At 35.0% G+C, this 57,671-nt stretch carries 47 protein-coding genes; 25 read left to right on the forward strand and 22 right to left on the reverse strand.

What is annotated here, in order from left to right; translation table 11 throughout:
• Nucleotides 1–340 precede the first annotated feature (340 nt).
• The 3 genes from uvrA to VB798_RS16890 form a co-directional block, all read right to left on the reverse strand.
• The gene (gene uvrA, locus VB798_RS16880) at nt 341–3,178 is read right to left on the reverse strand and encodes an excinuclease ABC subunit UvrA (protein ID WP_323260439.1); all 2,838 of its coding nucleotides are present in this window, start codon (nt 3,176–3,178) and stop codon (nt 341–343) included.
• Nucleotides 3,179–3,370: 192 nt separating this feature from the next.
• On the reverse strand, nt 3,371–4,651 hold the full coding sequence (locus VB798_RS16885; protein ID WP_323260441.1) for a hemolysin family protein: 1,281 nt from the start codon (nt 4,649–4,651) through the stop codon (nt 3,371–3,373).
• 233 nt (nt 4,652–4,884) lie between these two features.
• Nucleotides 4,885–7,695, reverse strand: a complete 2,811-nt coding sequence (locus VB798_RS16890) for a M16 family metallopeptidase (protein ID WP_323260443.1) — start codon at nt 7,693–7,695, stop codon at nt 4,885–4,887.
• Nucleotides 7,696–7,894: 199 nt separating this feature from the next.
• On the opposite strand from VB798_RS16890, the gene VB798_RS16895 reads away from it, so the two are divergent.
• Nucleotides 7,895–9,271, forward strand: coding sequence for an ethanolamine ammonia-lyase subunit EutB (locus VB798_RS16895; protein WP_323260446.1), 1,377 nt, complete (start codon nt 7,895–7,897; stop codon nt 9,269–9,271).
• A gap of 115 nt (nt 9,272–9,386) precedes the next feature.
• Here VB798_RS16895 and VB798_RS16900 read toward each other — a convergent pair whose 3' ends face one another.
• Entirely contained in the window at nt 9,387–10,091 is a 705-nt protein-coding gene (locus VB798_RS16900) for a hypothetical protein (protein WP_323260448.1), read from the reverse strand.
• A gap of 519 nt (nt 10,092–10,610) precedes the next feature.
• On the opposite strand from VB798_RS16900, the gene VB798_RS16905 reads away from it, so the two are divergent.
• The 5 genes from VB798_RS16905 (at nt 10,611) to eutC (ending at nt 17,454) form a co-directional block, all read left to right on the forward strand.
• On the forward strand, nt 10,611–11,777 hold the full coding sequence (locus VB798_RS16905) for a toll/interleukin-1 receptor domain-containing protein (protein ID WP_323260449.1): 1,167 nt from the start codon (nt 10,611–10,613) through the stop codon (nt 11,775–11,777).
• 3 nt (nt 11,778–11,780) lie between these two features.
• Entirely contained in the window at nt 11,781–12,746 is a 966-nt protein-coding gene (locus VB798_RS16910) for a hypothetical protein (protein WP_323260451.1), read from the forward strand.
• A 14-nt stretch (nt 12,747–12,760) separates the two neighbouring features.
• Entirely contained in the window at nt 12,761–13,522 is a 762-nt protein-coding gene (locus VB798_RS16915) for a toll/interleukin-1 receptor domain-containing protein (protein WP_323260453.1), read from the forward strand.
• 2 nt (nt 13,523–13,524) lie between these two features.
• Nucleotides 13,525–16,428: a WD40 repeat domain-containing protein gene (locus tag VB798_RS16920; RefSeq protein ID WP_323260455.1), complete on the forward strand. Its 2,904-nt coding sequence runs from the start codon at nt 13,525–13,527 to the stop codon at nt 16,426–16,428.
• 270 nt (nt 16,429–16,698) lie between these two features.
• On the forward strand, nt 16,699–17,454 hold the full coding sequence (eutC, locus tag VB798_RS16925; protein WP_323260457.1) for an ethanolamine ammonia-lyase subunit EutC: 756 nt from the start codon (nt 16,699–16,701) through the stop codon (nt 17,452–17,454).
• A gap of 416 nt (nt 17,455–17,870) precedes the next feature.
• On the opposite strand, the gene VB798_RS16930 is transcribed toward eutC, so the two are convergent.
• Entirely contained in the window at nt 17,871–18,536 is a 666-nt protein-coding gene (locus VB798_RS16930) for a metal-dependent transcriptional regulator (RefSeq protein WP_323260705.1), read from the reverse strand.
• A gap of 247 nt (nt 18,537–18,783) precedes the next feature.
• Here VB798_RS16930 and VB798_RS16935 point away from each other — a divergent pair, with 247 nt between their 5' ends.
• The 4 genes from VB798_RS16935 to VB798_RS16950 all read left to right on the forward strand — a co-directional run bounded on the left by VB798_RS16935 (nt 18,784) and on the right by VB798_RS16950 (nt 21,757).
• Nucleotides 18,784–20,094 (forward strand): Nramp family divalent metal transporter, encoded by a 1,311-nt coding sequence (locus VB798_RS16935; protein WP_323260459.1) that lies wholly within the window; start codon nt 18,784–18,786, stop codon nt 20,092–20,094.
• A gap of 28 nt (nt 20,095–20,122) precedes the next feature.
• Nucleotides 20,123–20,476 carry a phage holin family protein gene (locus tag VB798_RS16940; protein WP_323260461.1) on the forward strand — a complete coding sequence of 118 codons (354 nt, stop codon included), beginning with the start codon at nt 20,123–20,125 and terminating at the stop codon, nt 20,474–20,476.
• Between the two features lie 140 nt (nt 20,477–20,616).
• Complete coding sequence (locus VB798_RS16945) at nt 20,617–21,015, forward strand: hypothetical protein (protein WP_323260463.1); 399 nt, start codon at nt 20,617–20,619, stop codon at nt 21,013–21,015.
• Complete coding sequence (locus VB798_RS16950) at nt 20,993–21,757, forward strand: phosphoglycerol geranylgeranyltransferase (protein ID WP_323260465.1); 765 nt, start codon at nt 20,993–20,995, stop codon at nt 21,755–21,757. Before VB798_RS16945 ends, VB798_RS16950 begins: the two co-directional genes overlap by 23 nt.
• Nucleotides 21,758–21,807: 50 nt before the next feature.
• Here VB798_RS16950 and VB798_RS16955 read toward each other — a convergent pair whose 3' ends face one another.
• Complete coding sequence (locus tag VB798_RS16955; RefSeq protein ID WP_323260467.1) at nt 21,808–23,082, reverse strand: Glu/Leu/Phe/Val family dehydrogenase; 1,275 nt, start codon at nt 23,080–23,082, stop codon at nt 21,808–21,810.
• A gap of 418 nt (nt 23,083–23,500) precedes the next feature.
• Between VB798_RS16955 and VB798_RS16960 the strand changes: the two genes are divergently transcribed.
• Together VB798_RS16960 and VB798_RS16965 are read left to right on the forward strand one after the other, a co-directional pair.
• Complete coding sequence (locus VB798_RS16960) at nt 23,501–23,893, forward strand: TraR/DksA family transcriptional regulator (RefSeq protein ID WP_184130671.1); 393 nt, start codon at nt 23,501–23,503, stop codon at nt 23,891–23,893.
• Between the two features lie 196 nt (nt 23,894–24,089).
• Nucleotides 24,090–26,642, forward strand: coding sequence for a M14 family metallopeptidase (locus VB798_RS16965; protein WP_323260469.1), 2,553 nt, complete (start codon nt 24,090–24,092; stop codon nt 26,640–26,642).
• 110 nt (nt 26,643–26,752) lie between these two features.
• Here VB798_RS16965 and VB798_RS16970 read toward each other — a convergent pair whose 3' ends face one another.
• On the reverse strand, nt 26,753–26,974 hold the full coding sequence (locus VB798_RS16970; RefSeq protein ID WP_323260471.1) for a hypothetical protein: 222 nt from the start codon (nt 26,972–26,974) through the stop codon (nt 26,753–26,755).
• A gap of 24 nt (nt 26,975–26,998) precedes the next feature.
• The gene (locus VB798_RS16975; protein ID WP_323260472.1) at nt 26,999–27,145 is read right to left on the reverse strand and encodes a hypothetical protein; all 147 of its coding nucleotides are present in this window, start codon (nt 27,143–27,145) and stop codon (nt 26,999–27,001) included.
• A 106-nt stretch (nt 27,146–27,251) separates the two neighbouring features.
• On the opposite strand from VB798_RS16975, the gene VB798_RS16980 reads away from it, so the two are divergent.
• The 3 genes from VB798_RS16980 to VB798_RS16990 all read left to right on the forward strand — a co-directional run bounded on the left by VB798_RS16980 (nt 27,252) and on the right by VB798_RS16990 (nt 29,556).
• A complete protein-coding gene (locus VB798_RS16980; RefSeq protein ID WP_323260474.1) occupies nt 27,252–27,824 on the forward strand; it encodes a 5-formyltetrahydrofolate cyclo-ligase in 573 nt (190 codons plus the stop codon).
• Between the two features lie 201 nt (nt 27,825–28,025).
• Nucleotides 28,026–28,523 carry a hypothetical protein gene (locus VB798_RS16985; protein WP_323260476.1) on the forward strand — a complete coding sequence of 166 codons (498 nt, stop codon included), beginning with the start codon at nt 28,026–28,028 and terminating at the stop codon, nt 28,521–28,523.
• Between the two features lie 40 nt (nt 28,524–28,563).
• The gene (locus tag VB798_RS16990; protein ID WP_323260478.1) at nt 28,564–29,556 is read left to right on the forward strand and encodes an aspartate-semialdehyde dehydrogenase; all 993 of its coding nucleotides are present in this window, start codon (nt 28,564–28,566) and stop codon (nt 29,554–29,556) included.
• 79 nt (nt 29,557–29,635) lie between these two features.
• Here VB798_RS16990 and VB798_RS16995 read toward each other — a convergent pair whose 3' ends face one another.
• Together VB798_RS16995 and VB798_RS17000 are read right to left on the reverse strand one after the other, a co-directional pair.
• Nucleotides 29,636–31,168, reverse strand: coding sequence for an FG-GAP repeat domain-containing protein (locus tag VB798_RS16995; protein ID WP_323260479.1), 1,533 nt, complete (start codon nt 31,166–31,168; stop codon nt 29,636–29,638).
• 99 nt (nt 31,169–31,267) lie between these two features.
• Nucleotides 31,268–31,927: a phosphatidylserine decarboxylase family protein gene (locus VB798_RS17000; RefSeq protein WP_323260481.1), complete on the reverse strand. Its 660-nt coding sequence runs from the start codon at nt 31,925–31,927 to the stop codon at nt 31,268–31,270.
• Between the two features lie 179 nt (nt 31,928–32,106).
• Here VB798_RS17000 and VB798_RS17005 point away from each other — a divergent pair, with 179 nt between their 5' ends.
• On the forward strand, nt 32,107–32,658 hold the full coding sequence (locus VB798_RS17005) for an RNA polymerase sigma factor (protein ID WP_323260483.1): 552 nt from the start codon (nt 32,107–32,109) through the stop codon (nt 32,656–32,658).
• A gap of 55 nt (nt 32,659–32,713) precedes the next feature.
• Nucleotides 32,714–34,105, forward strand: a complete 1,392-nt coding sequence (locus VB798_RS17010; RefSeq protein WP_323260485.1) for a hypothetical protein — start codon at nt 32,714–32,716, stop codon at nt 34,103–34,105.
• A gap of 7 nt (nt 34,106–34,112) precedes the next feature.
• Here the strand turns inward: VB798_RS17010 and VB798_RS17015 are convergent, their stop codons facing one another.
• The 4 genes from VB798_RS17015 to VB798_RS17030 all read right to left on the reverse strand — a co-directional run bounded on the left by VB798_RS17015 (nt 34,113) and on the right by VB798_RS17030 (nt 38,133).
• Nucleotides 34,113–35,198: a type III polyketide synthase gene (locus tag VB798_RS17015; RefSeq protein WP_323260487.1), complete on the reverse strand. Its 1,086-nt coding sequence runs from the start codon at nt 35,196–35,198 to the stop codon at nt 34,113–34,115.
• Between the two features lie 117 nt (nt 35,199–35,315).
• Nucleotides 35,316–36,107, reverse strand: a complete 792-nt coding sequence (locus tag VB798_RS17020; RefSeq protein WP_323260489.1) for an alpha/beta fold hydrolase — start codon at nt 36,105–36,107, stop codon at nt 35,316–35,318.
• 6 nt (nt 36,108–36,113) lie between these two features.
• Entirely contained in the window at nt 36,114–37,538 is a 1,425-nt protein-coding gene (locus VB798_RS17025) for an MFS transporter (protein WP_323260490.1), read from the reverse strand.
• A 157-nt stretch (nt 37,539–37,695) separates the two neighbouring features.
• Nucleotides 37,696–38,133 carry a Dabb family protein gene (locus tag VB798_RS17030; RefSeq protein WP_323260492.1) on the reverse strand — a complete coding sequence of 146 codons (438 nt, stop codon included), beginning with the start codon at nt 38,131–38,133 and terminating at the stop codon, nt 37,696–37,698.
• 188 nt (nt 38,134–38,321) lie between these two features.
• On the opposite strand from VB798_RS17030, the gene VB798_RS17035 reads away from it, so the two are divergent.
• On the forward strand, nt 38,322–38,900 hold the full coding sequence (locus VB798_RS17035) for an NADPH-dependent FMN reductase (protein WP_323260494.1): 579 nt from the start codon (nt 38,322–38,324) through the stop codon (nt 38,898–38,900).
• A gap of 82 nt (nt 38,901–38,982) precedes the next feature.
• Here the strand turns inward: VB798_RS17035 and VB798_RS17040 are convergent, their stop codons facing one another.
• The 6 genes from VB798_RS17040 to VB798_RS17065 form a co-directional block, all read right to left on the reverse strand.
• Complete coding sequence (locus VB798_RS17040; protein WP_323260496.1) at nt 38,983–39,687, reverse strand: sulfite oxidase-like oxidoreductase; 705 nt, start codon at nt 39,685–39,687, stop codon at nt 38,983–38,985.
• A gap of 94 nt (nt 39,688–39,781) precedes the next feature.
• Nucleotides 39,782–41,011 carry an MFS transporter gene (locus VB798_RS17045; RefSeq protein ID WP_323260498.1) on the reverse strand — a complete coding sequence of 410 codons (1,230 nt, stop codon included), beginning with the start codon at nt 41,009–41,011 and terminating at the stop codon, nt 39,782–39,784.
• Nucleotides 41,012–41,266: 255 nt separating this feature from the next.
• On the reverse strand, nt 41,267–41,509 hold the full coding sequence (locus tag VB798_RS17050) for a hypothetical protein (protein ID WP_323260500.1): 243 nt from the start codon (nt 41,507–41,509) through the stop codon (nt 41,267–41,269).
• Between the two features lie 87 nt (nt 41,510–41,596).
• The gene (locus VB798_RS17055; RefSeq protein WP_323260501.1) at nt 41,597–43,129 is read right to left on the reverse strand and encodes a M20/M25/M40 family metallo-hydrolase; all 1,533 of its coding nucleotides are present in this window, start codon (nt 43,127–43,129) and stop codon (nt 41,597–41,599) included.
• 127 nt (nt 43,130–43,256) lie between these two features.
• A complete protein-coding gene (locus VB798_RS17060; protein WP_323260503.1) occupies nt 43,257–44,588 on the reverse strand; it encodes a sensor histidine kinase in 1,332 nt (443 codons plus the stop codon).
• A 204-nt stretch (nt 44,589–44,792) separates the two neighbouring features.
• On the reverse strand, nt 44,793–47,006 hold the full coding sequence (locus tag VB798_RS17065) for an alpha-galactosidase (RefSeq protein ID WP_323260505.1): 2,214 nt from the start codon (nt 47,004–47,006) through the stop codon (nt 44,793–44,795).
• Between the two features lie 130 nt (nt 47,007–47,136).
• Here VB798_RS17065 and VB798_RS17070 point away from each other — a divergent pair, with 130 nt between their 5' ends.
• The 4 genes from VB798_RS17070 to VB798_RS17085 all read left to right on the forward strand — a co-directional run bounded on the left by VB798_RS17070 (nt 47,137) and on the right by VB798_RS17085 (nt 52,512).
• The gene (locus VB798_RS17070; RefSeq protein ID WP_323260507.1) at nt 47,137–48,486 is read left to right on the forward strand and encodes a glycoside hydrolase family 88/105 protein; all 1,350 of its coding nucleotides are present in this window, start codon (nt 47,137–47,139) and stop codon (nt 48,484–48,486) included.
• A 250-nt stretch (nt 48,487–48,736) separates the two neighbouring features.
• On the forward strand, nt 48,737–49,465 hold the full coding sequence (locus VB798_RS17075; protein WP_323260509.1) for an SIMPL domain-containing protein: 729 nt from the start codon (nt 48,737–48,739) through the stop codon (nt 49,463–49,465).
• A 232-nt stretch (nt 49,466–49,697) separates the two neighbouring features.
• Nucleotides 49,698–50,954 carry a metal-dependent hydrolase family protein gene (locus VB798_RS17080; protein WP_323260511.1) on the forward strand — a complete coding sequence of 419 codons (1,257 nt, stop codon included), beginning with the start codon at nt 49,698–49,700 and terminating at the stop codon, nt 50,952–50,954.
• Nucleotides 50,955–51,039: 85 nt separating this feature from the next.
• Nucleotides 51,040–52,512 carry a DUF4301 family protein gene (locus VB798_RS17085; protein WP_323260513.1) on the forward strand — a complete coding sequence of 491 codons (1,473 nt, stop codon included), beginning with the start codon at nt 51,040–51,042 and terminating at the stop codon, nt 52,510–52,512.
• A gap of 153 nt (nt 52,513–52,665) precedes the next feature.
• Here the strand turns inward: VB798_RS17085 and VB798_RS17090 are convergent, their stop codons facing one another.
• Complete coding sequence (locus VB798_RS17090) at nt 52,666–53,412, reverse strand: pirin family protein (protein ID WP_323260515.1); 747 nt, start codon at nt 53,410–53,412, stop codon at nt 52,666–52,668.
• Between the two features lie 152 nt (nt 53,413–53,564).
• Nucleotides 53,565–54,092: a YceI family protein gene (locus VB798_RS17095; RefSeq protein ID WP_323260517.1), complete on the reverse strand. Its 528-nt coding sequence runs from the start codon at nt 54,090–54,092 to the stop codon at nt 53,565–53,567.
• A gap of 378 nt (nt 54,093–54,470) precedes the next feature.
• Between VB798_RS17095 and VB798_RS17100 the strand changes: the two genes are divergently transcribed.
• Genes VB798_RS17100 through VB798_RS17110 form a run of 3 tightly spaced genes read left to right on the forward strand, consistent with a single transcriptional unit; the run spans nt 54,471 to nt 57,663 of the window.
• Nucleotides 54,471–55,709 carry a voltage-gated chloride channel family protein gene (locus VB798_RS17100; protein WP_323260519.1) on the forward strand — a complete coding sequence of 413 codons (1,239 nt, stop codon included), beginning with the start codon at nt 54,471–54,473 and terminating at the stop codon, nt 55,707–55,709.
• A 19-nt stretch (nt 55,710–55,728) separates the two neighbouring features.
• Nucleotides 55,729–57,003 (forward strand): M14 family zinc carboxypeptidase, encoded by a 1,275-nt coding sequence (locus VB798_RS17105; RefSeq protein WP_323260521.1) that lies wholly within the window; start codon nt 55,729–55,731, stop codon nt 57,001–57,003.
• 27 nt (nt 57,004–57,030) lie between these two features.
• Entirely contained in the window at nt 57,031–57,663 is a 633-nt protein-coding gene (locus VB798_RS17110; RefSeq protein ID WP_323260523.1) for a NeuD/PglB/VioB family sugar acetyltransferase, read from the forward strand.
• Nucleotides 57,664–57,671: the final 8 nt, after the last annotated feature.

Here is a 57,671-nt window from a genome sequence, read left to right on the forward strand (position 1 = left end):
AAACAGGATAAACTATACAATAAATGTCTTCAATATCTTTAAAGTTTATTCTATTCTCACTTTTCAATTCATCTAAACATTCATAAAAGAGTTCTTCGTTTTTATAGAAATCATTGCTTACATATTGGAGAGATTCATATAAAATTCCAATTGTAACTTTTTTATAGTTTACTAATAGCCTGTCAATGATGGCATCTTTCATTTTATTTTTTATAAGTATAGCTCTATCGTTGAACATATTTATTAAAATTATTTTACAATTAATGTCAGTTTCACTATTCATAAAACTGTGGGCTGTGAAGACACAGCCCACGGCAAAGATTTAAACTCACCTCCTCACTCAAACCAACTCATCTTTCAAAAATCTAGCCGTATGGCTTCCTTTTACTTTGGCTACTTGCTCGGGTGTGCCTTCGGCAATGATTTGACCACCTTTTTGTCCACCTTCTGGACCAACATCTATGATATGGTCTGACACTTTTATTACATCTAAATTATGCTCGATAATCAACACGGTATTGCCTTTATCTGCCAAACGGTCGAGTACTTCCATTAAAGCTTTTATATCTTGAAAATGTAAACCCGTAGTGGGTTCATCCAAAATATACATGGTTTTGCCTGTATCTCTTTTTGAAAGTTCTTCGGCTAATTTTACTCTTTGTGCCTCGCCACCCGAAAGTGTCGTCGCTTGCTGACCAATTGTAATGTAGCCCAAACCTACTTCTTTCAACATTTGTACTTTTCGGGCAATTTTTGGCTGATTTTCAAAGTATTCTACGGCTTGTTCTACGGTCATGTCCAATACGTCTGCAATGGATTTTCCTTTGAAACGTACTTCTAAAGTCTCACGATTGAAACGTTTTCCTTTACAAGTTTCGCAAGCTACGTGTACGTCTGGCAAAAATTCCATTTCGATTTTCTTCATGCCTGCTCCTTCACAATCTTCGCAGCGTCCGCCTTTTACGTTAAAACTAAAACGTCCAGCTTTGTAGCCTCTGATTTTTGACTCTGGCAATTCGGCAAAAAGTGTACGAATGTCTGTAAACATTCCTGTATAAGTAGCAGGATTTGAACGTGGTGTTCTACCAATTGGCGACTGGTCCACTTCTATTACTTTATCCAAATGCTCTAAACCTTCTACCGATTTATGAGGCATTGGTTCACGTTTAGCATTGAAAAAATGACGATTCAAAATCGGGTACATGGTATCATGAATCAAAGAAGATTTCCCCGAACCACTTACACCCGTTACCGAAATCATTTTCCCAAGTGGCAATTTCAGCGTAACATTTTTTAAATTATTTCCTGTTGCTCCTTTGATTATCAAGAAATTACCATTTCCTTTTCTGCGTTGTTTGGGTACTTCTATCCCAATTTCTCCACTCAAGAATTTCGCCGTTGTTGAATTATTCTTTAAAAATTCTTCGGGCGTTCCTTGTCCAACAATCGAACCACCATGACGACCCGCTCCCGGCCCAATATCCACCACATAATCAGAAGCCAACATCATGTCTTTATCGTGTTCAACTACTAAAATTGAACTGCCCAAATCTCGTAAATCTTTCAAGGCTTGAATCAATTTTACATTGTCTCGCTGATGCAAACCAATACTTGGCTCGTCCATGATGTACAAAACGTTGGTCAATTGCGTACCGATTTGCGTTGCTAAACGAATACGCTGTGCTTCGCCACCCGACAATGTTCTTAATGAACGATTGAGCGTTAAGTACTCCAATCCAATACCTGTTAAGAAACCAATTCTTTTTCTGATTTCTTTCAAAATCTCTTTGGCAATTACATTTTGGCGTTCGTTCATGCGGTCTTCTAAACCTACAAACCATTCCGCCAATTCAGCGATGTCTAATTCTGCTAATTGAGCAATATTTTTTTTGTCAATCTTAAAATGAAGAGATTCTTTTTTCAAACGTAATCCCTTACAATCTGGACAAGTATTCACGACCATAAAGTCTTTTAACCACTCTTGAATTTTCTCTGAACCTGTTTCTTGCTGACGTTTCAAGAAAACAATAATGCCTTCGTACTTGGTATTCCAATCTGTTCCTTCGTATTTTTTTGAAGGAACTGGCACGGGTTCATCTGTGCCATACAACATAATTTTGATGGCTTCTTCTGGAAATTTCTCCAAGGGAGTCGTCAGATTTACTTTGTATGGTTTCAGTAATACTTCTAATTGCTTGAAAATCCACATATCACGGTACTCGCCCAAAGGTGCAATTGCTCCTTTGCTGATACTGAGTGTTTTATCGGGCAGAATAGATTCCTCTGTAATTTCTTCTACTTTTCCCAAACCTTGGCAACTCGGACACCAGCCATAAGGCGAGTTAAACGAGAAATTATTCGGCGAAGGTTCGTCGTAAGAAATTCCTGAAATTGGGTCCATCAAGTACTTTGAAAAATTTCGTACTTCTCCTTTTTCATCACGAGTCATCATCAAACCTTTGCCTTGATTCAAGGCAGTTTGAACGGATTGCGACAAACGAAAACGTTCTTCGGTTTTTACTACAATTCTATCCACTACAATTTCAATATCGTGAATCTTAAAGCGGTCGAGTTGCATTTTAGGCTGAATGTCCATCACTACACCATCGACTCTAACTTTGGTATAACCCAATTTGGCAATTTGCACGAAGAGTTCACGGTAATGTCCTTTTCTACCTTTTACAACTGGAGCGAGCAAAATCAACTTCTGATTTTGATAATCTTGCAAGATTACTTCAATGATTTGGTCGATAGACTGCTTAATCATTCTTTCGCCCGTTACGTAGCTAAACGCCTCCGCCGCACGAGCAAACAATAAACGCATGAAATCGTAAATTTCCGTAACCGTACCAACCGTAGAGCGAGGGTTTTTAGAAGTAGTTTTTTGTTCAATAGAAATTACGGGCGAAAGTCCATTGATTTTATCCACATCGGGGCGTTCCATATTCCCCAAAAAGCTACGAGCATAAGCCGAAAAGCTTTCCATATAACGTCGCTGCCCTTCGGCATAAATGGTATCAAAAGCCAAAGATGACTTTCCAGAGCCAGAAATTCCAGTGAAGACTACAAGTTTATTGCGAGGAATGATTAAATCAATATTTTTAAGGTTATGTTCTCTTGCACCGAGAATCTCAATTTGTTCGTAACCTGTAATATCAGATTTTGTATGATTGGGCATGGATAAATTTCAAGTTTGTGAGTAAGCAAATGAAACAGTCTTCATTTTAACAACAAAGTATCTTATAAAGTTACCAAAAAAGACCGCTATTCAATAAAGATTATTGCTTGGTTTTATGAATAAAAGAAGAATTAGTTTTGGCAGATTATTACCAAAACTACAATTTTAAAGAGATGTCTAGCTATTCTGTATCTACTCTGTATCTACATTATTTTTTACCAAAACCTTATCCAACTTAGCTCCATCCATATCAATAATTTCAAAAATAAGATTTTGCCAAACGATGGTGTCGCCTTGTCGTGGTATTTGTCCAAGCTCATTCAAAAGCAATCCTGCCAAAGTATTAAAAGGATATTCGCTGATGTATTCGCTCAGTTCAAAATATTGAAGAAAATCAGCTAATGGATATTGTCCATCGACTAACCAAGTACCATCTGCACGCTGGTCGAGGCGATAACCTTCATGGTCGAAATCGGAAACATTTCCTACCAAAGCTTCCAGTAAATCATTCAACGTAACAATTCCTTGCGTTTGTCCGTATTCGTCAATCACGATGCCGTAATGAACTCTACTATCTTTAAAACGTTGCAGAGCCTGATAAGCCGAAGCAGTTTCCATGATAAACTGTGGCGCTTGTAAGTAAGATTGTAAATTAAAATCCGCCTGACTAAGTGGTAAAAACAAGTCTTTCAACCTAGCAATGCCAATGATATGGTCTTTGTCTTTATCATAAACTGGATACAGTGAATGCAGTTCTTCGCTAATTACTTCAACAATTTTCTCGACAGAATAGGATGCTTTAATAAAAACCAAATCATTACGGTGCGTCATCAAAGACGAAACTTTTCTATCGCCCAAACTAAAAACTCTGCCTACAATATCTTGTTCAATTTCGTGTACTTCACCGCTGTCTGCACCTTCCTGAACAATTGCCTTAATCTCTTCTTCGGTTACTTTACTATCGGTAGAAGGCTTGATATTCAGAATTTTAATCAGCAAATCAGAAGAAAAAGTAAGCAACCAAACAAAAGGAGCAGTAAGGGTAGAAATCATATTCATCGGACGAGCAACGGCTTTGGCGATAAATTCTGGATTGGTTAATCCGATTCTTTTCGGTACTAATTCACCAAAAACTAAAGAGAAATAAGTAATTAACAATACCACAATCGCAACTGCGATGCTATGCTGATAAGGTACAAGTAAAGCAAAGCGAGCTACAAAAGCTTCAATATCATTGGTTACTTTTTCTCCGCTGTAAATACCCGTTAAAATACCAATTAAAGTAATCCCGATTTGAACGGTAGAAAAGAATCTATTGGGGTCATTGGCAATTTCTAAAGCGATTTTTGCATTACTATCTCCTTTTTTGGCAGAAGCATCCAAGCGAGCTTTTCGTGAGGAAACCAATGCTATTTCGGACATCGAAAAAATACCATTGATTAATATTAAAACAAATATGATGAAGAGTTCCATAATTGGGGAAAGTAGGCTCAAGGCATGTCCTTCAAGACTACCTGTGGTATATATCCTTCTAATTTAAAGATTAAAAGACAAATTTATGCGGAATGTGGTAAATATCGGTTGATTCCTTTTATGAAATACTTTTTCTTCTCACATTAATTCATTGAATAAGTTTGCATCTATAAAATAATAAGGCTTGAAAACATAAAGTTCCCAAGCCTTATTTCTTATTAAAAATCTTAATCTTACTTCTTTTCTGGCAATAAAATTACTTTAATCTGATTGTCAGCAAAGTACTTTTTAGCTGCCGTTTTGGTACTTTCTACGGTTACTTTTTTCAAGGCTTCTTCTTCTTTCAAAATGTATTTTACATCATCGCCTTCTTGGTATTGAGATTGTAAATAATTTACCCAAAAACCATTATCACGCAATTGTGTTTCTGTTTGGCGTTTAGTTTCTGCTTTGAATTTATCAATATCTGTTTGCTCAGCTCCTTTTTCTTTAACTTTTTGAATTTCAGCCAAAGTACGGTTTACCAATTTATCAACATTTTCTGGTGCACAACCAAACGCAATGCGGAAAGTGTAACGTTTCGCTGGAATTTTAGCAGTACTTCCACTAACGCCAACACCATAAACACCCGATTCTTCTTCTCTGAGGGTTTCAATCAATTTAATTTCTAATACTTCCGATAAAGCTTCTACTTGTGTTTCGCTTTCGGTTGTACCGTCAAAATCACCAGCCCAAACCAATGTTACTCTTGCTTTTGGTTCTGTGCCTTTGTAAACTGTTTTTTCAATTTTCCCTTTCGGTGAACGAATTCCTAAATCTTTATACGTTTCCTTGCGTTTTGTTGATGGCAAAGCACCTAAGTATTTTTCAAGTAAAGGTTTAATTTCGTCATTTTTGAAATTTCCGACAAAGAAGAATGTGAAATCGGAAGCATCAGCAAAGCGTTCTTTATAAATTTGGAAAGCACGATTAGCATCTATTTTCTCTACCCTTTCGCTCGTCATTGGTAAATTTCTCGGCGCATAATTACTTAAAATAGCATTGAGCGAATCTCCATATACTTTTTCTGGTGTCAAAGTTTTTTGCTGACTAATCAAATTATCCCGTTGATTTGCTAAAAAGCCTTTCACCACATCGGCATCAAAACGTGGTTGTGTGAAGTAACTGTACAACATTTGTAAAGCCGTTTCAAAATCTTTTGGACTACTTGAACCTGTGATATTTTCACTTATTCCTGTAATATATGGACTAATTCTGGCTACTTTTCCCGTCATCATTTTACGAAGATTTACGGTTGAAAATTCGCCTAAACCACTAATTGAAGCAATTGTAGAGGCTACTCTTGCATTGTCAGCATCTTTGTCTCCGTACAAATTAGTTCCGCCAAAACTATATCCACCAATCAAGATTTCATCATTTTTAAAATCTGTTGGTTTCAAAACAGCTTTTACGCCATTCGCAAAAGTAAACTCTGTAAGCCCTACTTCTGGAATTTGTTTCGTAGCAATTACTTTAGAACCTGTTGGTAATTTCGCAATCAAAGGTTTGTCAACCGTTTGGTCAACATAAGCTGTTACGTCTTTTCCAGTTCCATTCAACCATTCTCTGATTTGTGCTTCTGTAGGCAAAGTAGCTTTGTCTTTTTCTGGAGCCATCAAAATCACCGCACGGTTATCTTCTGTAATTAATAAATTCCCCAAAGCATTTACTTCTTCAAGCTTTACGCCTTCTAAATATTGCTTGGTAAATTCATAGCTAAATTCTGTTGAAGTAAGATTCTCATCTTCCAAGAAAGCTCCCACCAAACCTTCAATCAATCCTTCTGAATCAGTTTTATCTTTTTCTTTAAAAGCTTGTTCTTGTCCAACCATATATTGTGTTTTAGCTCTTTGTAATTCAGAAGCAGTAAACCCAAATTTCTTCGCACGAGCAACTTCTTCCAAAATCGCTTTCAAGCCTTTTTCAATATTTCCACCTTTTGCGACAACCACCGAGTTGAAAGCATCCAAATTACCCAAGAAACCGCCATAACCCGCATAACCAAATTGGAAAGGAGGATCTGCTTTTTGGGTAAGCTCCTGAATACGAGCCGAAAGCATTTGATTGAACAATGAACGAACCATTCCATCACGACGGTCTTGATAAGTAACGTCTTTGCGTTTTTCTTGTTTGTGCATAATCTGCACAATCGTATTAGGTTGTTCTGGGTCAGTAATGATAGCTACGTCTGTTCCGCCAGTAAGTTCAATTCTATATTTTGTTCTTGGTTTTTCGTTGGCAGGGTTCTGAATACCGCTAAATTTTTCGATTATCATTTTCTCGACCATCGCTACATCTACATCACCCACTACAGCAACTGCTTCTAAATTTGGTCGATAAAAATCTTGATGAAATTGTTTTAAAACATCGTATTTGAAATTCTTCAAGATGTCATCTTTACCAATCGGCAAGCGTTTGGCATATTGCGAATTTTTAAGAATAATCGGAAAAAACTTATCACGCATACGTGCTTGCGCTCCTTTTCCAGTACGAGATTCTTCCAAAACTACTCCTCTTTCTTTATCAATTTCCGACGCTTCAAGGGTTGCATTATGCGCCCAATCTTCCAAAATTTGCATTCCTTTTTTGAATACTTCAATAGAATCTGTCGGAACGGGCAACATATAAACCGTTTCATCGAAACCAGTATAAGCATTCAAATCTGCTCCAAAACGAACACCCGATTTTTGAAGAAAATTAACTAATTCATTCTTCGGGAAATTTTTCGTTCCGTTAAAATTCATGTGTTCCATGAAGTGCGCCAAGCCTTGCTGTTCATCATTTTCCAAAATAGAACCCGCTTTTACCATTAAACGCAATTGAGCCCTATTCTTAGGTTCAGCGTTTTTCATGATATAATACTTAAGTCCATTTGGAAGGATTCCCGTTTTTACTTTAGGATCCATTGGTAGAAGTTTTTTGCTCAAATCTTCTTGAGCCATCACCGAAAAGCCTGAGATAAAACTCAGCGCAACCACGGCAATAAGGGTAGTAACTTTTTTCATGATAAAGAGGACTCTCTGACCCCACCGAGAGGAAGTTTGTTTAAGTTTGTTGTATCTTGGGGTTATGCTATTGCAGATACAAAAGTAGATTGAATAAATAAAAATACAAGATAATATTACTAGTGTAAATAACGGGTATGAAGGAAAGAAAATTATAGCTAAAAAACTGTTTCTTTGTATAAGTAAATAACAATTCATCATGTATCAAACCAACATCCGAAACCGAAACTATCATTTCCCCAACCTAAAAACCTTGATGGCAAAGGCTAGTCCATTGCGTTCTGGCGATGAATTGGCTGGTGTGGCAGCAAGTACTGCTGAGGAAAGAGTAGCAGCACAAATGGCTTTGGCGGATGTTCCTTTAAAAACCTTTCTTACAGAACATCTCATTCCTTACGAAGAAGATGAAATTACTCGCTTGATTATTGATACGCATGATGAAAAAGCATTTACACTAATCAGTCATTTAACCGTTGGTGATTTTAGGAATTTTTTATTAGAAGAAAGCACCGATACACTTACGCTTAAAGCTTTACAAAAAGGTTTAACACCCGAAATGGTAGCAGCAGTAAGTAAGTTAATGCGTATCCAAGATTTGGTAACTGTTGCCTCAAAATGTGAAGTAATTACCCGATTTCGCAACACAATTGGCTTGAAAGGACATTTTTCTACTCGCCTTCAACCCAATCATCCCACAGATGATTTTAAAGGAATTGCCGCTAGTATGATTGACGGGCTTTTCTATGGAAGTGGCGATGCTGTAATTGGTATAAATCCTGCAACTGATAATGTTCCAACCGTTATTCGTTTACTTGAAATGTTGGATGCTGTTCGTCAACGATTTGACATTCCTATGCAATCTTGCATTTTGAGCCATATTACCACAACGATAAAAGCCATTGAACAAAATGCACCCGTCGATTTAGTATTTCAATCCATTGGCGGAACAGAAGCTACGAATACTTCTTTTGGTGTAAACCTGAATATTTTACAAGAAGGTTATGAAGCGGGACTTTCCTTAAAAAGAGGAATTGTAGGAAATAATCTGATGTATTTTGAAACGGGACAAGGAAGTTCACTTTCCGCCAACGCTCATCACGGACTCGACCAACAAACTTGTGAAACCCGTGCTTATGCTGTGGCAAGGCATTTTAATCCTTTGTTGGTAAATACTGTTGTGGGCTTTATTGGTCCAGAGTATTTGTATAATGGCAAACAGATTATCAGAGCAGGTTTAGAAGACCATTTTTGTGGAAAACTCTTAGGTCTACCGATGGGCGTAGATGTTTGTTACACCAACCATGCCGAAGCCGACCAAGATGATATGGATACTTTGCTTACTTTGTTGGCAACGGCAGGCTGTAATTTTATCATGGGCGTTCCCGGAGCAGACGATGTAATGCTTCATTATCAAAGTACTTCTTTTCATGATGCACTTTATGTAAGACATTTATTAGGCTTACGCCCCGCCCCAGAGTTTGAAGCATGGCTAATGAAAATGAATATTTTTGACGGGAAAATGAGGTTGAAGATGGGGAATCAGCAACTACTAAATGTAATGTTTAGATTAGAGTAATAGATGCTTGGAAATAAAAAGTTCTTGTCAATATTCATAAAAAAGCCACCAATAACATTGATGGCTTTTAAAACTTACAGGATGTTCAACCCTTATTGTCAACCGTAATATGTAATCACACCTTCAAACCTTTCACTAATTTGTATTCAACTGAGGCTACACCATATTGACTTTTTACAGATTCTTTGATGCGTTGGGTAACTTCAGACAACTTTTCATAATAAGTATTACGGAGGTCAGATACTGTTTTCAATGAACCAAGCGTAGTGGCAACATTGATATTAGCCGTGTTGATTGCTTCAAGCTTGGCTTGTAAAGTAATCAACTTTACGTTTTCATTGGCAGGATTATAAGCAGTTCCTAAACTGACTAAAATACTGATTAAATCTGAAAAATTCTGGGTTTTGCTTCCATAAGAAAGCTCTGACTGACTTATGGTATTAACATTTTCTCCTTCTTTTGCTTTTGGACTATTCTTCCCTCTAATTTTCTCGGCAATGGCAGAAATATCAGATACCTCTTTGGCATTTTTTCCTAATGTAGCCCTAACTGTAGCCAAAATTGGACTAATCAGTTTGGCGACGGAGTTTGTTTCGTTAGCAAATAATTTAAGCCTTGTTTCTACTGCGGCAGAGTAGTTGGCTCGCTGGGTAATAACCTTAGTGTTTTCGGTTTTAGTGGAAGCAATTAGGGCATCATAAGCCTCAATCGTAATTTCGGATGTTGGAGCAATATAACCTGTAAAACCTTTTAAGTGTGTTGAAATGGTGATTGCGTTAGCAAGTTTAGCACCGAAGGTAGCCTCTGTTGTTGTTGCCATTGGTAGAATGATTTAAAGGTGGAAATATTAATTTATCTATACATAAAGTTAACAAAAGAGCAAATTACTTCTACCGATTATAGCATTTTTATTTGATAAACAACTGATAATTATTCAATTATATAAATGAAGAAGGCATACCACTAAATATTATTGTCATATCACTAAATTGAATCATCACATATAAAGATTCAATCGACATATCACTAAATGAAATCCTCATATCACAAGATGTAATTCATATATCACTAAATAAAAGCCTTGTATCACAAGATGTAATTGATATATCACTAAATGAAATCTTCGTATCACTAGATGCAATTGACATATCACTAGATTAAAACTCCTTTTAATGTTTTTATAAAGCCTTGATATACATTGCCTTTACCGTATAATAAAATTAAGAACTTCTTTGAGTTTTTGTTTTTTTATTTCATTAACTTAGAATTGTTTGAACACAAATAATCAATTTGTATCCAACGAATATCTAAGTTTAGTTATAATAAAACAGCCCACACAATGTATTCTTCTCCCCTATCCATATATGTCTTATGGCATCCTAATTTTAGTGATGGCGTTTTTTTTGCTAATAAAATCTATCAAAACTTCAACAGAGATACTGATTATGTATTAAGTAGAAACTTAAATATCCCTGTGTTTTATAGAAATAAGGCTAATAAAAACAATGAAATCCTTTCTATTAATTTTCAAGAGTCAGATAAAAATGCTATTGTTTTATTAATTGACGATAATATGTTTAATGATGCTATTTGGGAAGAATATGTATCAAATATTCTTCCGAATTTAGACGATAATAATCGTATTTATCCTATTGTACTATCTTCTGTCTCTAATTATTTTTTGGAAGAGAATAATTTTTCCCGTTTCCAAAGTATCAATTTGATGAAAACTAATAATTTAGATAAACAATGGGAAATACTTAAAAGTAGGTTGTTACATGATATTACCAGAATGATGTTGGACCTTCAATCTGTCAATGACGTAGTAAACACAAACACCACAATTACACCAAGACCACCCGTAAAGCTTTTTTTGAGTCATGCCAAAGCAGATGGAGAAGAATTAGCAATTAGTTTCAAGAATTACATTGAAAACAATTTAAAAGCAAATACCTTTTTTGATACCAATGATATAGCAGATGGATATGATTTCTCTGATGAAATCAATCGTAATATTGATAAAAATACTGCTATGATAGTCTTTCTTACGGATGCTTATTCTACAAGAGAATGGTGTCAGATTGAAGTATCTACTGCCAAAAGGAAAAAGTGTCCTATCGTTGTTGTTCATCATATACAAAAACAAGAAAGAAGAAGTTTTCCTTATTTAGGCAATGTCCCCACCATCAAATGGAATGGAAGTTTTAATGATATTATAGATTTAGCAATTATCCAAGTATTGGTAAACCTCTTTGCTCAAAAGTTTTTAGAAAAACATATCGCTCTTTATGATTTAGAAAAAAAATATCATTGTCATATTCTAAGTAATCCTCCAGAGCTGTTTAATTACCTTGATATTTTAAAACTTCGTCAAGAAAATACCGATAAGCCTGTCTTGGTTTTATATCCTGACCCACCATTAGGTAATGAGGAACTAAAGATTCTTAATGAGGTAAATAATGACATCAATTTTGTAACACCATCACACTCATTCCAATATTTATAAAATATGGAAACTAACATAGATAAGCAAGAAATCAATATTACTGGGGTTTCAACGCAATTGTTGGAAATGATTGAGACAGATTTAAACACGCTTAGTCCAAACAATACAGCCCTAAATCGAAAAAAAATAGCCTTCTCTATTTCAGATTCTGAGGATTTAGAAGAACTCGGAATGTCATCATTACATTTACAAGACTCTATTATTGAATTGACAAGACACTTATTAGTACAAGGAGCAACAATTGTATATGGTGGAGATTTAAGAGAAAATGGCTTTTTAGAAAAATTTTTAGAATTATCTTTTCAATATCGAGTAAAAGACGACGCTCAATATTCCCCTTTCATTAACTATTTTGCATATCCAATTTATTGTCCACTTACTTTAGAACAAGAAGTGAAATTTAAGAAAAACAGAGTGAGGATTGTAAAGGTTAAACCAGATGCCCTATTTTTACTTGATGAAAAAGATTATCAATTTGTTGCTCCTGATACCATTGAGAATACTTTTTTATGGGCAAAAAATTTAACTAAAATGCGTAGAGAAAAGAATCTTAATAGTGATGCTCTAATATTAATGGGTGGCAAATTAGGAGGTTTTAAAGGTTGTTATGCAGGAATAATAGAGGAGGCTTACGAGGGCTTTAAAACCCAAAAGCCAATTTATTTAATAGGAATGTTTGGTGGAGCAACACGTTGTTTAATACAAACTATTACCCAAAAGACGGCATTAATTACAAGCGAACATAAAGATTATTTTTCTGAAAAGTACAAGGCTTTACAACATCTCTATCAAGAAAAAGACCCTTCAAATGTTCCTTCAATTGAATCAATAAATGCTTTCTTTCAAAATCTATCATGGAAAGACCTTCATAATGGACTTTCAGAAGAGGAAAATCTAAGACTATTTCAAACGAATCATCTGATGGAAGCCATATATTTGGTGATGAAGGGGCTTAGAAATTGTCTATAAATCAGTTATAAACTATGAACAATTACAGTTTTTTTGACCGCCTAAAAATAAAACTTTTTGGTTGGGATTACTTTATTTCATATCGTAGAGCGGATGCTTATGGGTATATGAAATCATTGGAATCCAGCCTATACAGCAGAGGGATTTATTGCTTTGTAGATGAATCTGAGATTCTTCCCGGCAATGCTTTGCCCAGAGAGATTAAAACAGGACTTAAGCGAAGCCGTAAAATGATTTTAATTGCTTCTCCACAAGCGGCAGAACCTTTAAGTATTAGGAATACAGATTGGATTGATGAAGAAATAACAACATTTTCCAAAAATATCATTGCCATTAATATCAATGAATCCTTGGCAAAGTTTAAAAATCCTAAAATTTCTAAAAATGACAGTTTTGTTTATATTCCCGAAACACTTGAAAATCTTAGAGGCTCTAAACCCTCCAATGTAGTGATTGAAGATATTGTTAGGGAACGTAATTTTAATAGTGTTAACAAAAACATGACTACTTTGGGATTGGTAATTTGTATGATGCTGACTATTATTAGTATTGTTGGTTGGAATCTTTATAATGATGAACAAATATCCAAAGAAAAAGTATTGATAAGAGAAATTAACGATGCTATTTCTAAAGCAGAAGTTTTTAAAAATATTGGATTTCCTCATTACATAGACTCTTTACAAAATAATATTCATTTAAGGGCTGATTATCAAAGCTTCAAAAATACAGATTCTGTTCAATTCAAAATGAAAAAACTATCAGCTTTAGCAAAGTAAAGATGAAACAAATATTCGCTCTCCTCTTTTTTATCCTTTTTTTTAATCCTATCCTATTAGTAGGACAAAAATCACCTTGCTGGGATATATATTACTCTGCTGAAAAAGACACAATCAAAGATGCTAAGGGCAATTATAATTATAAAAAAGCATTAGAGAAAATCAATGCTATTTATTTATGCTTAGAGAGTTTTAAAAATAAAGATGCAGACTCTATTAGAAAAAAAACCAACCTGCTCAATATTAAAATTTATAATAACATTAATGACGCAAAAATATTGGCTAACAGAGCTACTAATGAAGTTGAAAAATCTTTAGTTCGAGAGAAAAAAGCCAAGGAACAAGCCATTATAGAAAAAAATAATGCTCAAGCTCTTTATTGGACATCTCAAGCAGAAAAGATAATTCCTATACAAAGTATGAGATTATTAGAAAAAGCGTATAAAAAAACAAAAGATGTCAGTACCATAAATAATATCCGAGATGAAAGCAAAATAATCTTTCAAAAAAGTAATACCCATCAATGGCGAAAGAAAAAGATGTTTGAAAATATTTCAGAAATAAAATTTTCTCCTGATAGTAAATGGCTTTTAGTAATAAGGAAAAATCATCATTACGAAGTTTGGAACACCTCAATGCAAAATCATTATGATTTATATTATAAGAACGACAATGATAAGATAGGTGGAGTTGATTTTTCATGTGATAGTAAGTGGCTTATTATAAGTAGTTTATTTGGCAAAAGGAAAAAAGTTTTGCAAGTTGATGATGGGAAAATCTCTTCTTTTTTAAATAGTGAAAATAATATTTATGATTTATCTTTTTCTTCTAACGGTAAATGGCTTATAAGCATAGATACGAATTACCGTGCAAAAGTCTGGCAATTAGATACATTAAGGTCTCATGGTTTTTTGAGTAAAAACGAAAAAATAGAGAAAGCATCTTTCTCAAAGAATGATAAATGGCTATTAACATTAGACAAAGAGCATCACGCCAAAGTCTGGGAAGTTAATACAGGTAGATTACATTATTCCTTAAAAGATGAAAATAATATTCTTAACGCTACTCTTTCTCCAGATGGTAAGTGGCTTGTGACATTAGATGAAGAAAAGAAATTGAAAATATGGGATGTTTCAAAAAGGGCATTAAAATTCCACAAGAATAATATGTATACTTGGGATGTCTCTTTCTCTTCAGATAGTAATTTAATTATAGTAGTTGATACAACTAAAAATGTAGAGGTATGGGATATTAATAAAGATACTGTTCTTGAATTTTTGAAAAATGATAAAAATATCATTGAAGCCAAATTTTCTCCTGATTATAATTGGTTAATTACAAGAGATAGCACTTTTAATACTAAAATTAGGAATATCGATAACGGTCAAGTTCCTAATTTGTTAAAGAATGAGAATAATATTAGGGATGCTTTTTTTTCACCTGACTGTAGTTGGCTAATCACTATATATGATAGTACAGCAAGTTCTAAAGCATGGAGTTTTAGAAGCGGCGTTTTGTATGATGTATTAAAAGATGATCAGCCTATTTTCGGTGTTGGATTTTCAAATGATAGCAAATGGGTAAAGACCAATAAATTATTCAGTACATCTAAAGTATGGCAAATAAAAGAAGGGATATTTCTTGATCTTTTTAAAAATGAGAACAATATTTTTAATCCCAAATTTTCTCCCAATAGTAAATGGCTTATTACAACAGAAGATGAAGAGCAAGGTATTCAAACGTTGTGGGAAATTACTTCAGATGAAATAACTAATATCTCTAAATCTCATAAAGAAATTAAAACATCCTCATTGTCTTCAGATGGCAAATGGATCATCATTGAAAATTTTGATGATTCCATTAACATTTTGGCAACAACAACTTGGCAAGTACCTTATTTTTTAAGAGATATAAAAAATATAAAAAAAGCCTCTTTTGATTATAATAGTCAATGGCTTGTTATTCAAAAACAGTATGAAGAATATGTCGAGGTATGGGACTTGAAAAACGAACGTCCTGCGGAGTTTTTAATTGGTAAAGAGAGATATACCAATATTTCATTTTCCTCAGATGGCAAATGGTTTATTGGGAGTAAGTTTTTAGGTAATACCGATATTTTGCAGGTTGATAGTGGAGAAAAATTAGATTGTATCAAAGATAAAAATATTTTTAGAGCATCATTTTCTCCAGATAGTAAATTTTTGGCTATACTAACAGGTATTATAAGTGATATAACAATATGGCAAGTTGAGCAACAGAAAGATAGAACACCAAGTTTCTTAAAAGGTATTAATAATTATGTAAGTGTATCATTTTCTGCCGATAATAAATGGATTGTTACAAGAGAGAAATTAATAGGAAACTTTTTGAAAATAAGAGATATAAATAATGGGGAATCTCCCAAATTTATAGAAAATGAAGACAATATTGCAATTGATTTTTTTTCACCTGATGGTAAATGGTTTGTTTCGAGTAATGATATATTTCGCCAGAATACTAAAATAAGAAATATAGAAAACGGTATTCCTCCATTTTTTATGAAAAATGAAAATGGTATTCTTCAACTTGAGTTTTCTAAAAATGCTCAATTTTTGGTTATAAGACAGAACGGAAGCCACCAAGTAAAAACGTATGATACCTTTGCGGGTAAACTAATTCAAACCTTATGGTTAAATAAAGTACCAACAGATATTGATATTATAAACAATCGCTATCTCTATGTCACAGTTGGCAAAGCCATTGTTAAAACAGATTTACAAACACAGCAGGGTAATTTAATGAGTTACGGTGATGGCGAACCTTTAGATTATAAATTTGAGGAAATACAAGAATGGATAAAGGCTTTTGGAGATAAATACCTCTTGCCTTTGGATGAGGAGATAAAGAAGAAATATGGAGTGGATTGAGTGATGAGTTTTGAATGCGGAGTGAGGAGTTTTTTCTTTTTAATAGGGCGGGAATTTATTCCCGTCATTCATATTAATTTAGCATTAATTAGATTATAAAATATTTATTCCCAATTGATTGGGTGTAAATTGAATTTTAAAAATATTCATCGATTGGAGGGAATAAATTCCCACGCTATTGATACATAAATAGAATTTGATAATAATTTTCTTAATTCAATGATTAATCACTAAATCGCTCATTCATTAAATCCCTCAATGAATCACAACATGGAAATCAACAAAGCCGACCAATGGCAATTTTTGCAAAATTATACTCCCGCTCGTATTGCTCGTGGTCGGGTTGGGCATAGTTTGCCTACGACAGAGTTGTTGAAATTTCAAGCAGACCATGCGCAAGCCCGTGATGCTGTTTATTCAGATTTAAAAGTAGCAGAATTGTTTCAGTCCTTTTTACTGCATTTTAATTTGGAAGTATTAAGGCTACAAAGTGAAGTAAAATCTCGTTCACAATATTTACAAAGACCCGATTTAGGTAGAACAATCAACCAAGCATCCAGAAAAATTTTATTGGAAGAAGATGCCAGCGAATCAGATATTTGTTTTGTAATCGCCGATGGACTTTCGGCAACTGCCGTCAATGAACACGCTTTTCCTTTTTTGAATCATTTAATTCCTAAACTTCAAACTGAAAACTGGGAAATCGCCCCGATTTGCATCGTTGAACAAGGACGAGTAGCCATTGCAGATGAAATTGGCTTTTTACTAAAGGCAAGTATCGTAATCATTTTAATTGGCGAACGCCCCGGACTAACATCTCCCGACAGTATGGGTGCGTATATTACATATCAACCACAATTAGGACTGACCGACGAAAGTAGAAATTGTGTTTCGAATATTCGTCCAGAAGGATTAAATTATGAGTTAGCTTCAGAAAAGATTTTCTACTTACTTAATGAAATAAAAGTAAAAAAAATAAGTGGCGTACAATTAAAGGATGAAATGGCAGAAAAACAACTACTTTAAAAAATTGAGTATTTATCGCTAGTCTTCATTTAAGTCAAACGATTTAATATCCTTTATTTTGAATGTAATGTTGAATATATCATTCAAATTACTTGAAATATTAAAATCAACAAAAAAGAGAAAAGACCTAATATTGAGAAAAAACGGTATTATGTTGAAAGATAATCTATAAAAAGAAGGCTTATTTCAGTAAAAACTAGTTAAAAAAGTAAAGGGCGTATTTTTTGTTTCGTCAATAAATTCTTGGTGTTTACCAAATAAAAATATTAGTTCGTACAAAATTTCAGGAAATACACTTGCAATTTTCAATAAATGCTTGACTTAAACTCCATTTTTTGTACCTTTGCACTGCGTTCTTGTAACGCAGATTTTTTAGACCTAGCAACGTGGCGGCGTTGTTAGGTTTTTTTTTGTTCTTAGTTTTTAATACTTTTTACCAGTAAATTTTTGGCTACTTCATGGCTAATAAAATGATTTGATAAGTCACCAAGATTTACATTAAGTGATTTATCGAAATCGTTCAACTCTTTCACAACAATTTGGCAACCCAATGTCAAACCCATTTTGGCTAAATATTGTAAAAAAGTTGCCGAATGCTCAGAAACGCCTACCATCACAACACTTTGTCCAACAGTAATTTCTGAAAGGTTCTGATACCTCAATTCAGGCATAATTCCGAAAGTATCAGGAATTGGGTCACCGTGCGGGTCAAATTTCGGAAAACCTAAAAATTCATCTAATCTTTCAACCAATTCTTCTGAATCAATATGTTCTAATTGTTCTGCAATTTCGTGTACTTCATCCCAATTAAAACCTAACTTTTCTACCAAAAATACTTCCCATAAACGATGCTTTCTGATAACTTTCAATGCCACAGCTTCGCCAAGTTCAGTTAACCTAACACCTTGATATTTCTGATAATTAACTAATTGTTTTTCTGAAAGTTTCCTAAGCATATCCGAAACTGATGCCGCTTTGGTAAGTGTCAGTTCTGCAACAGCATTCGTGCTGACTTCACTGTCGGTTTCCGCAGAAAGCTTATAAATTATTTTAAGGTAGTTTTCTTCTGTGAATGAAGTCATGATGGCAATTTTTGGGGATAATAAGAGCATTATTTGCAACGCAAAGATATTATTTAATAAGCGAATAATTAAATTTTAGATTAATCTAAAAAAATATTTTGAATTGTACTTAACAAAAAATAAATTTACATCACTTATGTAACTATAGTCATTAAACCTTCATTGTAAATCCTTTATGAATTGATTACAAAAAGGAAATAATGATTATTACAATCGACAAACCTTACAATTACATAGCATATTTAATATGAATATAAAAAACACTATTTTAAACCATTCATTACCAGAAGTATATGGTTCTATAAAAGTGCCTAAAACGGGGTCGTTTTATAAAAAATTATGGGCTTTTACAGGACCAGGCTTAATGGTAGCGGTTGGTTATATGGATCCGGGAAACTGGGCGACAGATATTGCTGGTGGTTCAAAATTTGGTTATACGCTCCTTTCCGTAATTCTGATTTCCAACCTTTTTGCGATGCTCCTTCAGCATCTTTCCTTAAAATTAGGCATTGCCACTGGACGAGATTTAGCACAAGCCTGCCGATACGCTTATTCAAAACCTGTTGCCATTGCTTTATGGGTTTTGTGCGAAATTGCCATTGCTGCCTGCGATTTAGCAGAAGTAATTGGTTCAGCCATTGCCATTAATTTACTTTTTGGCTTACCCCTTACAGTAGGCGTCGTCATTACGGTTTTAGATGTTTTAGTACTCTTATACTTTCAAGGAAAAGGCTTTAGGGCTTTAGAATGTATTGTTGCTGGTTTGATTTTCATGATTTTCTGCTGTTTTGGTTATGAAATTTTTGTTTCACAACCATCAGTAAATGAAATTTTGGGAGGTATTTTACCCAAACCTCAAATCATCACCAATCCAGAAATGCTTTATGTTGCCATTGGAATTTTGGGTGCAACAGTAATGCCTCATAATTTGTATTTGCATTCTAGCATTGTTCAAACTCGTAATTTTGAAAAAAACAGTGAAGGAAAACGTTCTGCCATCTTTTTTGCAACGATAGATTCCAACTTGTCTTTATCACTTGCCTTTTTTATCAATGCTGCCATTCTGATTATTTCAGCGGCAACTTTCCACAATACGGGCAATCAAAATGTAGCAGACATCAACGATGCTTATCATTTACTTGACCCCGTTTTGGGTGTAAAATTCGCTGGTATATTTTTTGCTGTAGCCTTATTGGCTTCTGGTCAAAACTCTACATTAACAGGTACTTTGGCTGGGCAAATTGTCATGGAAGGTTTTTTGAATTTAAGACTAAAACCTTGGTTGAGACGACTTATTACTCGTTTAATAGCCGTAATTCCAGCGCTGATTGTTACAATTATTTATGGAGAAAAAGGTACGGGAGATTTATTGGTATTGAGTCAAGTAATTTTATCCTTACAACTTAGTTTTGCAGTGGTTCCTTTGATTGTTTTCACAAGTGATAAAACTCAAATGGGTGAATTTGTGAATTCAAAATTGATGAAAATTTGCGCTTGGATTGTAGCAATTATCATCATTGCCTTGAATGGATATTTGCTTTGGGATACTATTTTTTAGTTATTTGTATTGAAAAAATAGGTAAGCCATGAAAATACCAGAGACAAACGGATTGATTGAAAATATTTATAAGTACGTTCAAACGCACATAGAAATTGCCAAACTTGAAGTAGAAGAGCGTGTTCAAGAAACGATTAAAAAGTTGGTTATCGGAGCAATCCTTGTACTTTCAGCGGGAATGCTTTTCATGTTTTCATTGCTGACTTTGGCTTTATTTTTAAACCATGTTTTCAAAAGTGAATATCTTGGTTTTCTTGCAGTTACGATTTTGTTAGCAATTGTTGTCGCTTATGTTTTCCATCTTGGAAAAACCTTACTTAAACCTGATACAATCACAGAAAGTATTGAAGAAGAAGTTGAAACAGTATTTCAAGAAAATTAAAAAAGAATTCTTTCTTTAAATTTTCAGTCAAAAAAGCAATTTTTATTACTTTTGAGTAGTTTTAGAGACGTACACAGTTATTGTATTAGTAAGTTTCGTAATGAATTTTATTCGGACAATAACAGAACCACGTGAAGATTATGTTTCCAGTAGTAAGCCCAAAAAGAATCTCTGAACGTAAACGAGAGTTACATTTAGAAGCAAAAGCATATAAAGAAACGATTGACGGACAAGTAAGTGACCTTAAATCAGAGGCGACTCGTATCGGTACAACCGCACTGATTGTGGGTGGCGTTTTGGCCACTACTTATTTGATATTTAGTTTTTTCAGTTCAGATTCTGACAAAAAAGTAACAACTAAGGTTTCAGAAAATACTAATCTGCCTGTTGTTGTAAAAAAAGAAAAAACGAAAGAATCTTGGCTTATTTCATCTATTAAAGGTTACATGCTGTCATTTTTAATGGCAATAGCCAAAGACAAAGTCATGGAAGCCCTTTCGATTTTAAAAGAAAATCATGCAGAGAAATCTTCTCAATAAATTTTACGAGCTAAAAGCCCAAGGCAAAAAAGCATTTGCTGTCTTGATTGACCCCGACAAAGTCAATGAAGACAGCTTTTCGCATTTAATAGCTTTGAGTAAAGAACAAGCGGTAGATTTCTTTTTTGTGGGCGGTAGCTTAATTACCAGCCACATTATGGAAAAGGTTATTATTGAAATTAAAAAAAGTAGCGACATTCCTGTTATTTTATTTCCAGGAAACAGCTTACATCTTAATAATCAAGTAGATGGCGTGTTGTTTTTATCTTTAATTTCAGGAAGAAACCCTGATTATTTGATTGGACAACAAGTAATTTCCGCACCAATTCTTAAAAGAAGTGGCATAGAAGTTTTACCAACTGGCTACATGATTATTGATAGTGGTCGCCAAACAACAGTTTCGTATATTTCAAATACAACGCCAATTCCGCACGATAAACCAAGTATTGCAGCTTGTACGGCAATGGCTGGCGAAATGTTAGGATTGAAATTGATTTATATGGATGCTGGTTCTGGCGCTTATAATGCCGTTTCACCAGAAATGATTGCCGCCGTACAGCAATCTGTTGAAGTTCCTTTAATTGTTGGCGGAGGAATTAATTCAGCGAAGAAAGCACAAGATGCTTTAAAAGCTGGCGCCGACGTAATTGTTGTAGGCAATGCCATTGAAGAAAGAGTAGATTTAATTAAAGAAATTGCCAAAACGGTAAGAGGCTTTAACGAGCGTTTTGTTAATTCTTAAATATAAAGGATTGTCAACTTTTTAAAAAAATTGACAATCCTAAACATTTATCAATACCCACCACGGAATTTATAAGTATCTGCTACTTTTTTAATCGCTACAATATAAGCGGCAATGCGCATTGGTACTTTAAATTGTTGCGAAGTCAAGAATACTTTATCAAAAGCATCTTTCATAATTCTATCCGAACGGCGATTAATACGGTCTAAATTCCATTTATAACCCATTCTATTTTGAACCCACTCAAAATAAGAAACCGTTACTCCGCCCGCATTTGCTAAAATATCTGGCACAACCAAAATTCCCTTATCATTGATAATATCATCGGCAGATGCTGATGTTGGGCCATTAGCACCTTCCACAATTAATTTCGCTTGAATATAAGGTGCATTTTCATTGTTAATAACATCTTCTTTGGCAGCAGGAACAAGTACATCAACATCTAGTGTCAATAATTCTTCATGACTGATTCTTTCAGCACCCGGAAAATTCTCTAAAGTACCTTTGTTCAAATCTCTGAATTTAATAGCACCTTCAATGTCTATCCCATTTTCATTATAATATGCTCCTGAAATATCAGAAATCGCTTTTACCATTACTCCACGCTCATGCAATAAATTAGCAGCGTGCGAACCTACATTTCCAAAACCCTGCACTGCCGCAGATGATTTATAAGGATTAATTTTCAATTTATCCATTCCAGCCAAAGCCGAAACCATTACTCCTCTACCTGTAGCTTCTGTTCTACCTAATGAACCGCCCAAAACCAGTGGTTTTCCTGTCACAACAGCATTTACAGTCATTCCTTTTGCTTTAGAGTACTCATCCATCAGCCAAGCCATTTCACGAGGCCCAGTACCCATATCTGGTGCAGGAATATCTCTGTCTGGTCCAAAAACATCTAACATCGAAACAGTATAAGCACGCATCAAACGTTCCATTTCGCCAGCAGACATTTCACGAGGATTACATGCAATTCCACCTTTAGCACCACCATAAGGAATATCTACTACGGCACATTTCCAAGTCATCCAAGCAGCTAAAGCTCTTACTTCATCAATATTCACGGCAGGGTCAAAACGAATACCTCCTTTCGACGGTCCAAGTATATTGGAGTGAATCACTCGATAGCCTTCAAATACTTTAATGCTTCCATTATCCATGGTAATGGGTAAACCTACAGTTACCTGACGAGCAGGTACTTTTAAGATGTAATACATTTCATCAGAGATTCCCAATAATTCAACGGCTTTATCAAAGCGTTGCATCATTGATTCTAGCGGATTTTCCTTGTCCTTAATCGGAGCTGGTTCTATGTAAGTCATTGTCTTTGTATCATCGACTACCAACCTTCTAAAAACAGTAATATTAAGAAAATACTATTTCCTGTTTTTTTCTAAATGAATGGTAATCAATGCTTGAGATTAGTTTTTGTTGATAATGCACAAACATAACACTCTTCAAACAACAAAAACAAGTACTTTTAGTGTAAGTAGAAATACCTGATTTTCAATCAAAAAACATAATTTTGAGGTTTTTTTGCTTTTTGCTTTTTAACTTTATGGAAGATAGGTTCATTTGCCAAATATTCATTGGTTTATTTCAAAAATTAAGGAATTATAAAATTTTAGAAAAATTTTATTTATTCTTGAAATATTGCAAATTTTAAAATGAACCATTTATCTTTGTGTAAATTTTAAACGCTACTAATAAAATCTTCAACCCACATAGCCTTATTAGAATATGAACACTATTGTAGAAGAAAAAACTCGTTACTCTGAGGAAGAGCTAAAAGAATTTGAAGTACTTATCACGAGCAAACTTGAAGACGCACGTGGAGAGCTAAACTATATTCGTGAAGCATTGCACAAACGCAATGATCCAGGAACTGACGTTACAGCGGGTAGCTCAAAACCAATGGAAGATGGCGCTGATACTTCAGAAAAAGAAAGTATGAGTCAATTAGCAGCACGTTTACAAAAATTTTCTACGCAATTAGAAAATGCTTTGATTCGTATCAAAAATGGTACTTATGGTGTATGTATTGATACTGGAAAATTAATTCCAAAAGAACGTTTGAGAGCGGTTCCTCATACACAACAAACGATTGAAGCTAAGTTGATGAAACAACGTTAGTTTTCTGAGAAGTAAGTTGAGCATTAAGATTGTAGGGTTTTATAAAATCTCTTCAACAAAACTTCTTGTGTCTTTTGTTTTACTCTTCAAAAATTTAAAATACTTCTGAGCTGTGAATAACATAGCTCCTTTACAATCCTGCATTATCATCATCAAACTAATAAATATGAACAACAATTCTCCTATCAACATTTCAATGAAAAAGCGGTTAGCCGCTTTTTTGTTTTTTATACTAGCTCATACTTGTTTCGGACAAGTACCTAACAGCTATTTTCTTCCTCAGAATATTAACTACGACCCAAAGATTCCAACCCCTCAGCAATATTTGGGTTATCAAGTAGGCGACTGGCACATTCAACACGAGCAACTTTTGGGCTACATGAAAAAAGTAGCCGAATTGTCGGATAGAGTAGAACTCAGCGAATATGGACGTACTTATGAAAACCGTCAATTATTACTCCTGACGATTTCTTCGCCTAAGAATCTTGCCAATGTTGATAAAATTAAAGCGGAACATCACAAATTGGTTGAACCCGATAAATCTTCCAGTTTAGATACTAAAAATATGCCTATCGTAGTTTGGATGGGCTATTCTGTACACGGAAACGAAGCAAGTGGTACAAATGCTTCGGTATTAGCTTTGTATTATTTGGCGGCGGCGCAAGGTGCTGAAATAGATTCTATTTTGAATGAATCTGTAATTTTACTCGACCCAAGAATTAATCCTGACGGTGGCGAGCGTTTTTCAAGCTGGGTAAATGCCAATAAAAGTAATAATTTAGTAGCTGACCCAAATAGCCGTGAATTGAATGAAATGTGGCCAGGTGGTCGTTTTAACCACTATTGGTTCGACTTAAACCGTGATTGGCTTTATACTCAACATCCAGAAAGTAAAGGTAGAATTCAGAAATTCCATGAATGGAAACCAAATATTCTGACCGACCACCATGAAATGGGGCCAAACTCTTCTTTCTTTTTCCAACCGGGCATTCCAGCGAGAACACATCCGCTTACTCCAAAAAAGAATATTGATATCACAGAATTAATCGGAAAATTCCATGCTTCGGCTTTAGATAAAATCGGTTCATTGTATTTTACGAAAGAAGGTTATGATGATTTTTATTACGGAAAAGGTTCTACTTTTCCAGACGTTCAAGGAAGTATCGGAATTTTGTTTGAGCAAGCCAGTTCTCGTGGTCATTTGCAAGAAACACAAAATGGCAATATGAGCTTTGCTTTTACGGTAAGAAATCAGTTTGTAACAACACTTTCTACTTTGCGTGCGGCTAAGGCTTTGCGTCAGGATTTGTTAGATTATCAAAGAAATTTCTATCAAGAAAAATCTACTTCAGCTACAAAAGCATTCGTTTTTGGCGGAGGAAATGATAAAGTAAAAGTTTGGGAAATGATAAACATTCTTCGTCAACACGAAATTGATGTTTTCAATGTATCGAAAGATGAAGTATTAGACGGAAAAACGTTCAAAAAAGGAGAAGCATTCGTTGTGCCATTAAGCCAACCACAATATCGTTTGGTTCAAGGAATTTTTGAAAAAAGAACAACTTTTGAAGATTCGCTTTTTTATGATATTTCGGCTTGGTCGATGCCACATTGTTTTAATGTACCATACTCAGAAGCAAAAGTTGCGCTTACTTTAGGCGATAAATTGACCAAAAATGATTTCCCGAAAGGAAAAATCATTGGCAATACTACTTATGGTTATGTGTTTGAATGGGACGGATACTTCGCTCCTAGAACCGCTTATGAATTACAGAAAAAAGGTTACAAGCTAAAAGTAGCAACAGAACCTTTCACGGGGGTTTTTGAAGGTGGTACAAAAAACTTTAGCTACGGAACGGTTGAAGTCACATTTGGCTCAAACCAACAAGCTGATTTTAACGCTTTAAAAAATTTGATACAAACACTTGCCGAACGTGATGGTATTGATTTTTATGCTTTGCAAACGGGATTAACGCCTTCGGGAATTGATTTAGGAAGTAGTTATTTCGCTCCGATGCGTCAGCCTAAAGTATTAATGCTGACTGGTGCAGGCGTGAATCCAAACGATGCTGGCGAAATTTGGCATTTGTTGGATACCAGAGTAAATGTTCCATTAACAATGTCGGATATTACACAAGTAAACCGCATGAGTTTGGAGAAATACAATACTTTGATTCTTTCAAGTGGTGATTACAGTACTTTGAACGAAGAGAAAATCAAAACTTGGGTACGCAACGGCGGAACATTAATTACGTTGACGGATGCTGTAGAATGGGCTGTTGCCAAAGGTTTATCACCTGTAAAAATCAAAACGATTCCTGCTGACACTGCTTCGTTTAAGCCTTATGCTTTGGCTGAACGCTACAAAGGTGCGCAACAAACAAGTGGTGCGATTTTTCAAGTAAAATTAGACCCGACTCACCCGATTGGTTATGGTTATAAAGACCAAACTTTAAGCGTTTTCAGAGATAATAATATTTACTTAGAAAAAATCAAAGATCCATACAATGCTCCATTGATTTACACAAACGACCCGCTTGTGAGTGGTTACGTAACCGAAAGGAACAAGAAATTAATGAAAAATACTCCTTCGGTAGTGGCAACGTCTTTCGGAGCGGGAAAAGTAATTGTGATGACGGATAATCCAAATTTTAGAGCATTTTGGTACGGCACAAACAAATTATTTTTAAATGCTATTTTCTTTGGCTCAACGATACTTTCAGGAGTGCGTGGTGGAGATGAAGACTAATCCATTTTGGATTGGTGATTTCGGGTTTCGGAATCTGTTTTTGAAAGCTTAAGATTTATTATCAATTTAGCCCTTAAATTTTCTAATGTAGAATTTAAGGGCTTTTTTGATTAAATATCCACTGTGTTGATCATCTGGCGTTCAATCTCTTTCATTTCACGCTTTACAGATTCGGCGATGTTTATTTGAAATGCTTTGAAATCTTTCTTTTCATCAGCATTTAATGTTGCGAAGAAAGTATCAAATTCATGTTTAATTTTATCTTTTTCTTTTTCAGAAGATGCTGAAAGCATTCTGTCAAGATATGTTTGGAAGGATTCAAATGCTTTCATAAAACAAGTATTTTAAAAGAAGACCTATTTTTGTTCTTCTTCAAGTTGGTTAATCTTTTGATTTAATTCGTTCAAAATATCTAATAGACTATCTACCGCTTCGCCGTTACCTTCAGCTAAACGAAGCATAGCATAAATTATTTCTCTAAGCTTTTTTAATTGTTCTAACATATTGATTTGATACTTAGGTGTTTGAAAATCAATACATGAATTTAAAAAATAAACTCGAATACTAGTTCAATAATATATTAAGTATTTAAATTTCCCTAACGCATTTATGAACAAACCAGCACTCAGAAAATATTATCTTTCCAAACGAAAAGCCCTTTCTCAAACAGAAGTATTGGCAAAAAGTCAGGCGATTGTCGAGCTTTTTTTTCAGCATTTCAAGCTTGATACTGTAAAATACCTTCATACTTTTCTGCCAATCATCAAGCAAAATGAAATCAATACTTTTTTATTGATTGAAAGACTCCAAACTGAATTTCCACAAGTACAAATTGTTGTGCCAAAGAGTATTCCAGACACATACCAAATGGAACATTATCTGTACAATAAAGAAGCACTTGTTGAAAATAAATGGGGAATTCCAGAACCCGTTTTTGGGGAATTGATTTCGCCAGAAAAGATGTCGATGGTACTTGTTCCTTTGTTGATTTTTGACGAGCAAGGAAATCGTGTTGGCTATGGAAAAGGATTCTATGATCGTTTCCTCCAACAATGTTCTTCAGACCTTATTAAAATCGGTTTATGTCTTGAAGAAGCAATTCCTACAATTGAAGATGTGAATGAATTTGACATCAAAATTGACTACTGTATTACGCCAAATCGACTATATCCGCTCGGATAAAAGCAAAATTTCAATAAAAAACAACATTTCCTACATATTCACTCTACTATTCCCGAGATATTCCTTTTCTCTTCCAATTTTATCAAGTAATTTTGCAAACTTTTTATTTTCCCTGACTTCTAAAGGAAATTAAATTTCAATGATTCAGAAGAGTATTCAAACCAATGATTTATTTCAACGATAAATCATTAGAAAGAAACCATGAAAACTAAGATTTTAATAGGCTTTTTGATGTTTGTAGGTTTCAAAACCTTTGCTCAGGAAGATAAAAGAACTTTGTATCCGATTGCAGTAAAAAGGCAATTGTTCGGCGTAAAATTTATTTATGACCGACAAATAATTGACAATGCTTCGGCTTTACAAATACCATTGTTGCAAGCAAGAGACTCAAAAGTAAATGTGGAGTTTTTGACTTACAAACAACAACAAAGGTTAGTAAAATTGATTAATATCGTTCCCGCAGGACTTTCACTTTATACGATTTTCAATAGAGATAAAGTATCAAGTGGCTTTTATTGGTCAACCGTGGGGAGTACTTTATTGATTTCTTCCTACTTAAATGTAAAGTCAAACATACATTTATCAAAGGCAATTAATCGGTATAACGAAGTAATCAGTAGTAACCAAATCGGTTTGAATATTCAAACCACACCCGAACATCAAGCGGTAGTGGGGATAGGGTTAAGACATAATTTTTAAGCATTTTTTTATATAAATCAATTCATAATCAATTTTAAAAATGAAAGTAGCAGTAGTCGGAGCCACAGGTTTGGTCGGTGGCGAAATCCTTAAAGTGTTAGCGGAACGTAACTTCCCAGTAACAGAAATCATTCCAGTAGCTTCTGAGCGTTCAGTAGGTAAACAGGTAGAATTTAAGGGTAAACAGTACACCGTTGTAGGTTTTGATGATGCTATTAAGATGCAACCAAACGTGGCGATTTTCTCGGCAGGTGGAAGTACTTCTTTGGAATTAGCTCCTAAATTTGCAGCGGTAGGTATTACAGTAGTAGATAACTCTTCAGCTTGGAGAATGGACCCTACTAAAAAACTAGTAGTACCAGAAATAAATGCTTTTACTTTAACATCAGAAGATAAAATTATTGCCAACCCGAATTGTTCTACAATTCAAATGGTGGTAGTAATGAATCCTTTGCACAAAAAATATAAAATCAAGCGTGTGGTTGTTTCTACGTACCAATCAGTAACTGGAACAGGAAAAGCAGCGGTTGATCAATTATTTGCAGAACGTGAAGGACGTACAGACGTTCCTGCGGTATATCCACACAAAATTGACTTGAACGTTTTACCACACATTGATGTATTCTTGGATAATGGTTATACCAAAGAAGAAATGAAAATGGTGAATGAAACCAAGAAAATCATGTTGGATGATTCGATTGCAGTAACAGCAACTACTGTTCGTATCCCAACAATTGGTGGACACTCTGAAGCAGTAAATATTGAATTTGAAAACGACTTCGACGTAGAAGAAGTAAAAAATATTTTAGCAAATGAAGAGGGTATCATTTTACAAGATGACCCTAAGAATTTTGTATATCCAATGCCAATCAATGCACATGGTAAGGATGAAGTTTTTGTTGGACGTATCCGTCGTGATGAAACTCAACCAAACACCATCAATATGTGGATTGTAGCTGACAACCTTCGTAAAGGAGCTGCTACAAACGCTGTGCAAATTGTAGAGTATTTGGCTAAAAACAATCTTATTTAGTAGTTTACAGGTTTGTTTGATAGTAAAATGAAAGCCGAGATTCTTATCTCGGCTTTTTATTTTTGTTGGCTATTCCATGTTACCTTTTCTTATTCTCCAAAACAATCATAGAGGGAGGCATTTTCTTTTCCATCTGCAATTCTTCAATATCGACCATGCCTCTTCTTAAAAACGAACCTAATAGAATGTCGGCGTCGCCATCTTGGTCCATATCTGCTACATCCATCACCATCCATTTGCCTTGATTGGCTTCTGGAAAGGTTGATACTTTAAATTGATTATTACCTTGATTATCAAGTAATAAAAAACCTTCATGTGGCTTTTGTTTAGGGTCGGTAAAGAAAGAAATAGCGGCAATATCCAAATCTCCATCTAAATCAAAATCCGCAGCCATTGCTTTTGAAGCACCAAACATCGGGTAAAAATAGCTTTGCTTAAAATTGCCTTTGCCATCATTCATGAAAATTCTGATACCATGATAACTTTTAAAGGAAATAGATAAATCTGCATTATCGCCATTGGTATAAAGTATATCCAAGAAGCCATCTTTATTAAAATCGGCTAAATCCATATAACTAGAGCCATAAACAGAAGGAAAAGAGAGTACTTGTTTCTCTTCAAAAGTACCATGACCTGAATTGTAAAAGATAAAAATACCTTCACGGGCTTGTGTCATTAGCACCACAATATCTGGTAAATTATCGCCATTCATGTCTTTGATAAAAGTATTTCTGGCTCCGGGCAATTCTTTTAAAATATGTTCTCTCCTATTCACTCCATCGTACCAAGCTAATTTCCCTAATTCATTGCCAAAATTACAGAGTACAAAATCTTCTTTTCCATCTTGATTCAAATCTCCAAAAGAAGCTTGAACTGGTCTTTGCAGAAATTCTAAAATAGGTTTTGATTGTTTTTGCGGTGTGATTTCTAAAAGACTTCCTTTTCGAAAATCATTAGGATCCATTATACCCAGCGTCAATACTCTGAGATTTTTTTGAGAGAAATCTACATCAGCAATTGGGCTTGATACTACCAAAGAATCTTTCATTACACCATTCAAATCGTATTTTTTCAAGAAACTTTGCTCTCCACGCCAAGCCGCATAAATACTTTTTTGGGCAGGATTAAACTTAACGAAAGTAACATAGGGTGTTTTATTGGCAATTCCTTCGATTTTTTTCACCGAAAAATTACTTAATCCTATCGAAATCTTTTCTTTTTTGGCTTGAGGAATTGCTTTTTCTGGAGCATTATCAACATAATATTTGATGATTTTCGCCCAGTCTTCTTTGGCAATAACAGGTTTTTCAGGAAATACTCCCGCTACGGCAAGAAACTGTAATTCCTCTGGATTCATACCTCCATATACTTTGAAAATGTCTGACTCCAAACCAAGTCGATGTGACATTTTGGGTAGAATACTTTTCTCCCAAGTAGCTTTATCCAATAAATCGGGACTAGGAAATTGATGACAACTGCTACAGTAGGTTTGTGCTAATTCTTTGCCATTTTTGTTTGAAGGAACTGGTGGAATATAGGTTTCAGATTTATTCGAATTTGAGCAATTCCACAATAAACCCGCTAAAACCAAAAGGAATAAACGATTTAACATCTCTTAAGATTATTATAAAAATGGTTATCAACAAAAAAAGGGAATTAAAAATACGTAAAATTTTTAATTCCCTTTTTGAATATGCAATTTATATAAATATTAAGCTAGTTCTGCAATCACAGTTTCGCCGCCTACTGGTCTATCTTCTAAATTTACTAAGATTTTAGCATCTAAAGGAAGGTAAATATCAATTCTTGAACCGAACTTGATAAAACCAAATTCAGAACCTTGTTCTACGGTTTGTCCTTCTTTTACGTACCAACAAATTCTACGAGCTAAAGCACCCGCAATTTGACGGAACAATACTTCAGTCCCATTATTGTGTTTTACCACAACTGTTGTTCTTTCATTATCAGTACTTGATTTTGGATGCCAAGCTACCAAGTATTTTCCTGGGTGATATTTGAAATAAGAAACGATGCCTGCAATTGGATTGAAATTGATATGCACGTTGATTGGCGACATAAAAATTGAAACTTGGCGACGTGGCTCTTTGAAGTACTCAGTTTCAACAACTTCTTCAATTACTACTACTCTACCATCTGCTGGAGCAATAATATGCTTTGGATTTTTAACCGTAGTACGAACAGGAACACGGAAAAATTGTAAAATAATCAATGCAAAAACTACGCTAAAAGCGATAACAATTTTGCGTAAAATTTCATTTTCTTCAAAAAAATAAGCAACAGCACTATTTAAAATGATTAAAAAAATGGTCGTAACTAAAATAGTACCTTTGCTTTCTCTGTGGATAGTCATGTGTTTAAGGGGTATATTTAAACAAAGTTAACTAATAATCTTTGAAAATCATGAATTCTTGGCTTTGGATAGTTATCTTAATTGTTGAATAGCAACTCCATGAAATAAAATACTTTTTATAAATATTCTAACGCAACCTTTTTCCAGAAAAGCCGTATTGATGTTGAAACGTTGTCAAAATGCCCATTATTACAGACCAAAACAATAGCCTCCAAACCATACTTGAAGGGTGCCGTAAGGGTGACTCTAAAAGTCAGGAATTGCTTTATAAGCAGTTTTATGGCTATGCTATGAGTGTCTGTTTACGTTATACCAAAACACGGGATGAAGCGGTTGAAGTAGTTAACGATGGCTTTATCAAGGTTTTTAACAATGCCGATAAAGTTGATTTAAGTAGGTCTTTTAAAAATTGGTTCAGACGAATTATGGTGAATACGGCTTTAGATTTTTATCGCCAAAACCATAAGCATTATGACCAAGATGACATTGAATATGCAGAACATTTGAGTGATAGAAGTGATGATGCTTCAGCCAATCTCTCTTATGAAGAACTATTGGCTTTAGTACAAAGATTATCACCAACCTACCGTACTGTTTTTAGTTTGTATGCAATAGATGGCTATTCGCATGATGAAATAGCCAAAATGTTAGGTTTTTCAGTAAGTGCATCGAAATCAAATTTAGCCCGTGCTAGGGTTAATTTGAGGGAAATGCTCAGTAAACGTTTTTAGTTAATCCATAAAAGAATAAAATCAAGGTTCTAATTAATAGAATCCTAACAAAAAAATGTCAGATAAGTGGTGGGATATGTCCGATGACGAACTGGATGACCTTTTCAGAGAAGCCTCTGATAAGGTGCAGATTCCGTTTGACCAATCGTCTCTGGATAAATTAAAAGTAAAAATAGACCCCAAGCCGGTGATTGTACCTGCCACTCGTTTCAAAAACGAAAGGTGGCTACTGCTATTGCTTTTACTTTGTTTCGTAGGAGCAGGAATAGGATATTACCTTACCAAAGATAATGTTTCAGTAAAATTAACAGGTCAAAAAAATCAAAAAGAAAATACATTAAATAAGCAAAAACAATCTGTAGCAACTGTTAAGGAAAATTCAGAAGACGTATTTTCTACAAAAGAGAAAACGACAGAAAAGTTAATTGCGAATGAACATAATAGTATTCAAGAAAAATTGGTCGAACAAAAATCAGCTAGAAATACCAAGCGTGAAGAAATTGGAATTACTGAAAAACAAGTAGCAAAAATAGAGGAACAAAAGACAAAGAATGAATCAGAAAAACTGATACAAAAGCAAAGTAATATCAGTTTAGTAAAGCATAAAAAAACCTCTAAGCCAATATTTAACACACATAATATCACTCCAAATGCCAAAAAAGCAATTGAAGTATCACCTACTGAAAATACTTTGTCTAATAATCTAGCAAGTAAGCAACCCAATAAACTTGCCTTATTATCAAGTAAACCCTTGAAGGCTTTAAAGACAAATTTCAACATTGTTTTACCTGCATTTGAAGAAAGTAATCCTGAACCAACGGTCAATCCAATTGTAAGTACACTTAAAAAATCACGTTTTGGTATTCGTTTAGCCATTGCTCCTGATGCCAATGCTGTTGAAAATTTGGGAGATTTTGCTTTTGGGAAATCAGCAGGAATTTTATTCGAATACAATTTAACTAAACGCTTTACCTTACAAACTGGCGCTATTTACACTTATAAACAATATACCACAGGTATAGAGAATTATCATGCTTGGGCAAAAAATTGGTCATATCGCCCAGTTTTACCAACAAGTGTTGCGGGCGATTGTAAGATATTGGATATACCAATCAATATTCGTTATAATGTATTTATGAAGCCCAAAAATACTTGGTTTGTAAGTGCTGGTGTTTCTTCGTATTTGATGCTGACCGAAAATTATGAATATTATTATCCAGAATCGGCTACAGTTCCTATCAATTTCCCTCGAAATGTATCATGGAAAAGAGATGACGATTACTTCATGAGTACTTTGAATTTATCCTTTGGTTTCGAAAAACGCATCAATCAGCATATTTCTATTCAAGCAGAGCCTTATTTGAAAACACCATTAAAAGAAGTAGGAAGAGGAAAAGTAAATCTTTACAGTAGTGGAATTTTGTTTTCTTTAAAGTATGGTTTTTAGGAAAAGACTAAACAATTTCTAAAATCATAGATTCTAAGGTTAATCCCGGACCAAAAGCACAGCTTAAAATATTTTGATTTTTATACGTATTTTCAGTGTCTTTCAAAATCTGTTTTAAGACAAAAAGTACTGTTGCTGACGACATATTCCCATAATTGCTCAAGATTTGATAAGCATATCGATTATCATTTGTATTGATTTCTAAAGCTGTTTCAATGGCTTCTAAAATAGCTTTTCCACCCGGATGAATTGCGTACAATGAAATATCTTGCTTGGTTAATCCTGAATTAGCAAAAAGTTTGTCCGTCAACGCTTTGATACCTGATTTAACTAATTTAGGAATATACGAAGTAAGCGTCATTTCAAAACCAAAATCAGCTACTTGCCAAGCCATATCTTGTTTTCCTTCAAAGTACAAATCACAAAAGAAAGATTTCATGGCTAAAGAAGGATTTTTTTGAGAAGATTCAGCTTCAATTAACACCGCCGCCGCTCCATCCGCAAAAAGCGCATTCGATAACAGAAAATCTTCATCCATTTTCTTCTGAAAATGAAGAGTACACAATTCCACACAAACCAATAATACTTTTGCTTCTGGATTCGCTTTACAAATAGTATCTGCCATTTTCAGCCCATTAAAAGCACCATAACAACCCATAAAATTAATGGCAGTTCGCTGAATATTGGTACTTAGTCCTAAAGAAGAAATTATTTCAATATCAAGCCCGGGAGCGTACATTCCTGTGCAACTTACTGTGATGATGTGCGTAATGTTGGGTAATTTACCTAGGTCAGCAATCGCTTTTAAGCAAAGTGGTAATGCGTATTGTTTGTAAGCAAGCATTCGTTGAGAAATACTTGGGAAAGGCTCTAAATCTGGAGTTCGGGGATAAAATTCGTAGTCAGAAAAGGTTTTTCCATAATCAGATAATACAGAATAACGCTGGTTAATTTTAGTAGAACGATACAAGGCTTTTAATCTTCTTTGTTCATATTCATTCATTTGTAAGGCAGAAGCCATGAATTCCGCAATTTGCATTTGTGGAAAACAATTTTCAGGAACAGCCGTACCTATTGCATTGATAAAACTCATGAATGATTGCGGGTTTACTGTTTGTTGATAACGAAAGCTAAGTATTTTAAAGCGTATTCTAATTGATATACGAAATACTTATCTAAATTGTTTTTCTTCTGTCAGTAAGATGTCAAATTATAGCATTTTATCATTCTTTTTTAGGTATTCCACTACTTTGTCAAGAATTTTGGTATGTCCTGCCTCCATTGTGATTAATTGGACATTGGGAAGTTTTGTCGCCAAAGGCAACACTTTTTCGGAAGGTAAAATGGTATCGTATTTTCCTGTAAAAATGGTTACGCTAATCTTTTCGTTGTTGATTTGCTCTGCTAGTTTTTTCAAATTGAATTTTAAATATCGAAAGCCTGTCCACGATTGATATACTTGTTTTTTCTTCGTTGGTGTATCCAACATTCTATGTGCGAAACGAATCGAACTTTCTGGAACAATGCGCATTTTGGCAAAAAACTTCGTGAAAGATAAAAGTTTGTCTTCTTGAAAAATAACGTATTTGAATACTTTTCGAGTAAGGCTAAACCGTGTCGCAAAAGCATAAATCGGATGTTCTGAAATACCATCTGGTGAAACCAAAGTCATGCTTTTTATGCGTTTTGGAAAAGCTTCTACAGTAGCTAAAGCGAATCTTCCACCCATACTAAAACCTATCACAGAAAAGGTTTCAATTTTATTTTCTGATAAAAATGTTGTGAGGAAATCTTTCCAAATAGATTTTGTAATTACTTCGTTTTGTGATGCTTGAATTGCATGAATACTTTTTCCATGAAAAGGTAAATCAAAAGCATAGATTGTATAAACGTCGCCAAAGGTTTCGGCAAAATGTTGGAAACACAAAAAATCCTGCCCAATCCCATGAAAGGCGAGCAGGATTTTTTGTCCGTTTCCGATTTTTTGAAAATATAATTTCATGAATGATTAATGACCCTTACCGCCTTTTACAACAGCATTGTCAAAGTCAATTCCTTGATTTTTCAATACACCTTGTACTCTTATTCCGAAGAATACCAAGTAAGCAAAACAAATAATTGGCACAAAATACGATTGTTGAATGCCGATTGTATCAGCCACAATTCCTTGAAGTACTGGAACAACTGCACCACCGCAAATCATCATAATCATATAGGCTGAACCTTGGTTGGTGTATTTTCCTAAGCCTGCCGTTCCTAAAGAGAAAATACATGGCCATAAAACCGAACAGAACAAACCTCCGCTGATGAAAGCAAAAAGAGTAATATCACCACTACCCAATACGCCAATTACCATTGCCAATGCGCCCATTCCAGAGAAAACTAAAAGTGTTCTAACAGGTTTTTCGTCGCAATAGAAGAATGCCGCAATCATGATTAATACACAAATGGCATAAGCGTATAAATCACTCATATCGCTTCCGTGCAAAGTATTTACGCCTAAAACAATGGCAAAAGCTACAAAAGGAACAACAACGGTTAATATCTTTTTGGTAGCTGGTGCTACATCAAAGTTACTAAGTGCGGCTGTCCAACGACCAATCATCATACTTCCCCAGAACATCGAAACGTAATGTGAAATTTGTGAAGAATCTAAACCTTGTGTTACTTTTAAATATTCTCCTAAATTACTTCCGATGGTTACTTCAACACCTACGTACATAAAAATGGCAATCATACCCAATACTAATTGTGGGTATTTTAAAACGCCTGTTCCGATTTCTACTTCTTCGTCGTTGGTAATTCTTGGTAATTTAGATACTTTGAAGAAAATGGCTAATAATACAAAAAGTGCTCCTAGAATCAAATAAGGCAATTTTACAGATTCGATTGTTGCATTTTTAGCAGCATCCGCAGCGATTGAACCAAAGATGGCAAAACTGATAATAACTGGCCCAATTGTTCCACCTAAGTTATTGACAGCACCGCCCAAGTTAATTCTGTGCGAACCCGTTTCTGGTGGTCCAAGGGCAATCATGAATGGTTGTGTAGCCGTTTGTTGTAACGAAAAGCCTAAACCAACAATAAATAACGCTGAAAGTAATAATGGAAAAGATTTCATTTCAGCGGCTGGATAAAATAACAAAGTACCTAAAGCTGAAATAATTAAACCGTACACAATTCCGTTTTTGTAGCCGATTTTGTTCAAAATATCACTCTTGATTACACTTGAAACAATAAAGTATAAAATTGAACCAACTGTGTAAGCAATGTAAAAGGCAAAATCAACTAATTGCGCCTGCCATTGTTCTAAACCAAATTTTTCTTTAAACAAAGGAATTAAAATACCGTTTGAGGCAGCAACGAAACTCCAGAAGAACCATACCGTCATGAGTGTATAAAGATGGGACTTCTGATTGGATTGTGTGGTCATTGAAAACGTGTTTTAGGGTTATTTTTTAGACTGATTAAAAAGGATAATTTTACTTTAAAGCTAATACTTTTTAATTGTTTCGTCAAAATTATATTGATAAAATACCAGAACCTTTACTTATATTGCCGATTGTTCTTGAAAATATCAAGATACTCCTTTATTGCACATAAATATCTGCTGAATCATAAACCACCACTTTCGACCATAAATGATGATTCTCTGCTCCGAATTTTTTGTGTAATGGATGTACCAAATACTTCTCTTCGTCTTCTTTGCTATCAAAAATCAACAAGACAGAAAAAGAGTAAGACGCATCAGTAACGGGTTTGTCAAAATCATTGATTGACGGCAAACCAATATGCGCAGATTTTATCACTTCTATTTTGCCCAAAGCTTTTAAAGCTGCTAATAATTGATCATGATCTTTTTTATTATTAGGGTCTTTCAACCAAAAATATACATGGTGGATAAAAGAAAGTTTCTCGCCCTTTGGCGCTGCCGTTGAATCTGTCGTTGCGATACTTGTCATAATTGTTCCTGTGGCTAATGCCGTTGCTGAATTTTCTAAAAATTGTCTTCTGGATGATTTTTGCATGATTTTATTAGAGATTTTGATTTTATTCCTATTTTGAAGAGTATAAACAACAAATATATCTTTTCTTAGCGGAACTCTATCATGAAATATCCGTGAACTATTTTATTCAAAATATCGGTTAAGCTATCGACCAAACATTTTTATATATTTGAAGTTTACTTAACACAAATTTCCCTAAAACATAAAATATGAATATTGCCATTATTGCCACTTCGCCCAGAAAGAATAGCAATTCCTTACGTTTTTCTAAATATTTGCAAAAAGTATTAAAAGCTTCAGGCTTTGAGAATAGTACAATTGTAGATTTTCATCATTTCGATATTCCTTCAGTGGGTAGAGGAACGGTACAAAAAGATGATTTAACGCTTTTTCAGGCTGAATTAATTGGTGTTTGGGAAAAAGCAGATTTGGTGTTTTTTGTAAGTCCAGAATATAATTGGACAGTTAACGGAGATTTATTAAATGCTTTGCATCAGTTGGGTTCAAAAGATTTTGTGCACCTTTTCAATAACAAAGTATTTGCTTTGGCGGGTGTTTCTAACGGACGTGGTGGTAAAGTGCCTTGCTTAGAATTGACGACTGTTATTAATAAAATTATCAATTTCACCAATCAGCATTCTGTTATTTCTCCAAGAATCTATGAGTCGCATGAAACGGCTAAGAATTTGGATGAACATGCAGATTCAACAGGAAATCATATTTATGAAAATACCGTGAAGGCTTTTGTTGATTATGCTTTGATTGTGGCGAAAAGATGGGTGAAGTAAGTAAATTGTGATTTAGTGAATTGTGAATTAGTGATTTATTTTCTTTGATTAAGAATTTACTCATTCACAATTCACAACTACATCAGCTATATCTATCATTTCTCCAAGGATAGGCAGTATTGGAATAACCTCTTTCTTCCCAAAAACCTAATTTATTTTTAGGCATAAATTCTATTCTTTTTATCCATTTAGAGCCTTTCCAAGCATACAATTGTGGCGTAATCATGCGGAGTGGACCGCCATGTTCTACGGCTAATGGTTGTCCGTCAACAGTATGACCGAGTAATACATCTGGTTTTAGGGCTTCTTCTAGCGAAACATTGGTGGTATAAGTATCGTAGCCATAACACATAATATGGGTTGCTGTTTCTTTGGGCTGTACTAAAGCCGCTAAATCTAACAAACGAACGCCTTTCCAAATCATATCTAATTTCGACCAAGTAGTTACACAATGAAAATCAGAAATATCTTCTGTTTGTGGCAAAGCCATGAAATCCTCCCATGTTAATATTACAGGATTTTCTACTTCACCGTCGATAATCAAACGCCATTTGTCTAATGGAATTTTGGGTTGATAACCTAAATCAAGTACAGGCCATTTGGTCGTCAAAGTTTGCCCAACTGGAGTAGTTGGCATTCCGTGGCGATTGATTACGCCTTTTCCTTGCGGTTTTGTATCAGCCATTGATGGCGTCGCTTTCATTTTTTCTTCAAAACGAGCCTTCAATTTCATCCTTGCCTCGATGATGCGGTCAAGTTTATTATCTTGGTTTTGTTCGTTTTCCATCTTAGTATTTTTTTAGCATTAAGCTTTTTTGTCTGTTTTTGAATCCACTGATTTGCGCAGAAAAGGTACGCTGATATTATAATCATGATTTCTGCTATATCGTTTCTTCTGCATTAATTTTCAACCATAAAAATGCACCAATCATTACAATGATTCCTAACAGTAATACAGGAAAATTATAGCCAAAGTTCGTTGCTAAATAGCCAAAACTTACTGTACTAAAATAGGCTGCGAGTAAACCTGCGGAATTCATTGCTCCAGAAATAGAGCCACTCCTTGTTCCTCCAATATCCATTGAAACAGCCCATGCTACGGGTGCGGTAACATCCATAAAAGCCATTCCCAAAGAGAGTAAAATAATGGCAACTGTATTATTAATCGTCAGAGCAGAAATTATCAAACATATTCCCGAAATACCCAAACCGACAATGGGAACAATCCTTCTCCCCCATTTTTTACCATATTTTTTAACGGCAATATCACTCAAAAAACCGCCTAAAAAGCAACCTAAAGCCGCCAATAAAAACGGCGCTGAACCGATAAGTTTCAATTCATTTTCACTGACACCTCTGCCTTGTTGTAAATATTTTGGCAACCAAGTTTGAAAGAAATATACACCTGTGGCATAGCAGGCATACATCGCCATTAAATAACCTAGATTTTTGTTTTGTAATAACTTAAAAATAGAAGTCTTCGCTCCATGATTATCTAATTGTCGTTTGGCAAGAATTTCCTTTAATTCATCTGCTGAAATATCTTTTGCATCTGTGGGTTCTTCTTTATGCCAGAACTGCCAAAAGATTACCCAAATTACGCCTACAAAACCTAATACATAAAAAGATGCTTCCCAGCCATAATGTTGTTGAATCGGGATAACAACCAGTGGCGTTAAACCCGCACCTAAGCGAGAAGCCCCCCAGATAATGGCTTGGGCTTGTCCACGTTCGTTGGCAGGAAACCATTTCGCTAAAGCAATGGCAATATTCGGATATGCTCCAGCTTCGCCAATGCCAAACAAAAATCTAACCACTAAAAGCATGGCAAAACCCGTAGAAAATCCTGTTAATATCGTAAAAAAAGACCACCAAAGAACGACTCTAATCAATACTGATTTTGCTCCGATTCTATCGCCCAATAAACCAGTAGGAATTTCAAAAAGTGCATAAGCCAAAGTAAAAGAGCCCAAAATCCAACCCCATTGTACGGCAGTTAATCCTAATTCTTTAGTGATACGCTCGCCTGCGGTGGAAAATGCGATTCGGTCGAGGAAAGTGATGACAGAAAGAATAGCAAGTACAAGCAGTACTTGATGACGCTTTTTCATATTTAGATGGTTTGGTTTTGGATGTTTAAAGATAATACTCTTTTAGGGAAATGCTATCGTAATGATTTAAACCAAACACAATTTGATATTATAAATTAGAGCTGTACTAAGGTTTGAAGTTATCCAATCTTATTTGAATAAGAACTAATAAAAAGGGTTAAATCTGTTTTTAAAAGGCAATTTGTAGCGGCAACTCTTGCAGTTGCCGTTTCAGGAGAGGCAACCGCAAGGGTTGCCTCTACACCAAGTCATTGATTAAACAAACATTTTGAATACTAATTTAATCCTTCGTACAGTACCAGTTACTAATGATAAGCTAACTATCATGATATAATTTATATCAACGATGATACTCAGCAAATGAAGCTCTATATAATTTGTATCAACGATGATACTCAAAGCATGAAGCTTTATATAATTTACATCAACGATGATACTCAGAACATGAAGTTTCATATAATTTACATCAACGATGATACTCAACACATGAAGCTTCATATAATTTATATCAACGATGATGCTCAACACATGAAGCTTTATATAATTTATATCAACAATGATGCGCTTTGTATCATCATCTTTATCTTATTGAATACTCATCAAAGCAACATAAGTTTCAAGCCCACTCCATAAATTCTGGATTCTGATATTTTCATTTTCAGCATGTTGATTATTATCATGATTGGCAATAGGCACAGTAATCGTTGGTGTTGATAAATGTTTATCGAATAAATACAAAGGCAAACTTCCTCCTGAACTTGGCATCAAAACGATGTTTTCTTTAGAAGTACTCTGTACTGCTTTGATGATAAGCTGTGCGATGGGTAAATCCATTTTAGTGCGTTGGGCATTATAGCCATCTTTGGCTTGTACACGGGCAATGAGTGGATATTTTAATCTTTCTTCATCGGTAATACTCTCGTTGGTAGTTACATAATAACCTTGTAATTTGATGTGTTCGATTACCTTTTGAACTTGTCTCTGAGCGTCATTTCCTAATACCAATCGTAAATCTAAAGCCGCCGTTGCAGAAGTAGGAATGATATTCGCCACCATTTTACCCACGTTAGCACTAGCGATTCCATTGATATTTAAAGAAGGCAAACTAATTAATTCAGCAAGCGATTTACCATCGCCTTCGGCACGCACAAAACCCAATTCATTTCTCATTTGCTCGTCGGGCGGAGGAATGTTGGCTAAAGCTTGTTTTTCTAAAGCTGATAAAGGAGTAACATCATCATAAAAACCTTTAATCAATACTTTGCCTTTGGTATCCTTCATCGTTGTCAATAAATTCACCAATAAATTAGCAGGATTCGGCGCCCAGTTTCCATAGTGTCCGCTATGTAAAGGACGCTTCGACGCAAATACTTTTACTTCCATATTTACATCACCACGTACACCAAATACTACTTGTTTTCGTCCTGATTGATGAACGGGCCCATCACAAATTACCCAAAGGTCGGCTTTGAGTTTATCTTTATGTTTCGCTAGAATTTCTTCTAAATGAGTAGAGCCAGCTTCTTCTTCGCCTTCAAAAAAGAACTTTAAATTTACCGAAGGTTTGATGCCCATTTTATTCATGGCTTGATAAGCAGATAAAATGGTAAATACGCCCGCTTTATCATCTGAAGCACTTCTACCATAAATTCTCCATTCAGGATTAATGCTTTCTGAAGCTTTTGGAACATTAATAATTTTACCCCCTTTTTCTAAAGAAGCATCCAAGAAAACCGCTTCAAAAGGTTTTATTCCCTCCGCCCATTGATTAGGATTTACTGGCTGACCATCGTAATGGGCATAAAATACTAAGGTTTTTGTAGCATTTGGCACAATTATTTCTCCATAAATAGCAGGAGGAACACCTTTGGTTGTAGCATCTAATTTTTGTGTTTTAATGCCTCGGTCTTTCATCATTTTTACGATATAATTTGCCGTTTTTTGAATACCGACAGTATCATAAACGACATTGGGAATAGACAACAAACCCATAAATTCATGAAGAAGTTGATGTTCATTCGCTTGACGAAATGAACGAGTTTTATCGACCAAAGTGCTTTGAGAAAAAACCGTTAAAACATTGATTGACAACAAAGTAAGTAAAAAGTAGCGTTTCATGGATGATTGTGATAAGTAATAGTTTGAGTGATGAATTTTTTGAGTGATGAATGTTGAGTGAGGAGTAATTTATAAATTTTCACTCAGCACTCTGCATTCACAACTCAAAACTGCCTTGTGTTATTGATTAAAACACCAATCTAAAAACAGTCCCCTGCCCTTCTACTGAATTGACTGTTATGCTACCTTTATGCAATGCCATAATTTGTTTTGACAAACTCAAACCTATGCCCGAACCATTGGTTTTTGAAGTAAAAAATGGTACAAAAATTTTATCCATCAATTCTGCCGACATACCGATACCATTGTCTTTTACTTCAATCACTACTTTTTCTTGTGGGTTCAAATACGCTCCGATTTGAATCTGTGGCGTATCAGATTCTTTAACAGCATCTATTGCATTAATCATCAAATTGATTAGTACTTGTTCTATCAGAGCCAAATCGCCTTCTATTTGTAAATCAAAATCTTTCAGGATTACATCAAATTCAATATTCTTTTGTTCAATCTGATTTTCAAGTAGAATTTCTACACTTTCAAACAAATCTCGAATATAAAAAGTGGAGAACGAAGTAATAGAAACCTTTGCTAATTGTCGATAAGTATCGGCAAATTTCAACAAATTGGCACTTCGTTTTTTGATGGTTGAAACACCCAAAGTAATATCTTCTAATAATTGCTTATTGGCTGGATTTGGATTTTCGCCACTCTTCAATCGTCCTTCCATCGTTTCAGCCAAAGAGGCAATCGGAGCAACGGAATTCATGATTTCATGCGTCATTACTCTCAATAATTTCTGATAGGCTTGTGCTTCAGTATCTTCAATGGCTTCGTTTACGTTTTGGAAAGCGATTAAATGTGTTAATTTACCTTCGTTCATAAAAGTAGTTTTGGCTAATAAAACCTGTTTATGGTCTATTTTCACCAATTGATTTTCGCCACTTTTTAAAGAACTAATTGCCTGAAAAACAAAGAGATTACGTTTTTCTAAAGAAGAAATATTTCTTAAATAAGGAATACCCAACATCTTTTTAAAGGCTTCGTTCATCCAGCCTACTTCTCCATTTTGGTCGTAAGAGAGTATTCCAGTATCCACCAACTCTAATATTTTTTGAAGATATTGATATTGTTCTTCTCGTTCGGAAGAAAGCTGTTTGAAAGTGCCATTGATTTGGTTGAAAGCTCTTCGCAATTGCCGAACCGAGACAGGTGCATTTTTTTCGGCAAATTGTAGGGAAAAATCTCTGTACTGAACAGCTTCAATAAATTGAGTCAGTTCGGTATTCGTTTTATTGATGAATTGAACAAAACTCAAAATCTGAAAAAACAGCACCAATCCGATAAAAAAGAGTAAAGTAAACTTACTGTTTACGATACAAAATGCCGCTAAAGTAATACTTCCCAAAAGTAAAAGTACCCTTAACGTCAGACTGACTTCATAGCGATTGAGTTTTAACATACGTGATTTAGAAGTTGTGATTTGTGAATGATGAGTTGTGAGCGAACTGTCGATTCGGTTTAATAATGGATTACTGGGTATTTTTTCTAATTGTTGTAAGTAACTTTTGCGGTTGCTTTCACATCAAACCGCAACCGCAAAAGATAACTACCCTTAATCCAATTGTGAATCTATGATTTTTAGCTCATTACTCAAAATGCAAAATTATTTCACTTCCGTCAATTCCAACACTACACTTGTTCTTCTTAAAGTAATATCTGGGTTCAAACCGATGTTCATCAAATAGTCGCCAGAGTACACAAGGTCTTTGGCAATGCTTGATTTTGCATCTGGATAGACGTTTATTTCTTGAATTTTATATTTCTTTTTGCGGTCTAATCCTTTCAGTTTTACAGGAGTTACACTGTACACACCATCGTATCGGTTGGTTGTTAAATACGAAAACATCACGGCGTGGTCTTGTGTGGCATTGCTAAACATCAAAGAAGCATACGGATTTTCCCAAGGGTTTTTCAAACGATACAAATCACCATGCCAAACAACATCACTGATTTTTTTGTAATTCGCCAATGCTTGCTGACTAAATTGTAATTCCTTTTCTGATAAATGACTGACTACAATATCGTAACCCATTTTACCCATCATCGCAACGTCAGTGCGATATTTGATGCCAACTTTACTCCAATCAGTAATGTGATTACACTGAGCAATGGCAGGATAAAAATATGAATATTCCCACTGCATAAATACTCTTTCAAGCGGGTCTGTATTATCACTTACCCAAAATTCAGTGAAGTATTTCAAGGCTTCATAATCGACTCTACCGCCGCCACCAGAACATAACATCATCGGTACTTTAGGATATTTCGCTCTGATTTTTTCTAATACTTTATACAAGCCTCGCACATATTCTACGTAAAGATGTGTTTGTGGCAAACCTTTTTTCTCTAAATAAGCAGAATGAGCATTATAGACAACCGCATTACAATCCCATTTGATAAAGGCAATTTCTGGATTTTTGGTAAAAAGATTATCAATTACACCATATACAAAATCTTGTACTTCTGGATTCGACAAATCTAAGGGCAATTGATTTCTGAAATAATGCTCTGGTCGCTGAGGTTCTCGAATTACCCAATCAAGGTGTTTTTCGTATAATTCTGATTTCGGATTCACCATTTCTGGTTCAACCCAAATGCCAAATTTAATCCCTGCTTTTGTTGCTTCTTTTACCAAGTAACCAATGCCGTTTGGTAATTTTTTGCGATTTTCTTGCCAATCTCCTAAACCAGCAACATCGCCATTTCTTGGATATTTATTAGCAAACCAACCATCATCCAATAAAAACATATCAACGCCTAGTTTTTTTCCGTCTTTAAAAAGTTCGGTTAATTTGGGTTCGTCAAAATCAAAATAAGTAGCTTCCCAGTTGTTCAATAAAGTAAGTCTTGAGCCTTCTCCATCCAAAATTCTATACTTTCTTGCCCAATTGTGCATATTTCTACTGGCTTCGCCTTTTCCGTTTTCAGAGAAAGTAAAGATGAACGAAGGCGTTTTAAAATCTTGATTACTTGCCAATGAATACTCCGAAGCATGTGAATTGATTCCTGCCAACAAACGAAGATTATGATAAGTATCCAATTCAAAATCTATCTTAAAATTCCCCGACCAAGCCAAAGTTCCTAATAATACTTTGCCAGCATCTTCGGTAGCTGGTTTATCGAACGACAACATAAAGGTTGGCGGTTGAAATAAATTGGCTCTTGTTCCTAGTTTAGAATCTAGCGTTTTAATACCAGCTGTCAGTTTAGTTTCTTCGGGTTTCATTTCTTTTGCCCAACCACCGTGATAATGATTGAGGTAATAATCGTCTGCCATGAAGTACAAATTAGCAGAGGCATATTTCTGCAAAGTAATATTTTTGGCTTCTTGATGTTTGATGACAGACCATTGTTCTATAACGTTCTCTTTGTAATAAACTTTATAGAAAAGTCGTACTTCAAGGGCATACACTGGGTCTTTTAGTACAATCACCGTTTCAGAAACATTGTCATCAATTTTCTTTACTTCATGACTAACGTATTTCAGTTCCAAAGAAGAATTTCCATCGGCGTGTTTTACTTCGATGGCTGGTTCTACCAAGTTCCAAGTACCACTTGGCGTATAAACAGAATTAAAAATCCCTGAATTTTCATCATTGATTTTGTACTCTTTGGTAATAAAGCCGTAGTCAGACGACTGAGCTAGTTTTTTCCCGAAGAAAACAGTTCCTAAACGGTTGTCTTTATCGGTTTGAAAGACCAAAGCATTTTGTGAAGTTTCAATAGGAATGGTAATCAGCTTTTGGGCATTGATACCAAAGCTGATGAAAAAGATTCCTAAAATGACATAGAAGGTTTTTGGAGAGTAATTGGACATTTGCTTTTTTTAGATTATTTATGCCAAAATAAGTCTTTTTACGAAGTTTAATAACCAATCTTATCATGAATTGATTAGATTTTGTACAGTATTGTCTTTATCTTTTCATCACTCTTAATAAAATTAAAGCATGAAAAAAATTAATCAAATCTCTTTCTTCTCGTTGCTATGTTTGGCTACTTTACCAACTTTAGCACAGCAAAAGCAGAAACCGCTTCATTCAGAAATGTTGCACACAGCACAGCCAGACTATCCAGTGGCTTATACTACACCAAAAGTGGAAGAAGTAACACAAGTACTTAATAGAGTCCACAAATATTTAGATGCTGTTACACCAACGAAAGTAATTAGCAACACAACAAAAAAAGAAATTACAGACTTTAGCAAAATAGATACCAGTGCAGTTGTAGAAAGAGGAACTTTCAGCTTAACAAGCTACGAATGGGGCGTAACTTATTCAGGAATGTTAGCTGCAAGTGAAGCAACGGGCGATGAGCGTTTCAATGAGTATGCTCGTAAACGCATGACTTTCTTGGCTGATAAAGTACCTTATTTCAAAGAAGTATTGAAGCAAAACCCAAAAAATAAAGGACTTCGCCAAGTAATTATGCCACATGCTTTGGACGACTGCGGTGCAGTTTGTTCTGCTATGATTAAAGCGACGAGAAGCAATGTTGTGAAAACAGATTTACGTCCTTTGATTGATAATTACATGAATTATATCAGTACAAAAGAATTCCGTTTTGCAGATGGTACTTTGGCTAGAAATCGCCCACAAGCGAATACCCTTTGGTTAGATGATTTATTCATGGGCGTACCTGCTTTAGCACAAATGGGTAAATTGACAGGCGATAATCGTTATTTTGATGATGCGGTAAAACAGATTTCGCAGTTTTCAAAAAGAATGTTTAATAGTCAGAAAAACGTATTTATGCACGGTTGGGTAGCAGATATGGAAACACATCCAGAATTTCACTGGGCTCGTGCAAATGGCTGGGCAGTGTTGACGATGGTTGAATTATTGGATGTTTTACCTGAAAATCATGCTGGTCGTGCGGAAGTACTTTCTTTATTAAAAGCTCATGCAAAAGGCTTGGCTTCATACCAAACGGGAAGCGGTTTCTGGCATCAATTATTAGACCGTCCAGATTCTTATCTTGAAACTTCAGCAACTGCGATTTATGCTTATTCTTTTGCAAGAGCTATCAACAAAGGTTGGCTTGATGCTAAAGCGTATGGCCCTGCTACTTTATTGGCTTGGAATGCCGTAGCAACCAAAGTAAATGCTGGCGGACAAGTGGAAGGTGTTTGTGTAGGAACAGGAATGGCTTTTGACCCAGCTTTCTATTATTATCGTCCAGTAAATGTATTGGCAGCACATGGTTATGGTCCAGTTTTATTAGCAGGTGCTGAAATGTTGAAATTGATGAAATCAGGGAAATATTCCATCAACGATAGTGCTTTGCAGTATAATAAATAATTTTGTGAGTTAGTGAATGAGTGATTTAGTGAGTAATCTACAAAATTCTCGCTATTTCAGTAATATTCTGAAAAGCCATCATTTGGATCATTCCAAAATGATGGCTTTTTTGCTTAGATTGCGTTTGGAATAGATTTTTTATTATACTCGACTAGAAAAACGTATTTCTATTTCAATGTTAATCTTTTGTTAATACAATACTTTTAAAAGTAAAGCCTCGTTTCTCAGTCAAATCAAATTAAACAATCAAATGAAAAAATTAGCTAAAATGTTAATGCTTGTTATCCCATTCGGATTAGGAGCTTTTGCAAGTACTGCACAACAAGTAATCGTAGAGAAACCTCAACCCAAAAAAATTGAAGTAACAGGAAGTGCCGAACAAGAAGTATTGCCCGATGAAATTTATGTTTCTATTACTTTAAGAGAATATTTTAAGGATAATAACAACAAGAATAAAGTTGATATTATGGTTTTAGAAAAACAACTTCAAAAAGCTGTTGAAGAAGCTGGCATTGCCAAAGAAAATTTCAGTGTTGGTGATATCAACGGTTACCGTGAATGGTTTGGGAAGAAAAAACCAACGACTTTTTTAGAAAGTAAAAGCTACATCGTGAAAGTAGCCAATTTGTACAAAATTGATGGAATCGTTGCTCGTGTAGATGATAAAGGCGTTGCTTCAACTAACATTAGCCGTTTTGAATACTCTAAAATAGAAGCATTGAGAAAAGAAGTGAAAATTAAAGCTTTACAAGCGGCTAAAGAAAAAGCGAAATACTTATTAGAAGGAATTGGCGAGCAATTGGGCGAAGCATTAGAAATCTACGAAATCGACAATGGTTATTCTCCAGCACCGATGTATTCAAATATGATGATGAAATCAGCAAGAATGGAATCTGCCGACGCAATGCCTGAAAGTACTATCGACGTTCAGAAGATAAAAGTGAGATATGAAGTAAAGGCAGTTTTTAGGATTAAGTAGGGTTAAGAAGAAAGAAACAAGAAGTAAGACAAAAGAAGCAAGACGAAAGAAGCAAAATAAAAGATACAAGACGAAAGACATAAGAAAATGATAAAGCCATAATGAGTAATTAAAATCTTTTATCTTGTTACTTGTATCTTGCTTCTTGTTTCTAAACAATTTTCTCCAATTAATAGCACGACTCTGCGGAATCGTGCTATTTTTGTTTATCAACAAAATTTCTTCAACAAACATGAAAATATCCTTATTTAGATTAACCGTCCTTTTACTTTTTAGTGTCCCAATTTTTGCACAACAAGGTATTTATTTACTCAAACCTGCCCGAATATTTGATGGTGAAAACATCCATGAAAACTGGCAAGTATTAGTTCAAAAAGATAGAATTATTGCCGTTGGCGAAAACCTAAAGATTCCTCAAAACACAGAAATTATCAATTTGCCCAATGCTACTTTATTACCCGGATTGATTGAAGGACATTCACATTTATTACTTCATCCTTACAACGAAACCACTTGGGATGACCAAGTTCTGAAAGAATCTAGGGCAGAACGCATCGTTAGAGCCACTGTTCACGCCAAAAGTACTTTAATGGCAGGCTTTACAACCGTCAGAGATTTAGGAAGTGAAGGAGCTGATTATGATGATATAGGTTTGAAACAATCTATCGAAAAAGGTATTATTCCCGGGCCAAGAATGTTAGTTGCTGGTCGTGCTTTGGTAGTTACTGGTAGCTATGGACCAAAAGGTTTTCAGTCGGACGTGACGGTAGTTCAAGGTGCGGAGGAAGCCGATGGCATAGATAATTTATCAAAAGCAGTAAGAACCCAAATCGGGAAAGGCGCTGATGTAATAAAAGTATATGCTGATTATCGTTGGGGACTTTTTAAAGATGCACAACCAACCTTTTTAGAATCAGAGTTAAAACTGGTTGTTGATATTGCTAAAAGTTCTGGTCGTGATGTAGTTGCTCATGCTTCAACCGAAGAAGGAATTCGTAGAGCAATTATAGCAGGCGTAAAAACTATTGAACATGGCGATGGCGCAACCGCCGAGACTTTTAAACTAATGAAAGAGAAAGATGTATGTTTCTGCCCGACTTTAGCCGCTGGCGATGCTACTTCTCAATACAAAGGTTGGAAAAAAGGGCAAGAACCAGAGCCAGAACGCATTCAACTAAAACGTAAAAGTTTCAAAGAAGCATTAGCCACTGGCGTGAAAATTTGCATGGGTGGCGATGTGGGTGTATTTCCACATGGAGAAAACGCTCGTGAAATGGAAATGATGGTAGAATATGGCATGAAACCGATAAATGTTTTACAGTCGAGTACTTCAGTAAATGCAGAGGTATTCAAACTAAAAGATTTAGGAAATATCAAAACAGGCTATCTAGCCGATATTATTGCCGTTCAAGGAGAACCCGAAAAGCAAATCTCAAGCCTAAAAAATGTGATATTTGTCATGAAAAATGGTATTATCTACAAAAAATAAATGCTAACCGCTGAAGACAACGATTAACTTATATATTTGTAATAAAGAATAAGCGCATATATTGATTACCGCAAACCAAATTACTATGTTTACTAAAAACGACCTCAATCAAATTCAGGAATTAGGCATTGACTTAGAAACTGTTGAGCAACAAATTCAAGATTTTACAGATGGATTTCCATTTATGCAACTTCAAAAAGCGGCTATTCCTGAAAATGGCGTAACGCAACTTTCCGAAGAAAAACTGGCAGAGTATGTAGCTCTTTATGAAAGTAAAGTAAAAAGCATTACGCCCTTGAAATTTGTTCCTGCTTCTGGTGCAGCCTCAAGAATGTTTAAGTCTTTATTTGCCTTTTTGGAAGAAGGGAAATCCGACAAATCAACGAATCAATTCTTTGAGCGATTATCTGAATTTGCGTTTTATGACGATTTACAAAAAGTTCTCCCTGAAAATGCTGATGAGAAAACCATTGCCGATTACTATTTAACAAGCAAAGGTTTAGAATACGGTACTTTACCAAAAGGACTTTTGAAGTTTCATAAATACGAAAAAGCCAACAGAACCGCTATCGAAGAGCATTTAGTAGAAGGCGCAAATTATGCTAATACAGATGGAATCGTGAAATTACATTTTACCGTTTCTCCTGAGCATTTAAGCCGTTTCAAGGCACTTTTAGATGCAGTATTGCCTACTTATGAAGCTGACTACGGTGTAAAATATGACATTACTTTTTCTGAGCAAAGAAAATCGACAGATACCATTGCCGTGAATTTGGACAATACGCCATTCCGTGAAAAAGATGGTTCGTTATTGTTCCGTCCAGCGGGTCATGGTGCTTTATTGGCTAATTTGAATGATATTGATGCCAATATTGTGTTTATTAAAAATATTGATAATGTAGTGCCAGACCGCATCAAACAAACTACTTATGATTATAAGAAAGCTTTGGCGGGCGTTTTACTTCATTATCAAGATAAGATTTTTGATTATCAACATCAATTAACAGAATGGGCTTCGCAACCTTTGATTAATGAATTGACAGAATTCTTTGAAAAAGAACTGTGTGTATTACAAAACTCAGCATTTACAGATTTGCCTCACAACGAAAAAGTAGCTTATTTCTTGAAAAAGCTGAATCGTCCATTACGTGTTTGTGGTGTGGTAAAAAATACTGGCGAGCCGGGTGGTGGTCCTTTCTGGTGTAAAAATGCTGACAGAACTACTTCATTACAAATAGTAGAATCTGCGCAAGTTGATTTAGACGATGAAGAACAAAAAGCTATTTTCAATAACTCAACACACTTCAATCCAGTTGATTTGATTTGTTCTCTGAAAAATAACAAAGGCGAAAAATTCGATTTATTGAAATTCCGTGACCCAAAAACAGGTTTTGTTACTCAAAAATCTAAAGATGGTAAAGACTTGAAAGCACAGGAATTACCAGGACTTTGGAACGGTGCAATGTCTGATTGGAATACGATTTTTGTAGAAGTTCCTTTAATTACTTTCAATCCTGTAAAAACAGTGAACGATTTATTAAGAGACGAACACCAATAGAGTGATGAATGTTGAGTGCAGAGTGAGGAGTAAAGTGAATTGTGAATGAGGAGTTTTGAGTGAGGAATAATTAAAAAAATTACTCCTCACTCAAAACTCCTCATTCATCATTAAAAAACTCCTCACTCCGCATTCATAACTCTGCATTCAAAACTATTCTAATTCCATTGGTACTTCCATCAATAATAATTCAACACCATTTTCGGTTTCGAAATTTACTTCAGTAATACCTTCCAAGCCTAATCCATCACGTAATTCTAATGTTTCGTCACTTGTATTTACGCTACCGTTTACTACAAAAATGTACAATCCGTTTCCTTCACGATTGATTTTGTAAGTAAACTCTTTCCCCGCTTCAAACTTGCCCATACTGAAATATGCATCTTGATGAATACCCAAAGTATTTGGAATATTAGCTTCAATTGGCGTAACCAACAATTGAAAATTGTTATGTTGAGCTTCCAAATCAAATTTCATTTGGTCGTAGCGTGGTGTTACATTTCCTTTATTCGGAAACAACCAAATTTGAAATAATTTTAAGGTCTCGTCTTTTTGATGGTTAAACTCTGAATGGTAAACGCCCGTTCCAGCCGACATTACTTGTACTTCGCCTTTGGTGATAATGCCGTGATTGCCTTGATTGTCTTTGTGTTCAACCACACCTTCTGTCGGAATCGTAATGATTTCCATATTATCGTGCGGGTGCATTCCGAAACCTTTTCCACCAGCAATTTGGTCATCATTCAATACTCTTAACACGCCAAAATGTACTCTTTTAGGGTCATGATAACCCGAAAATGAAAATGTTAAGCGAGTTTTCAACCAACCGTGGTCAGCCTGTCCACGAGTACCAGCTTTATGTAAAGTTTTTTTGAAGGCTGTTCCGAATATCGTTTCCATTGTTTTATTATTTAACAATTAGTTTTGAGTTGTGAACTTTCAGCCATGAGATTGTATTTTTAACTTTTAAGATTTGTCAACTTTACAAAAGTTGACAAATCTATCTCAAATCTATAAACTCCGCACTCAAAACTCCCAACTCAAAATTCAAATTACGCTTGTTTCACCAATTGAATATTGGCTATCAATTTTACTTCCTCACTTACCAATGCACTTCCTGCTTCTGTGATTGCGTTCCAAGCTAAACCAAAATCTTTACGATTGATTTTTCCTTTTAATTCAAAACCAGCTTTTACATTTCCCCAAGGGTCAGTAGCTGTTCCGTTATATTCTACGTCAAGTGTTACTGGTAAAGTAACATCTTTGATTGTTAAGTCCCCTACTAATTCAAAATCGTCACCATCTTTAGTGAAAGAAGTAGATTTGAAAGATAAAGTTGGGAATTGTTCCGCATCAAAGAAATCCGCACTTTTCAAGTGTCCATCACGTTGTTCGCTGTTTGTATTAATTGAAGCTGTATTTGCTTCAAATGAAATTGATGCACCATCAAAATCGTCTCCAGCTTCTACTGAGCCACTGAATTCCTTGAAGTTTCCTGTTACTGTAGTAATTACTAAATGTTTTACTTTAAATTGAATTTCTGAATGTGAAGCGTCGATTGCCCAAGTTGCAGTTGCCATTGTTATGTTTAGTTTATTTGTTATTGAAATATAAATGTATATACATTTAATGTTATAACATTAAAATGCAAAATAGGTTCAATTGAATTAAAAAAAATTGAAAAAATAAAATACAACCAATTCACACATTCGAACTTAGAGCTGTACGAATGATTTAATTTGTTCAAAATATTTCATTAGTTTAATTTTTTGTAGCGGCAAACCCTTGCGGTTGCCGCACTCAAAACGGCAACTGCAAGGGTTTGCCGCTACGTCAACTTAGTTTTAATCCTTGGTAAAATACTAATCCTAAATCCCAAATCTCAAATCCGCCATTTATCACTCTTACTTATATTGGATTACATTCCGTAATTTTACTTGATTAACTCACCAACACAAATGATGAATCAACAAATCTTTGTTTTGAAATTTACGTTGAAGTGGCTTCTAATAGCAGTCATTGTCGGTTTGGCAATTGGTTCTGCTTCGGCTTTCTTTTTAGTTTCACTTGATTGGACGACTCATTTTCGTGAAAATCACCAATGGCTCATTTGGTTTCTGCCATTGGGCGGTTTGGCGGTTGGTGCTATTTATCATTACTTCGGACAAGACGTAGCAAAAGGAAATAATCAATTGATTGAAGAAATTCAGCATCCTGAAAAAACAATTCCTTTTAAAATGATGCCGCTGATTTTATTGACTACTTTACTCACGCATTTGGTTGGAGGTTCGGCAGGAAGAGAAGGAACGGCTGTACAAATGGGCGGAGCAATCGCTGATTTTTTTACAAAACCTTTAAAATTCAATAACTTAGACCGAAAGATATTGTTGATGATGGGCATAAGTGCTGGTTTTGCTTCGGTTTTTGGTACTCCTTTGGCAGGAACAATTTTTGCTTTAGAAGTGGCTTTTATCGGGAAAGTGCGTTATGAAGCCATTTTGCCAAGTCTTTTTTCAGCTTTAGTGGCAGATTATACTTGTCAGGAACTTTGGCATGTTGGTCATACACATTATGCTATTCCAGAAGTACCACATTTGGCTATTTCAGCAATTCTGTGGGCAATACTTGCAGGTATTTTGTTTGGCTTAGTCGGAATGCTTTTTGCCAAAAGCACACATTTTTGGAGTAATTTATTCAAAAGTAAAATTACTTATCCACCTTTGCGACCAGTAGTCGGTGGCGTACTTTTAGCCATTTTGTTTTTTGCTGTGGGTACTTCAAAATATAATGGTTTGGGTGTTTCAGTAATTGTTGAATCGTTTAGCGAGAAATTACCTTTTTATGATTTTTTAGCGAAAATATTTTTTACATCACTTACTTTAGGTTCAGGATTTAAAGGTGGCGAAGTAACGCCCTTGTTTTATATTGGAGCAACGATGGGAAATGCTTTGACGAATTTTATTCCGCTTCCAATAGCACTTTTGGCTGGAATGGGCTTTGTGGGCGTTTTTGCGGGAGCTTCCAATACGCCAATTGCTTGTACTTTGATGGGAATTGAGTTATTTGGAGCAGAATCTGCTATTTATTTAGCATTGGCTTGCGTGATGGCTTACTCTTTTTCAGGTCATTCAGGAATTTATTCTGCCCAAAAAATTGGTGTAGGAAAACATAAAATACCCGACGAAGAGTTTTTATAAACCTTTCAACCTGAAGCCGATGAAAAAGATTATATTAATTATATTGATGTTTATGATGAATACCATATCAGAAAATTACGCTCAAGATTTAGGAAAAATACTTCACGAAAATCACGATATTTTCCGTGAATCAACGGTTACAAAACGTAGATTCGGATACCAAACTTTGGTGGACAGAATTGAACAAATGAAAAAAAAACCTTTGTTTGAAGTGTCAAAAGCTACCCAGTCGAGTGAAGGAAGAGATATTTTCTTGATAAAATGTGGAACAGGAAAAACCAAAGTACTCCTTTGGTCGCAAATGCACGGCGATGAAGCTACGGCAACAATGGCTTTGATGGACATTTTTAATTTCTTGGAAAATAAAAAAAGTACTGCCAACGAAGACCAAGCACTCACGCAATTGCGAACAGATTTGCTGAAAGAATGCACTTTTTATTTTGTTCCGATGTTGAATCCTGACGGGGCAGAAGCGTGGACACGCTACACGGCTTTGGGAATTGATATGAATCGTGATGCTTTGGCAACACAAACGCCAGAAGGAAGTTTATTAAAAAAACTAGTGTTGGATTTAAAACCAGATTTTTCATTCAATCTTCACGACAAAGGCAGACGTTATTCAGCTGGTAAAACGGGAAATTTAGCGACTATTTCTTTTTTGGCAACTGCTTATAACGAAGCTCAAGAAGTAAACGAAACTCGAAAAAAAGCCATGTTGATTATCGTCGGAATGAATCATGCTTTGCAACCATTTATTCCGAATGCAGTAGGGAAATGGCCTTCAGATTTTGAGCCACGTGCTTTTGGCGATAATATTCAAAAATGGGGTTCGACCCTGATTTTGATAGAATCAGGCGGTTTCAAAGGCGACCCAGAAAAACAGTACATCCGAAAACTGAATTTTGTTTCAATCCTTACAGGTTTGAAAATGATTTCGGATCAATCTTACGAAAAAGAAAATATCAAAGAGTACGATGCAATTCCTGTAAACGATAAAGTGATTTTTGATTTAATTATCAGAAATGTAACTATTAAAAAAGGAAATAGTACTTATCAAGCTGATATTGCCATTAATAGAAACGAAAAACCTGTAAAAGGCAGAGACTATTTTACGCAAAGTTCTGTAATTGAGGAAATTGGCGATATGTCGGTGTTTTTTGGTACAGACGAAATTGATGCCACAGGCTTGACATTCAGTGCAGAAAAAGAAATTGGTTTGGAGCAAAAAGCTGATTTTGAATTAGTAAAAGACGGAAAAGTAATTTATAAAATTAATAACGGAGTAAAATTGTAACTTGATTCAGTGAATCAGGAAAAATGTATGGAGAATCCAGTAATGATTTTAGGTGCAGGCGGTTTAGGAGCTGTCGCCCTTGATATTTTCAAAACAAATAATGTGGTCGTTTATGCTTTTTTAGACGACAACAAAGAATTACATAATACTGAAATCGACGATGTAATCGTGATGGGAAGTACTGACGACGATGATTATACCAAATTAATCGGGAAAAGATGTGAAGTATTTATCGCTGTTGATGAATTGAAAGTTCGTCAGAATTTGGTGGAAATGTTGCATAATGATAAAAAAGTACAACCTGTAAATGCTATTCACGAACAAACCGCCATTGCTGCCACAGCAACTATCGGACATGGAAATTTGATTTCAGCAGGAACAATCATTAACGCTCGTGCAGAAATCGGAAACCATAATTTACTCCACAGCCGTGTGATTGTGGATTATGATGCCAAAGTAGGAGATTTTGTTCAAATCGGTTCGGGAAGTATTATTGGTTCAGGCGTTTCTATTGACGATAACGTTTTTATTGGCTCAGGCGTAACAATTGTTTCGGGCGTGAAAATCGGAAAAGGAGCAAGAATCGGAGCCGGTTCGGTAGTCGTTGAAAGTGTGAAAGCTCGTGAAACAGTTTTCGGAAATCCAGCGAAGAAAGTATAAATCAACGT

It is taken from the genome of Arcicella lustrica, from assembly GCF_034930985.1.
In the GTDB taxonomy this organism is placed as follows: domain Bacteria; phylum Bacteroidota; class Bacteroidia; order Cytophagales; family Spirosomataceae; genus Arcicella; species Arcicella lustrica.

What these genes read in the sequence shown, in the direction of transcription:
- VB798_RS17060 (WP_323260503.1), bottom strand. Translation starts at nt 44,588, where the DNA reads ATGTTAAAACTCAATCGCTATGAAGTCAGTCTGACGTTAAGGGTACTT.
- VB798_RS16990 (WP_323260478.1), top strand. Translation starts at nt 28,564, where the DNA reads ATGAAAGTAGCAGTAGTCGGAGCCACAGGTTTGGTCGGTGGCGAAATC.
- VB798_RS16910 (WP_323260451.1), top strand. Translation starts at nt 11,781, where the DNA reads ATGGAAACTAACATAGATAAGCAAGAAATCAATATTACTGGGGTTTCA.
- VB798_RS16885 (WP_323260441.1), bottom strand. Translation starts at nt 4,651, where the DNA reads ATGGAACTCTTCATCATATTTGTTTTAATATTAATCAATGGTATTTTT.
- VB798_RS17105 (WP_323260521.1), top strand. Translation starts at nt 55,729, where the DNA reads ATGAAAAAGATTATATTAATTATATTGATGTTTATGATGAATACCATA.
- VB798_RS16995 (WP_323260479.1), bottom strand. Translation starts at nt 31,168, where the DNA reads ATGTTAAATCGTTTATTCCTTTTGGTTTTAGCGGGTTTATTGTGGAAT.
- VB798_RS17000 (WP_323260481.1), bottom strand. Translation starts at nt 31,927, where the DNA reads ATGACTATCCACAGAGAAAGCAAAGGTACTATTTTAGTTACGACCATT.
- VB798_RS16930 (WP_323260705.1), bottom strand. Translation starts at nt 18,536, where the DNA reads ATGACTTCATTCACAGAAGAAAACTACCTTAAAATAATTTATAAGCTT.
- VB798_RS17045 (WP_323260498.1), bottom strand. Translation starts at nt 41,011, where the DNA reads ATGAAAAAGCGTCATCAAGTACTGCTTGTACTTGCTATTCTTTCTGTC.
- VB798_RS16920 (WP_323260455.1), top strand. Translation starts at nt 13,525, where the DNA reads ATGAAACAAATATTCGCTCTCCTCTTTTTTATCCTTTTTTTTAATCCT.
- VB798_RS17035 (WP_323260494.1), top strand. Translation starts at nt 38,322, where the DNA reads ATGAATATTGCCATTATTGCCACTTCGCCCAGAAAGAATAGCAATTCC.
- VB798_RS16975 (WP_323260472.1), bottom strand. Translation starts at nt 27,145, where the DNA reads ATGTTAGAACAATTAAAAAAGCTTAGAGAAATAATTTATGCTATGCTT.
- VB798_RS16985 (WP_323260476.1), top strand. Translation starts at nt 28,026, where the DNA reads ATGAAAACTAAGATTTTAATAGGCTTTTTGATGTTTGTAGGTTTCAAA.
- VB798_RS17075 (WP_323260509.1), top strand. Translation starts at nt 48,737, where the DNA reads ATGAAAAAATTAGCTAAAATGTTAATGCTTGTTATCCCATTCGGATTA.
- VB798_RS17110 (WP_323260523.1), top strand. Translation starts at nt 57,031, where the DNA reads ATGGAGAATCCAGTAATGATTTTAGGTGCAGGCGGTTTAGGAGCTGTC.
- VB798_RS17090 (WP_323260515.1), bottom strand. Translation starts at nt 53,412, where the DNA reads ATGGAAACGATATTCGGAACAGCCTTCAAAAAAACTTTACATAAAGCT.
- VB798_RS17015 (WP_323260487.1), bottom strand. Translation starts at nt 35,198, where the DNA reads ATGAGTTTTATCAATGCAATAGGTACGGCTGTTCCTGAAAATTGTTTT.
- VB798_RS17020 (WP_323260489.1), bottom strand. Translation starts at nt 36,107, where the DNA reads ATGAAATTATATTTTCAAAAAATCGGAAACGGACAAAAAATCCTGCTC.
- VB798_RS17030 (WP_323260492.1), bottom strand. Translation starts at nt 38,133, where the DNA reads ATGCAAAAATCATCCAGAAGACAATTTTTAGAAAATTCAGCAACGGCA.
- VB798_RS17005 (WP_323260483.1), top strand. Translation starts at nt 32,107, where the DNA reads ATGCCCATTATTACAGACCAAAACAATAGCCTCCAAACCATACTTGAA.
- VB798_RS16965 (WP_323260469.1), top strand. Translation starts at nt 24,090, where the DNA reads ATGAAAAAGCGGTTAGCCGCTTTTTTGTTTTTTATACTAGCTCATACT.
- VB798_RS16935 (WP_323260459.1), top strand. Translation starts at nt 18,784, where the DNA reads ATGAATATAAAAAACACTATTTTAAACCATTCATTACCAGAAGTATAT.
- VB798_RS17065 (WP_323260505.1), bottom strand. Translation starts at nt 47,006, where the DNA reads ATGTCCAATTACTCTCCAAAAACCTTCTATGTCATTTTAGGAATCTTT.
- VB798_RS17010 (WP_323260485.1), top strand. Translation starts at nt 32,714, where the DNA reads ATGTCAGATAAGTGGTGGGATATGTCCGATGACGAACTGGATGACCTT.
- VB798_RS16955 (WP_323260467.1), bottom strand. Translation starts at nt 23,082, where the DNA reads ATGACTTACATAGAACCAGCTCCGATTAAGGACAAGGAAAATCCGCTA.
- VB798_RS16950 (WP_323260465.1), top strand. Translation starts at nt 20,993, where the DNA reads ATGCAGAGAAATCTTCTCAATAAATTTTACGAGCTAAAAGCCCAAGGC.
- VB798_RS16900 (WP_323260448.1), bottom strand. Translation starts at nt 10,091, where the DNA reads ATGGCAACAACAACAGAGGCTACCTTCGGTGCTAAACTTGCTAACGCA.
- VB798_RS16980 (WP_323260474.1), top strand. Translation starts at nt 27,252, where the DNA reads ATGAACAAACCAGCACTCAGAAAATATTATCTTTCCAAACGAAAAGCC.
- VB798_RS16940 (WP_323260461.1), top strand. Translation starts at nt 20,123, where the DNA reads ATGAAAATACCAGAGACAAACGGATTGATTGAAAATATTTATAAGTAC.
- VB798_RS17050 (WP_323260500.1), bottom strand. Translation starts at nt 41,509, where the DNA reads ATGAAGCTTCATGTGTTGAGTATCATCGTTGATGTAAATTATATGAAA.
- VB798_RS16960 (WP_184130671.1), top strand. Translation starts at nt 23,501, where the DNA reads ATGAACACTATTGTAGAAGAAAAAACTCGTTACTCTGAGGAAGAGCTA.
- VB798_RS16915 (WP_323260453.1), top strand. Translation starts at nt 12,761, where the DNA reads ATGAACAATTACAGTTTTTTTGACCGCCTAAAAATAAAACTTTTTGGT.
- VB798_RS17055 (WP_323260501.1), bottom strand. Translation starts at nt 43,129, where the DNA reads ATGAAACGCTACTTTTTACTTACTTTGTTGTCAATCAATGTTTTAACG.
- uvrA (WP_323260439.1), bottom strand. Translation starts at nt 3,178, where the DNA reads ATGCCCAATCATACAAAATCTGATATTACAGGTTACGAACAAATTGAG.
- VB798_RS16890 (WP_323260443.1), bottom strand. Translation starts at nt 7,695, where the DNA reads ATGAAAAAAGTTACTACCCTTATTGCCGTGGTTGCGCTGAGTTTTATC.
- VB798_RS17080 (WP_323260511.1), top strand. Translation starts at nt 49,698, where the DNA reads ATGAAAATATCCTTATTTAGATTAACCGTCCTTTTACTTTTTAGTGTC.
- VB798_RS17100 (WP_323260519.1), top strand. Translation starts at nt 54,471, where the DNA reads ATGATGAATCAACAAATCTTTGTTTTGAAATTTACGTTGAAGTGGCTT.
- VB798_RS16895 (WP_323260446.1), top strand. Translation starts at nt 7,895, where the DNA reads ATGTATCAAACCAACATCCGAAACCGAAACTATCATTTCCCCAACCTA.
- VB798_RS16970 (WP_323260471.1), bottom strand. Translation starts at nt 26,974, where the DNA reads ATGAAAGCATTTGAATCCTTCCAAACATATCTTGACAGAATGCTTTCA.
- VB798_RS17040 (WP_323260496.1), bottom strand. Translation starts at nt 39,687, where the DNA reads ATGGAAAACGAACAAAACCAAGATAATAAACTTGACCGCATCATCGAG.
- VB798_RS16905 (WP_323260449.1), top strand. Translation starts at nt 10,611, where the DNA reads ATGTATTCTTCTCCCCTATCCATATATGTCTTATGGCATCCTAATTTT.
- VB798_RS17095 (WP_323260517.1), bottom strand. Translation starts at nt 54,092, where the DNA reads ATGGCAACTGCAACTTGGGCAATCGACGCTTCACATTCAGAAATTCAA.
- VB798_RS17085 (WP_323260513.1), top strand. Translation starts at nt 51,040, where the DNA reads ATGTTTACTAAAAACGACCTCAATCAAATTCAGGAATTAGGCATTGAC.
- eutC (WP_323260457.1), top strand. Translation starts at nt 16,699, where the DNA reads ATGGAAATCAACAAAGCCGACCAATGGCAATTTTTGCAAAATTATACT.
- VB798_RS17070 (WP_323260507.1), top strand. Translation starts at nt 47,137, where the DNA reads ATGAAAAAAATTAATCAAATCTCTTTCTTCTCGTTGCTATGTTTGGCT.
- VB798_RS17025 (WP_323260490.1), bottom strand. Translation starts at nt 37,538, where the DNA reads ATGACCACACAATCCAATCAGAAGTCCCATCTTTATACACTCATGACG.
- VB798_RS16945 (WP_323260463.1), top strand. Translation starts at nt 20,617, where the DNA reads ATGTTTCCAGTAGTAAGCCCAAAAAGAATCTCTGAACGTAAACGAGAG.